General features: G+C 61.8%; 60 protein-coding genes (1 of these 60 running past the window's edge). 5 read left to right on the top strand and 55 right to left on the bottom strand.

Annotated features, from left to right (window positions below):
• On the bottom strand, nt 1–1,276 hold the 5' portion of the coding sequence (locus NKH06_RS14295) for a hypothetical protein (protein ID WP_352441548.1). The gene continues 728 nt to the left of window position 1, outside the view; the window shows 1,276 of its 2,004 coding nt (coding positions 1–1,276); it begins with the start codon at nt 1,274–1,276; the stop codon falls past the left edge of the window.
• Complete coding sequence (locus tag NKH06_RS14290) at nt 1,273–2,817, bottom strand: NAD(P)H-hydrate dehydratase (RefSeq protein ID WP_352893317.1); 1,545 nt, start codon at nt 2,815–2,817, stop codon at nt 1,273–1,275. Before NKH06_RS14290 ends, NKH06_RS14295 begins: the two co-directional genes overlap by 4 nt.
• A 358-nt stretch (nt 2,818–3,175) precedes the next feature.
• Here NKH06_RS14290 and NKH06_RS14285 point away from each other — a divergent pair, with 358 nt between their 5' ends.
• Together NKH06_RS14285 and glnA are read left to right on the top strand one after the other, a co-directional pair.
• Nucleotides 3,176–3,514 (top strand): P-II family nitrogen regulator, encoded by a 339-nt coding sequence (locus NKH06_RS14285; protein WP_006205430.1) that lies wholly within the window; start codon nt 3,176–3,178, stop codon nt 3,512–3,514.
• A 64-nt stretch (nt 3,515–3,578) separates the two neighbouring features.
• The gene (gene glnA / locus NKH06_RS14280) at nt 3,579–4,988 is read left to right on the top strand and encodes a type I glutamate--ammonia ligase (RefSeq protein WP_128306005.1); all 1,410 of its coding nucleotides are present in this window, start codon (nt 3,579–3,581) and stop codon (nt 4,986–4,988) included.
• A gap of 736 nt (nt 4,989–5,724) precedes the next feature.
• On the opposite strand, the gene NKH06_RS14275 is transcribed toward glnA, so the two are convergent.
• Complete coding sequence (locus NKH06_RS14275) at nt 5,725–6,765, bottom strand: glutamine synthetase beta-grasp domain-containing protein (protein WP_352441550.1); 1,041 nt, start codon at nt 6,763–6,765, stop codon at nt 5,725–5,727.
• Between the two features lie 315 nt (nt 6,766–7,080).
• Here NKH06_RS14275 and NKH06_RS14270 point away from each other — a divergent pair, with 315 nt between their 5' ends.
• A complete protein-coding gene (locus NKH06_RS14270; RefSeq protein ID WP_023812072.1) occupies nt 7,081–7,278 on the top strand; it encodes a DUF2735 domain-containing protein in 198 nt (65 codons plus the stop codon).
• 104 nt (nt 7,279–7,382) lie between these two features.
• Here the strand turns inward: NKH06_RS14270 and NKH06_RS14265 are convergent, their stop codons facing one another.
• From NKH06_RS14265 to rpsL, 41 genes are all read right to left on the bottom strand, one after another.
• Nucleotides 7,383–9,269 (bottom strand): MFS transporter, encoded by a 1,887-nt coding sequence (locus tag NKH06_RS14265; RefSeq protein ID WP_023812073.1) that lies wholly within the window; start codon nt 9,267–9,269, stop codon nt 7,383–7,385.
• A 191-nt stretch (nt 9,270–9,460) separates the two neighbouring features.
• Nucleotides 9,461–10,252, bottom strand: a complete 792-nt coding sequence (locus tag NKH06_RS14260; RefSeq protein ID WP_023812074.1) for an ATP12 family chaperone protein — start codon at nt 10,250–10,252, stop codon at nt 9,461–9,463.
• 11 nt (nt 10,253–10,263) lie between these two features.
• The gene (locus NKH06_RS14255) at nt 10,264–11,136 is read right to left on the bottom strand and encodes a DMT family transporter (protein ID WP_050592714.1); all 873 of its coding nucleotides are present in this window, start codon (nt 11,134–11,136) and stop codon (nt 10,264–10,266) included.
• Nucleotides 11,137–11,198: 62 nt separating this feature from the next.
• A complete protein-coding gene (locus NKH06_RS14250) occupies nt 11,199–12,179 on the bottom strand; it encodes an RluA family pseudouridine synthase (RefSeq protein ID WP_023812076.1) in 981 nt (326 codons plus the stop codon).
• A gap of 62 nt (nt 12,180–12,241) precedes the next feature.
• On the bottom strand, nt 12,242–12,616 hold the full coding sequence (gene crcB, locus NKH06_RS14245; protein ID WP_023812077.1) for a fluoride efflux transporter CrcB: 375 nt from the start codon (nt 12,614–12,616) through the stop codon (nt 12,242–12,244).
• Nucleotides 12,617–12,692: 76 nt separating this feature from the next.
• A complete protein-coding gene (locus NKH06_RS14240) occupies nt 12,693–13,361 on the bottom strand; it encodes a hypothetical protein (RefSeq protein ID WP_245273248.1) in 669 nt (222 codons plus the stop codon).
• Nucleotides 13,362–13,617: 256 nt separating this feature from the next.
• Nucleotides 13,618–14,409, bottom strand: a complete 792-nt coding sequence (locus tag NKH06_RS14235; RefSeq protein ID WP_245273249.1) for a hypothetical protein — start codon at nt 14,407–14,409, stop codon at nt 13,618–13,620.
• A gap of 100 nt (nt 14,410–14,509) precedes the next feature.
• Complete coding sequence (locus NKH06_RS14230) at nt 14,510–15,340, bottom strand: aspartyl/asparaginyl beta-hydroxylase domain-containing protein (protein WP_023812078.1); 831 nt, start codon at nt 15,338–15,340, stop codon at nt 14,510–14,512.
• A gap of 171 nt (nt 15,341–15,511) precedes the next feature.
• On the bottom strand, nt 15,512–16,819 hold the full coding sequence (locus tag NKH06_RS14225; protein ID WP_023812079.1) for a replication-associated recombination protein A: 1,308 nt from the start codon (nt 16,817–16,819) through the stop codon (nt 15,512–15,514).
• A 48-nt stretch (nt 16,820–16,867) separates the two neighbouring features.
• Nucleotides 16,868–18,355, bottom strand: coding sequence for a DegQ family serine endoprotease (locus NKH06_RS14220; RefSeq protein WP_352441551.1), 1,488 nt, complete (start codon nt 18,353–18,355; stop codon nt 16,868–16,870).
• 200 nt (nt 18,356–18,555) lie between these two features.
• Complete coding sequence (gene rplQ, locus NKH06_RS14215; RefSeq protein ID WP_013531439.1) at nt 18,556–18,987, bottom strand: 50S ribosomal protein L17; 432 nt, start codon at nt 18,985–18,987, stop codon at nt 18,556–18,558.
• Between the two features lie 104 nt (nt 18,988–19,091).
• A complete protein-coding gene (locus tag NKH06_RS14210; protein WP_023812081.1) occupies nt 19,092–20,102 on the bottom strand; it encodes a DNA-directed RNA polymerase subunit alpha in 1,011 nt (336 codons plus the stop codon).
• 102 nt (nt 20,103–20,204) lie between these two features.
• Nucleotides 20,205–20,594 carry a 30S ribosomal protein S11 gene (gene rpsK, locus NKH06_RS14205; RefSeq protein WP_006205444.1) on the bottom strand — a complete coding sequence of 130 codons (390 nt, stop codon included), beginning with the start codon at nt 20,592–20,594 and terminating at the stop codon, nt 20,205–20,207.
• 177 nt (nt 20,595–20,771) lie between these two features.
• On the bottom strand, nt 20,772–21,140 hold the full coding sequence (rpsM, locus tag NKH06_RS14200; RefSeq protein WP_013531437.1) for a 30S ribosomal protein S13: 369 nt from the start codon (nt 21,138–21,140) through the stop codon (nt 20,772–20,774).
• Between the two features lie 210 nt (nt 21,141–21,350).
• A complete protein-coding gene (locus NKH06_RS14195; RefSeq protein ID WP_023812082.1) occupies nt 21,351–21,947 on the bottom strand; it encodes an adenylate kinase in 597 nt (198 codons plus the stop codon).
• Nucleotides 21,944–23,284 carry a preprotein translocase subunit SecY gene (secY, locus tag NKH06_RS14190; protein ID WP_023812083.1) on the bottom strand — a complete coding sequence of 447 codons (1,341 nt, stop codon included), beginning with the start codon at nt 23,282–23,284 and terminating at the stop codon, nt 21,944–21,946. Before secY ends, NKH06_RS14195 begins: the two co-directional genes overlap by 4 nt.
• A 192-nt stretch (nt 23,285–23,476) precedes the next feature.
• A complete protein-coding gene (gene rplO, locus NKH06_RS14185; protein ID WP_352441553.1) occupies nt 23,477–23,953 on the bottom strand; it encodes a 50S ribosomal protein L15 in 477 nt (158 codons plus the stop codon).
• 22 nt (nt 23,954–23,975) lie between these two features.
• On the bottom strand, nt 23,976–24,173 hold the full coding sequence (gene rpmD / locus NKH06_RS14180) for a 50S ribosomal protein L30 (RefSeq protein ID WP_006205449.1): 198 nt from the start codon (nt 24,171–24,173) through the stop codon (nt 23,976–23,978).
• 24 nt (nt 24,174–24,197) lie between these two features.
• Nucleotides 24,198–24,761, bottom strand: coding sequence for a 30S ribosomal protein S5 (gene rpsE / locus NKH06_RS14175; protein ID WP_006333394.1), 564 nt, complete (start codon nt 24,759–24,761; stop codon nt 24,198–24,200).
• A 148-nt stretch (nt 24,762–24,909) separates the two neighbouring features.
• The gene (rplR, locus tag NKH06_RS14170) at nt 24,910–25,269 is read right to left on the bottom strand and encodes a 50S ribosomal protein L18 (RefSeq protein ID WP_027038735.1); all 360 of its coding nucleotides are present in this window, start codon (nt 25,267–25,269) and stop codon (nt 24,910–24,912) included.
• Between the two features lie 139 nt (nt 25,270–25,408).
• Entirely contained in the window at nt 25,409–25,942 is a 534-nt protein-coding gene (gene rplF, locus NKH06_RS14165) for a 50S ribosomal protein L6 (RefSeq protein ID WP_013895694.1), read from the bottom strand.
• Nucleotides 25,943–26,031: 89 nt separating this feature from the next.
• Nucleotides 26,032–26,430, bottom strand: coding sequence for a 30S ribosomal protein S8 (rpsH, locus tag NKH06_RS14160; RefSeq protein ID WP_013531431.1), 399 nt, complete (start codon nt 26,428–26,430; stop codon nt 26,032–26,034).
• Nucleotides 26,431–26,442: 12 nt separating this feature from the next.
• Nucleotides 26,443–26,748, bottom strand: coding sequence for a 30S ribosomal protein S14 (gene rpsN / locus NKH06_RS14155; protein ID WP_013895695.1), 306 nt, complete (start codon nt 26,746–26,748; stop codon nt 26,443–26,445).
• A gap of 27 nt (nt 26,749–26,775) precedes the next feature.
• Nucleotides 26,776–27,375 (bottom strand): 50S ribosomal protein L5, encoded by a 600-nt coding sequence (rplE, locus tag NKH06_RS14150; RefSeq protein WP_013531429.1) that lies wholly within the window; start codon nt 27,373–27,375, stop codon nt 26,776–26,778.
• On the bottom strand, nt 27,368–27,682 hold the full coding sequence (rplX, locus tag NKH06_RS14145; protein WP_013531428.1) for a 50S ribosomal protein L24: 315 nt from the start codon (nt 27,680–27,682) through the stop codon (nt 27,368–27,370). The genes rplE and rplX overlap by 8 nt, the downstream gene beginning before the upstream one ends.
• 12 nt (nt 27,683–27,694) lie before the next feature.
• Nucleotides 27,695–28,063, bottom strand: coding sequence for a 50S ribosomal protein L14 (gene rplN, locus NKH06_RS14140; RefSeq protein ID WP_006205457.1), 369 nt, complete (start codon nt 28,061–28,063; stop codon nt 27,695–27,697).
• Nucleotides 28,064–28,146: 83 nt separating this feature from the next.
• Nucleotides 28,147–28,386, bottom strand: a complete 240-nt coding sequence (gene rpsQ, locus NKH06_RS14135) for a 30S ribosomal protein S17 (RefSeq protein ID WP_010909280.1) — start codon at nt 28,384–28,386, stop codon at nt 28,147–28,149.
• A gap of 11 nt (nt 28,387–28,397) precedes the next feature.
• Nucleotides 28,398–28,598 carry a 50S ribosomal protein L29 gene (gene rpmC / locus NKH06_RS14130; RefSeq protein WP_006205459.1) on the bottom strand — a complete coding sequence of 67 codons (201 nt, stop codon included), beginning with the start codon at nt 28,596–28,598 and terminating at the stop codon, nt 28,398–28,400.
• Nucleotides 28,599–28,611: 13 nt separating this feature from the next.
• Complete coding sequence (rplP, locus tag NKH06_RS14125) at nt 28,612–29,025, bottom strand: 50S ribosomal protein L16 (protein WP_013531427.1); 414 nt, start codon at nt 29,023–29,025, stop codon at nt 28,612–28,614.
• Nucleotides 29,026–29,052: 27 nt separating this feature from the next.
• Entirely contained in the window at nt 29,053–29,778 is a 726-nt protein-coding gene (gene rpsC, locus NKH06_RS14120) for a 30S ribosomal protein S3 (protein WP_013531426.1), read from the bottom strand.
• Nucleotides 29,778–30,167, bottom strand: coding sequence for a 50S ribosomal protein L22 (gene rplV / locus NKH06_RS14115; protein ID WP_006205462.1), 390 nt, complete (start codon nt 30,165–30,167; stop codon nt 29,778–29,780). The genes rpsC and rplV overlap by 1 nt, the downstream gene beginning before the upstream one ends.
• A gap of 2 nt (nt 30,168–30,169) precedes the next feature.
• Nucleotides 30,170–30,448 carry a 30S ribosomal protein S19 gene (gene rpsS / locus NKH06_RS14110; protein ID WP_006205463.1) on the bottom strand — a complete coding sequence of 93 codons (279 nt, stop codon included), beginning with the start codon at nt 30,446–30,448 and terminating at the stop codon, nt 30,170–30,172.
• Between the two features lie 16 nt (nt 30,449–30,464).
• Nucleotides 30,465–31,298, bottom strand: a complete 834-nt coding sequence (gene rplB, locus NKH06_RS14105) for a 50S ribosomal protein L2 (protein WP_352893315.1) — start codon at nt 31,296–31,298, stop codon at nt 30,465–30,467.
• Between the two features lie 22 nt (nt 31,299–31,320).
• Entirely contained in the window at nt 31,321–31,614 is a 294-nt protein-coding gene (locus NKH06_RS14100) for a 50S ribosomal protein L23 (protein ID WP_013531424.1), read from the bottom strand.
• Complete coding sequence (gene rplD, locus NKH06_RS14095) at nt 31,611–32,231, bottom strand: 50S ribosomal protein L4 (protein ID WP_013531423.1); 621 nt, start codon at nt 32,229–32,231, stop codon at nt 31,611–31,613. Before rplD ends, NKH06_RS14100 begins: the two co-directional genes overlap by 4 nt.
• A complete protein-coding gene (gene rplC, locus NKH06_RS14090; RefSeq protein ID WP_013531422.1) occupies nt 32,231–32,959 on the bottom strand; it encodes a 50S ribosomal protein L3 in 729 nt (242 codons plus the stop codon). Before rplC ends, rplD begins: the two co-directional genes overlap by 1 nt.
• Nucleotides 32,960–33,020: 61 nt before the next feature.
• Entirely contained in the window at nt 33,021–33,329 is a 309-nt protein-coding gene (gene rpsJ, locus NKH06_RS14085; protein WP_010909272.1) for a 30S ribosomal protein S10, read from the bottom strand.
• A 69-nt stretch (nt 33,330–33,398) separates the two neighbouring features.
• On the bottom strand, nt 33,399–34,574 hold the full coding sequence (tuf, locus tag NKH06_RS14080) for an elongation factor Tu (RefSeq protein ID WP_352441555.1): 1,176 nt from the start codon (nt 34,572–34,574) through the stop codon (nt 33,399–33,401).
• A 98-nt stretch (nt 34,575–34,672) separates the two neighbouring features.
• The gene (gene fusA, locus NKH06_RS14075; protein ID WP_352441556.1) at nt 34,673–36,763 is read right to left on the bottom strand and encodes an elongation factor G; all 2,091 of its coding nucleotides are present in this window, start codon (nt 36,761–36,763) and stop codon (nt 34,673–34,675) included.
• Between the two features lie 29 nt (nt 36,764–36,792).
• On the bottom strand, nt 36,793–37,263 hold the full coding sequence (gene rpsG, locus NKH06_RS14070; RefSeq protein ID WP_008875664.1) for a 30S ribosomal protein S7: 471 nt from the start codon (nt 37,261–37,263) through the stop codon (nt 36,793–36,795).
• Between the two features lie 76 nt (nt 37,264–37,339).
• Nucleotides 37,340–37,711, bottom strand: a complete 372-nt coding sequence (gene rpsL / locus NKH06_RS14065) for a 30S ribosomal protein S12 (RefSeq protein ID WP_006333356.1) — start codon at nt 37,709–37,711, stop codon at nt 37,340–37,342.
• Nucleotides 37,712–38,208: 497 nt separating this feature from the next.
• Between rpsL and NKH06_RS14060 the strand changes: the two genes are divergently transcribed.
• Nucleotides 38,209–38,490, top strand: coding sequence for a transcriptional regulator (locus tag NKH06_RS14060; RefSeq protein WP_013531420.1), 282 nt, complete (start codon nt 38,209–38,211; stop codon nt 38,488–38,490).
• A 181-nt stretch (nt 38,491–38,671) separates the two neighbouring features.
• The gene (locus NKH06_RS14055) at nt 38,672–39,598 is read left to right on the top strand and encodes a Gfo/Idh/MocA family protein (RefSeq protein WP_352865908.1); all 927 of its coding nucleotides are present in this window, start codon (nt 38,672–38,674) and stop codon (nt 39,596–39,598) included.
• Nucleotides 39,599–39,631: 33 nt separating this feature from the next.
• On the opposite strand, the gene NKH06_RS14050 is transcribed toward NKH06_RS14055, so the two are convergent.
• From NKH06_RS14050 to NKH06_RS14000, 11 genes are all read right to left on the bottom strand, one after another.
• Complete coding sequence (locus NKH06_RS14050; protein ID WP_023814290.1) at nt 39,632–40,297, bottom strand: O-methyltransferase; 666 nt, start codon at nt 40,295–40,297, stop codon at nt 39,632–39,634.
• 81 nt (nt 40,298–40,378) lie between these two features.
• Nucleotides 40,379–44,575 carry a DNA-directed RNA polymerase subunit beta' gene (gene rpoC, locus NKH06_RS14045; RefSeq protein WP_023814289.1) on the bottom strand — a complete coding sequence of 1,399 codons (4,197 nt, stop codon included), beginning with the start codon at nt 44,573–44,575 and terminating at the stop codon, nt 40,379–40,381.
• A gap of 132 nt (nt 44,576–44,707) precedes the next feature.
• A complete protein-coding gene (gene rpoB, locus NKH06_RS14040) occupies nt 44,708–48,844 on the bottom strand; it encodes a DNA-directed RNA polymerase subunit beta (RefSeq protein WP_023814288.1) in 4,137 nt (1,378 codons plus the stop codon).
• A 251-nt stretch (nt 48,845–49,095) separates the two neighbouring features.
• Nucleotides 49,096–49,473, bottom strand: coding sequence for a 50S ribosomal protein L7/L12 (gene rplL, locus NKH06_RS14035; RefSeq protein ID WP_027038853.1), 378 nt, complete (start codon nt 49,471–49,473; stop codon nt 49,096–49,098).
• Between the two features lie 54 nt (nt 49,474–49,527).
• Entirely contained in the window at nt 49,528–50,046 is a 519-nt protein-coding gene (rplJ, locus tag NKH06_RS14030; RefSeq protein ID WP_013531412.1) for a 50S ribosomal protein L10, read from the bottom strand.
• 394 nt (nt 50,047–50,440) lie between these two features.
• Complete coding sequence (gene rplA, locus NKH06_RS14025; protein WP_013531411.1) at nt 50,441–51,139, bottom strand: 50S ribosomal protein L1; 699 nt, start codon at nt 51,137–51,139, stop codon at nt 50,441–50,443.
• Between the two features lie 4 nt (nt 51,140–51,143).
• The gene (gene rplK / locus NKH06_RS14020; protein WP_013531410.1) at nt 51,144–51,572 is read right to left on the bottom strand and encodes a 50S ribosomal protein L11; all 429 of its coding nucleotides are present in this window, start codon (nt 51,570–51,572) and stop codon (nt 51,144–51,146) included.
• Between the two features lie 158 nt (nt 51,573–51,730).
• Nucleotides 51,731–52,258 carry a transcription termination/antitermination protein NusG gene (gene nusG, locus NKH06_RS14015; protein WP_013531409.1) on the bottom strand — a complete coding sequence of 176 codons (528 nt, stop codon included), beginning with the start codon at nt 52,256–52,258 and terminating at the stop codon, nt 51,731–51,733.
• A 27-nt stretch (nt 52,259–52,285) separates the two neighbouring features.
• Entirely contained in the window at nt 52,286–52,489 is a 204-nt protein-coding gene (gene secE / locus NKH06_RS14010) for a preprotein translocase subunit SecE (RefSeq protein WP_013531408.1), read from the bottom strand.
• Nucleotides 52,490–52,859: 370 nt separating this feature from the next.
• Nucleotides 52,860–53,984, bottom strand: a complete 1,125-nt coding sequence (locus NKH06_RS14005) for an NAD(P)/FAD-dependent oxidoreductase (protein ID WP_023814287.1) — start codon at nt 53,982–53,984, stop codon at nt 52,860–52,862.
• Nucleotides 53,985–54,063: 79 nt separating this feature from the next.
• Nucleotides 54,064–55,605, bottom strand: coding sequence for an amino acid ABC transporter permease/ATP-binding protein (locus NKH06_RS14000; RefSeq protein WP_023814286.1), 1,542 nt, complete (start codon nt 55,603–55,605; stop codon nt 54,064–54,066).
• Between the last annotated feature and the right edge of the window lie 164 nt (nt 55,606–55,769).

The raw sequence follows: 55,769 nt of genomic DNA, 5'->3' as shown, positions 1-55,769 counted from the left end.
TCGTCCAGACCGCCGGCGGCGCAAAGGAGAGCGGACGGAAGCGGTTCGGCTGCTTGCCTTCGGCCGTGGCGGCCAGCCACGCCTGGCGCCGCGGGATCTCGGCATGAAGATGCGGCGAAACCCCGACCTCGATGCGGTTCAACGGCGATGTCGTCTTGTCGTCTAGCCCGATGAAATGGAAACCGGCGGTCGAACCGGCCTGATGGCACCCCTGGCAGGCGCCATTGTCCAATCGTTCGACCAGCGCTTCCGGCGTGCGCACGAGTTTCAGCGCGGAATAATCGAGCGATGCGAATTCCTCAGGTCGGAATAATTGCGTAAACGGGTGATTGGCCTGCCGCGCACTGCCGAAGGTCGACCATGAAATAATCTTTCTGGCCAGGAACTCGTCGGGAATTTCATAAACGCCTTCATCGACCGCCGGCAGATTGGCGCCGACATAGGCGGCAAGCCGTGCTTTCAGCGCCGCGTCCTGCGAGAGCCGTGCGGTGTCGGGCGTGTTCTCCAGCGGCTTCTCGCTGATAGCAGCGCCATCGATGCCGAATACCCGCATGAGATAGGCGGCTTGGCCACCGAACTCGGTTTCCTGTCCGGAGGGGAAGCGCACCACCTGCGCGTTGAGCTCCAGCTGCTTGAAGGTCAGCCCGGCCTTCTCCAGCGGCCCGCCGGTCAGCCAGCCGGCATCGACGCTCTCGTCAAGCTGTGGCGTCCAGCGTCCGGCAGTACCGACGCAGCCGCCGTCGGCATCGGGCGCGGCGCTGTAGACGGCATTGAAATTGAACGGCAGGCGCGATGCCAGCAGCTTGCCGTTCTTGCGAAAACTGTAGGCCAGGCGGTAGACGAAGCGCACCTCGCCGCAGTTCCTGTCGCCTTGCAGCCGCGTGAAATCGCGACGGTCGAGCCGGTTGACGATGCCGACCAACCGGAGGCGCGCGGCATCGGTCTTCAGCCAGCGCATGTCCATGATGCGGCCGACATTGCCGTCGGTTATCTCGTAGAGCGGCCGCCCACCGGCTTTCATCTCGGCGCGCAATGCCGCAACATCAGAGGCAACGATGTCGACGATGGCGTGATAGGCGGGTGCCTCGTCGTAAAGCGTCTTTAGACCGTCCTCGCCGTCGACGCCGAAAACGTCGACGAAGCCGAAACCCTTGGCATCGAGTGCGGCGAGCACCGCCGGATCGTCGACGATGATCAAAGGGCCCTCGGCGCGCGCCGTCGACGCCACGAAGACGGCAAAGACTGTGGCAAGCAGCAGAGCCAGGGCGCGGTTCATGGAACAGCCATGCGCGCGTCGAAGAGTTCACGCAACACCGGCAGCAGCGCCCGCGGCAGATCCTCGGCGATCAAGCCGGGTCCGAACCGGCTGCCGGCTTCGGCATGCAGCCACACCGCCGCGCAGGTGCCCTCCAAGGGCGGCATGCCTTGTGCGAGCAAACCGGCAATGATGCCCGACAGCACGTCGCCTGACCCGGCTGTGGCCAGCCACGGTGCACCGTTGGAGTTGATCGCCGCTTTGCCATCGGGCGCTGCTATGACCGTGTCGGCGCCCTTGTAGACGATGACGGCATTGGCCCGCGCTGCGGCCGCCCGCGCCTTGTCCAATTTCGACATGGTTTTGTCCCCGGCGATATCTGGGAACAAGCGGCCGAATTCACCCTCATGCGGCGTGATCACCAACGCTGGCGCGTTCAGGTGACGGGCGGCTTCGAACAGCGACTGCGGCTGATGGGCCATAGATGTAATGGCGTCAGCATCAAGCACGATCGCTCCTCCGTGGTTTGCGGTTTGCGATGCGCGTGCACCCTCCGCCAAGGTCTTGATCAGTTGCAGGGCGAAATCGCCGACCTTGGGCTTTGGCCCGAGCCCCGGTCCAAACACCAGCGCCTCGGGATGGCGCGCCGTCAGAAATTCCTGCACCTCCTCAAGTGACCCCGCCTCTCGCAGCATGATCGAGGTCAGGTGTGTCGCGTTCACCTGCATGGCATTGCCAGGCGACAGCACGGTGACCGCCCCTGCCCCGCATCTAGCGGCGGCCATCGCCGACAGCCGCGCCGCGCCGGTAGCACTGGGACCGCCGGAAAAGACGCCGACATGGCCGCGCTTGTATTTGTGCGCATCGACCGCCGGCAGGGGAAATTCCCGCAACCACAGGTCCGGCACATTCTCGAAGGTCGAGACAGCGAGCTGGGCGATGATGCCGTCATCGATGCCGATATCGGCGAGCACGATTTCACCGCATTGCCCGCGCCCCGGCAGCAGCAAGTGGCCGGGCTTTTTCCGCGCGAAGGTGACGGTGACCTCGGCACGAAACGCCCTGCCCAATATTTCGCCGCTGGCACCTGAGACGCCCGACGGCAGGTCGATCGCGACCACAGGCAGGCGCAGGGCTGTCACGGTATCGACGGCCTTCGCGGCATCGCCGGAAAGCGGCTTGGACAGCCCTGCCCCATAGAGCGCGTCGATCACGATCGAGCCGAACTCGGCGTCGAAATCGGACAGCGGCCGGGACTTGATCAGTGATTCCGCGGCGGCGAGCGCCGCATCGCTTTCCGGCCTCGGCGCTCCGGATGACCAGATCGTTGTGCCGACGCCGCTGCCGGCCAGGAGGCGGGCGACGACATAGCCATCGCCGCCGTTGTTGCCGGGCCCGCACAGCACATGGATGTGCTTTGCCGAGGGATAGCGCTTGAGAACCTCGGCCGCGACCGCTTCGCCCGCGCGCCGCATCAGGCTGATTCCATCGGCCGGACCGGCCGCGATCGTCAGCCGATCAGCCGCGGTCATTTCGGCGGGGACAAGAAGTTCGTTGCTCATGGATTGCCGATCCGCATGCTATCAAGCATTGTCCAATTTCGATCCTAAGCAAACAAGGGGGAGTTGCCGAGATCTGCGGCCATAACGTCGGGACGAAGGCATCGCGGGCAGAAAATTGCCTGCGGGATAGGCGATGTGCCTGATTTTTGTGCGGACGCGGGTGTTGGCGCTGTGTAGGCTCTGGCAGCCCATGCCGCTTCCGGTGCAGTGAATGACGCGAATTTGCATCCCGGTGCGGCGCGGCTTTGAAATCTTATGAGACCGCTTAGAATCCGCTGAATTGGCACAGTTCGTGCTTGATGGAGGCGCAAGCGGGGGGTCACAACCCGTTTTTTTGGCAGTGGAGGCCACTTTTTACATGAAAAAGATCGAAGCGATCATCAAGCCATTCAAGCTGGACGAAGTGAAGGAAGCGCTTCAGGAAGCCGGACTGCAAGGCATCACTGTCACCGAGGCAAAAGGCTTCGGTCGTCAGAAGGGCCACACCGAACTCTATCGCGGCGCCGAATATGTCGTCGATTTCCTGCCCAAGGTGAAGATCGAGGTCGTGCTTGGCGACGACGCGGTCGAAGGCGCCATTGAGGCCATCCGCAAGGCGGCCCAGACGGGCCGCATCGGTGACGGCAAGATCTTCGTTTCCAATATCGAGGAAGTTGTGCGAATCCGCACCGGCGAAACGGGCATGGACGCGGTCTGACCTGACCGGCCCTCCTCCTGAAAACGTCATCAACAAAAAACGTCATCAAACAGGGATACATGACATGACGACAGCCAAAGACATCATGAAGCAGATCAAGGACAACGACGTGAAATTCGTCGACCTGCGCTTCACAGACCCGAAGGGCAAGCTGCAACACGTGACGATGGATGTCATCGAGGTCGAGGAAGACATGTTCGCCGATGGCGTGATGTTCGACGGCTCGTCGATTGCCGGCTGGAAGGCCATCAACGAGTCCGACATGGTGCTGATGCCCGATCCGGACACTGTCCACATGGACCCGTTCTTCGCGCAGTCGACCATGGTCATCCTGTGCGACATCCTCGATCCGGTTTCGGGTGAATCCTACAACCGCGATCCGCGCGGTACGGCCAAGAAGGCCGAGGCCTACATGAAGGCCGAAGGCATCGGCGACACCATCTATGTCGGCCCGGAAGCCGAGTTCTTCGTGTTCGACGACGTGAAGTACAAGGCCGATCCCTACAACACCGGATTCAAGCTCGACTCCACGGAACTGCCGTCGAACGACGACACCGACTACGAGACCGGCAATCTCGGCCACCGTCCGCGCGTCAAGGGCGGCTACTTCCCGGTGCCGCCGATCGACAGCGCGCAGGACATGCGCTCGGAAATGCTGACCGTGCTCGCCGAGATGGGCGTGCGCGTCGAAAAGCATCACCATGAGGTGGCGGCGGCCCAGCACGAACTCGGCATCAAGTTCGACGCACTGGTGCGCAACGCCGACAAGATGCTGATCTACAAATATGTCGTCCACCAGGTCGCCAACGCCTATGGCAAGACGGCCACCTTCATGCCGAAGCCGATCTTCGGCGACAACGGCTCGGGCATGCACGTCCACATGTCGATCTGGAAGAACGGCAAGCCGACCTTCGCCGGCAATGAATATGCAGGTCTGTCGGAAAACTGCCTCTTCTTCATTGGCGGCGTCATCAAGCATGCCAAGGCGATCAACGCCTTTACCAACCCGCTGACCAATTCCTACAAGCGCCTGGTGCCGGGTTACGAAGCGCCGGTTCTGCTCGCCTATTCGGCGCGCAACCGCTCGGCGTCCTGCCGCATCCCGTTCGGCTCGTCGCCGAAGGCCAAGCGCGTCGAGGTCCGCTTTCCCGATCCGGGCGCGAATCCCTACCTCGCCTTCTCCGCCCTGCTGATGGCCGGCCTCGACGGCATCAAGAACAAGATCCATCCCGGCCAGCCGATGGACAAGGATCTCTACGACCTGCCGCCGAAGGAGTTGAAAAAGATCCCGACCGTCTGCGGTTCGCTGCGAGAAGCCCTGCAGAGCCTCGACAAGGACCGTGGCTTCCTGAAGGCTGGCGGCGTCTTCGACGACGACCAGATCGACAGCTACATCGAGCTGAAGATGGCCGAAGTGATGCGCTTCGAAATGACCCCGCATCCGGTCGAATACGACATGTACTACTCCGTCTGAGGCTTCAATCTCAGCCTAAGATTCGCCATAACCAAGCCCTTGAAAGACTTCCCTCTTTCAAGGGCTTTTTGCTGCGCTCCAATAGGAATTGCCAGCCGACCGGCATGTCTCGCCTGCGCGGCAGCCGCATGCGCGCCCGTATCCGCCTTTCGTCTTCGGCGATCGCACGATGCCCGGATTCTTGGACCTACGGTCCATCGGAGCGGCCGGCTTGAGCGTCGGTCCGGTGACTTCAATCACTACTCGGCGATGTCCAGTGAAGATCAAGGCGGCCGCTCGGTCGCCAACGTTGGAGCCAGGAGCGAGCGGAGCACTGTCTCAGGCTACAGTGACCGCTCGTCCGGCGCCCACGCCAATGCCGCCGTTCAGAAAACCCCGCCCGTCCGAACAGCATTGCGTGACGTAACCCCAAGGCCTGCGAATACGCATGCCGTAGCGTGATCTGTCAACGTCGCAAGCCGGGCCGCGAATGGCCGATTCTGCTGTATGAACAGATGCTTATGGAAGGCCCTTTGCCCCGGATAAGGGCTGGAAAAGGCGCTTTTCCGGGCTTTATAGCGAGTGATCGCCGGAGGCTCACATGGCTGCGGCAAGAACTCCCGGGCGATTTGCGACCGCGTGAATTCCCTGACTTTTTCTGGGTATGTTTTCCCAGGAATGCCGTCAGCCGGGTAACGGCCAAAAAAGAACCCCGGCGCGAAACGCCGGGGTCTTCTTGTCATGCAGTCCGAAACGCTTACGCGGCGGCCGAAACCTGGGCGCTTGCCGGAACCGAGGCGATCGTCTTCAGGATCTGCGAGGCGATCTGGTAGGGGTCGCCCTGCGAGTTCGGACGGCGGTCTTCCAGATAACCCTTGTAGTCGCTTTTGATGAAGGAATGCGGCACGCGGATCGAGGCGCCACGGTCGGCAATGCCATAGCTGAACCGGTTCCACGGCGCGGTCTCGTGCTTGCCGGTCAGACGCTTGTCGTTGTCGGGACCGTAGACGGCGATGTGGTCCATCAGGTTCTTGTCGAAAGCCGCCATCAGCGCTTCGAAATAGGCCTTGCCGCCGACTTCGCGCATATAGGAGGTCGAGAAGTTGGCGTGCATGCCCGAGCCGTTCCAATCGGTGTCGCCGAGCGGCTTGCAGTGGTATTCGATGTCGATGCCGTACTTCTCGGTCAGGCGCTGCATGAGGTAGCGGGCCATCCACATCTGGTCGGCGGCTTTCTTGGAGCCCTTGCCGAAAATCTGGAATTCCCACTGGCCCTTGGCAACTTCGGCGTTGATGCCTTCGTGGTTGATGCCGGCGGCGAGGCAGAGGTCGAGATGCTCCTCGACGATCTGGCGCGCAATGGAGCCGACATTGGAATAGCCGACGCCGGTGTAGTACGGGCCCTGGGGTGCGGGATAGCCGCTCTCGGGGAAGCCGAGCGGCCGGCCGTCCTTGTAGAAGAAATATTCCTGCTCGAAGCCGAACCAGGCGCCCTCGTCATCGAGGATGGTGGCGCGCTTGTTGGATGCGTGCGGCGTCACGCCATCGGGCATCATGACTTCGCACATGACCAGCACGCCGTTGGTGCGGGCGGGATCCGGATAGACCGCAACCGGCTTCAGCACGCAATCGGAGCTGTGCCCTTCGGCCTGCTGGGTCGAGGAACCATCGAAGCCCCACAGCGGCAGCTGCTCAAGATCAGGGAATTCGGCGAATTCCTTGATCTGCGTCTTGCCGCGAAGGTTGGGGACCGGGGTATATCCATCGAGCCAGATATACTCGAGCTTGTATTTCGTCATTCTAGCCTCTCGTTGCTTGATCACCGAACACTGAACGGCGTCGACATGCGTCTGCCGTCAGCAGACGGCCTGCCGCACACTTAAAATGCAATTCGTGTGCCATTCTTGGTCCGGAGGGTGCGGCAAAATTGACGCGGCATCCGCTCGAAAGTCGGTGAGCGCCTAAGCAATGCGCCCGGATCCATCACAATCGTTATTTGCACAAATAGTGTGCAAATACTGATCTTTTCATAGGCATATTGCCTAACTTGATTGCAGACCTTATCTTTGGACCAAGTTGAATCGAAAAGGTTCGGCGGAAGAAAGGAATCCGGCATGGAAATCATTTCCACACGACCGTCGGCCAAAATTCTGATGTTCCCGGCGGCAGCGCGCCTCTCTGCCTCAAATTTGAGCGGAAGGGCTAAGTTTGCGGCAGAGCTTGCCTCGCTGCGTGGTGCCCGCGCAGACTTCGGCGACGGCTGGTACCATGAGGCAGCCATCGAGGATGAGGCCCGGGGCCGCAAGAGCTGACACAGAGGGGCAGCAGCCCTCGTCAACGGATAATTGGCCTGAAAAGAGGAAGCCCGGCGCGATTGCTCGCGCCGGGCTTTATCTTTGTATGCTGGAGCTGTCAGCTACTGCTTGTCGTGCAGGTTGGTTCCCAGCGTATCCCTGACGAAGATCATGCCGATGATCAGCGACATCGCCGCGATCACCACCGGATACCAGAGGCCGTAGTAGATATCGCCCTTGGAGGCGCTGAGCGCGAACACGATCGCCGGCAGCAGGCCGCCGAACCAGCCATTCCCGATGTGATAGGGCAGCGACATGCCGGTATAGCGGATGCGGGTCGGGAACATCTCGACCAGGATCGCCGCGATCGGCCCGTAGACCATGGTCACGTAGAGGACCAGGATGAACAGGATGCCGATGACCTTTGCCCAGTTGACCGCCGCCGGGTCGGCAAACATCGCGAACGCACCGGCCGCCGGAACACTGTAGACGGTCACGTCCGTGGCGCCGGCAGCCTCATCGGCCGTCAGCAGCTTGTCCTTGACCGCCTGGGCGAGCGGGACAGTGGCCTTTTCACCGGCGCGAATGGCTGCCGCGTCGAGCTTCAGTTCGGGATTGGCCGCGACAAAGGCGTCGAGCTTTTGGTCAGCAACCTTGGCGGCAGCACGCTTCAGCGGGTAACCGCCGTCCTGAAGCGCCAGGTTGATCGCCTTCTTGAAAGCCGCATCGCTTGGAGCAGCCTTATCAGCGGCCGCCACGGCGTCGTAAGACGTCACGGTCTCGGCGCCGATCTTGACGCTGGCCGCTGTTCCCGCTGCCGCTGTCGTGACGATATCATAGGGCACCGAGCTTTTGGCCAGGAAGTCCGTCGCAATATCGCACGAGGTGAGAGGCTTGCGTGTTCCGGTTGGATTGAACTGGAACTTGCAGTCCCCCGGAGCAGCGGTCACCGTCGCACGCGTGTTCTGCTGGGCGGTGGCGAGCGCCGGGTTGGCGGCCCATGTCAGCGCCTTGAACAGCGGGAAGGTGGTGACGATCGCCAGCGCGAGACCGGCCATGATGATCGGCTTGCGGCCGATCTTGTCGGATAGCCAGCCGAACACGACGAAGAAGACCGCGCCGAGCGCCAGCGCAATCGCGATCATGATGTTGACCGACTGTGGGTCGACCTTGAGCACATTCGCCAGGAAGAACAGCGCGTAGAACTGGCCGTTGTACCAGACCACAGCCTGGCCGGCGGTGAGGCCGAACAACGCGAGCAACGCGATCTTGGCATTCTTCCACTGGCCGAAGGCTTCCGTCAGCGGCGCCTTGGAGCCCTTGCCCTCGTCCTTCATGCGCTGGAAAGTCGGCGATTCGGCAAGCGACAGGCGGATCCAGACCGATATGCCGAGCAGTATGGCCGAGAGCAGGAACGGAATACGCCAGCCCCAAGCCGCGAAATCCTCCTTGCTCAGCGAATTCTGCACGACCAGGATGACGATCAGCGACAGGAACAGGCCGAGCGTCGCCGTCGTCTGAATCCACGACGTATAGAAGCCGCGGCGATCGTCGGGAGCATGCTCGGCGACATAGGTCGCCGCACCACCATACTCACCGCCGAGCGCCAGGCCCTGCAGCATGCGCAGCCCGACCAGGATGATGGGCGCCGCAATGCCCCAGTTCGCCGAGCCGGGAAGCAGGCCGACCAGGAAGGTCGACAGGCCCATGATCAGGATGGTGACAAGAAATGTGTATTTGCGGCCGACGAGATCGCCAATGCGACCGAACACCAGCGCGCCGAACGGGCGCACCAGGAAGCCGGCGGCGAAAACCAGCAGCGTGAAGATGTTGCGAGTCGCCTCTGGATAGGAGGCGAAGAATGCCGCGCCGATCGCTCCGGCCAATGCGCCGTAGAGATAGAAATCATACCATTCGAAAACGGTGCCGAGCGAGGAAGCGAAGATGACTTTCTTCTCCTCCCGCGTCATGCCGCGGCTTGCTCCGCCGGCGGTCGATGCGATTGCCATTGCGTTATCCTCCCGTGAGACCCGTTCTCGATGCTGCGCGACACCGTCCGCGTTCTCCTCCGAGCACGGACTCACCGACAGCCATTCGGAAAAATGACAGAAAGCGCCTGCCAAAGGCAGCGCGTCTTTGGGATTATGACTTTGGTATTAGGTGCACTGCGGGATGAATCCGGGCGAGCTGGGAAAACTCCTTAGCGCTTGAGCGCTTCCAGCAGGCCGACAGCAGCCATCATGTCGCGCTTGCGAGCCGCGCGGCGGGCAACGGCCTCCGCATCCTGCCCCCAATGCTCGATCTGCCAGTCCTCGTCGACATGGGCAGCGGCCCAGGCAGGATCGGCATCGAGTTCGCCGAAATCGACAGCCAGCGCCAGCAGAGCCGAACCGGTCAGCGACGTCATCACATGGATGGCGGCGAGCCGCAGCGGCTCTGTTCGCTGGGCAAGATGGCTGCCCAGCACGGCGATGGTCTCGCGCGGCTGCTCGACATGGATGATGCCCTCGGCGAGATTGAAGCGGACCCCGAGTGTTCCCCTCACCCAGTCTATCACCGGGTCCCAATGCTGGCTCTGCCGCTCCACCAGCCCTTGCGGTGCGTCGGCGCGATAGCAGAGCAGATCGGATGAGGCAAAGCGCAGGATATCCTCCAGCACCGCCTGGGGGTCGCTGGCGACACCGTCGATGGCGGTGTTGACGAGACGCATCACCGGCATGGTCACCGGATCGATGGTCTCGCTTTGGGCGGCGAATTCGTCGGCGACAAGCACTGCTGCTGCCTCGGTAGGCAGCGCCAGCAGCGCCTTGCTCGGGGTGCGCACCGGCTTGCCGTCGAGATGCACGGCAAACCCATTGTCGACAGGTGCGACAGAGGCGGCCTTGTAGAAGCGCTTCGGCAGATGCGTCTTCATCTGGATCTGGGCGCGACGCACCGGATCGGGATGGGAAAGATATTTGCCCGCTTCGAGGTCGTTGAGGATATCACGCATGAAGGTCTCTCTTACACCGGCGTCAGCTTGCGCGCCGGCCGGTTGACGATGATCAGGCCGGCGGCAATTAGGCCAAGTGCCAGGAAAATGCGCATGGTCAGCGGCTCATTCAAGAACATGGCGCCGCACAGCACGCCGAAAACCGGCGACAGGAAGGTGAAACTGGACAGGCCTGATGCCGGATAGCGCCGCAGCAGCCAGAACCACAGCACATAGGTGAAGGCGACGATGTAGACAGCCTGGAAAAGCAGCGCCAAAGTCGGCAGCACGGTCGGATCGCGAACGGGCGGGCCGGCGAGAGGCAGCACCAAGACGCCTACGATCGCTGCCCCGGCGAGCTGGTAAAGCAGAAGCTTTTCGGCGCTCGCCTCGACCAGCTTCGACCGCTTGATGAGGATGTTGGTCAAAGCCCAGAAGAATCCGGAGCCGAGGCTCAGGAGATCGCCGAACAGCATGTCTCCGCCGCCGCCGAGCTTGTCGGAAAACACCGCGGCAAGACCGGCAAAGGCCAGCAGCAGGCCAAGGAATTTTCTCAACGTGATCTGCTCGCCAAGCAGGAAATGGCCGCCGAGCAGCATCCAGAACGGCATCGTGTTGACCAGCAGCGTGTTGCGGGCAACGGTCGTATGCTCCAGGCCGACATAAAGGCAAAGGAACTCGATGCCGAAAAGCGCGCCAACCGCGATGCCGGCGAGCAAGGTCCCGTCGCGCGTGAAAAGCGCGATGCCGCGCCACCGGCACCAGGCAAAGACACACAGGCCGCCGATGATCGAGCGCGCGATCGATAGGAAAACCGGATCATAGCCAGCGTAGGAGATCTTGGCGGCGACGTAATTCAGCCCCCAGGAAAAGGTCAGCCCGACCATGATGGCGGCGGCGGCCATGTCGACCGTGTCGCGACGATCAAGCGTATCGGTGGCGAGCCCGTCGGTGGCGCCGCTCACGATCAGTCCTCCGCGCTGGCGTCGTCGAAGCCGATCAGGTTCCAGCTCTGTCGCATGTGCGGCGGCATTGGCGCGGTGACATCGATGACGCCCTTGTCGGGATGCGGAATGATGATGCGGCGCGCATGCAGATGCAGGCGGTTTTGAATGCCGCCGGGAAAGTCCCAGTTGGTGTCGGCCTCGAAATATTTCGGATCGCCCAGGATCGGACAGCCGATGTGGGCGGCATGAACGCGAAGCTGGTGGGTGCGGCCGGTATAAGGCTCCATCTCCAGCCAGGTCATCGTCTGCGCCGCCTGCTCGATGATGCGGTAGTAGGACACAGCGTGGTCGGCGCCCTTTTCACCATGCGCGGCGACCCGCACGCGGTCACCGTCCGGCGTCGGCTCCTTGATCAGCCAGGTCGAGATCTTGTCCTCGCGCTTGGGCGGCACGCCCTTAACCAGCGCCCAATAGGTCTTCTTGGTCTCGCGGGCGCGAAACGCTTCCGAGAGCTTCATGGCGGCCAGCCGGCTACGGGCGACGACCAGAACACCCGAAGTGTCGCGGTCGAGCCTGTGAACCAATCTGGGCTTCTCGCCCTTCTGGTTGCGCCAGGCTTCCAGCATGTCGTCGACATTGCGGGTGACGCCCGAGCCGCCCTGCACCGCAAGGCCCGCCGGCTTGTTGAAGACGAAAACCTTAGGGTCCTCATGGATCAGCATCTTGGCGAGAACATCGGCATCGCCCTGGTTGCGGATCGAGTGGCCGGTCAGCGCACTCTCGCCCTTCTTGTCGACCTCGAGCGGTGGGACGCGAACCATCTGGCCGGGCTCGACACGGGTGTCGGCCTTGACCCGGCCGCCGTCGACACGGATCTGGCCGGAGCGCAGAAGCTTCTGCAAATGGCCGAAACCAAGGCCCGGGAAATGGGTCTTGAACCAGCGGTCGAGCCGCATGCCCGCCTCGCCGGCCTCCACCGTGATCTGTTCAACGCCTGCCATGTTTTTTGTCGCTTATCCGTTTCCCGAGCGAAGCTCGGCCTGTTCTTGGCGCGGCAATAGCACTAAGGCAGGCTTCTTGCGAGCCAAAGTCCCAGAAACAGGGCGATAATGGCGCCAACGACGCTGGCAAGGGCATAAGCCAGTGCAGGCAGCGTGGCTCCCCGCTCCCACAGCGTCGCGAAATCGAGCGAAAAGGCGGAGAAGGTGGTGAAGCCGCCAAGAATGCCGGTAGCAACGAACAGCCTGACCTCGTTCGATCCGCCACGGCGCATCATGGAGGCGATGAACAGCCCCATGGCGAAGGAGCCGATGACGTTGATGGCCATCGTGCCCCAGGGATAGTTTGGGCCGACAAGGCGCAATGCGCCGATGTTGGTGAGGTGACGAATTCCGGCACCGATGCCGCCACCGACGACGACGAGAAGCAGATTGAACATGACCGTTTACTGCCCCCGCACGGCTGCCCGGTCAATCCCTTGTTGCGCGCGCAACCGCACGGATCGGCCGAGTTCGTCACCACTCAGGCGTTGCCCATCTCGGATATTTTTTCCTGAACTCGTTATAGAGGTCATCGATCTCCGCTTTGCCGATTGGGCGCACCTGTTCGTAGAGGTAGCCCTTGACGTCGCCGGACAGCTGGTACGCCGCGATGCGCCTGTATGCTGCGGCGATGCCTTTGCCCTCGACAATGTATTGGTCCGGTATCGAGACACAGAGCTGCGCGCCCGGCTGCAGATGGATAACGGGCGGGTCGGTCACGACAACGTATTTGGACTTCAACGTCGCCGGTCTGAATCGATCGCGACTATCGACCTGACAAGCCCACTCGATGCGAGGGTAAAGGTCCTTGTCCATTTCATACAGCAATGAATCGCTCATCATCCCGCTGGATGCAAACACCGACAACCGGTCCTCAGGTCCCATCTTTCCAAGAAGGTCATCGATAAGGCGCCTGTATTCTGGAAGATTGTCGAGGTGCAGCGGGAGCGTGGCTTCGCTGGCAAAGACGTAGCTGATCGGTGACAGCACCTGGCGGCCAGTCGGGAAAAAAGTACCGAAAAACGCCAGCCCGGCGGCAACGGCTATCGCGGCGTTCGACCATAGCGATCTCAGTGCCGGCATCGAAACGATCGCAACGATTGCCTGGGCGTAGGCAGGAAAGAGCCAAAGAAATACTGGCACCGAATGATGGCGATCCGGGTCCTGCATGCGGGTGAAGAGGACGAAGGTGAGTGCCGAAGCAACGGCACAGAACAGGGAAAATCTGTTTTTCGGCGTATGATGGAGATGTAAAGGCCAAATACGATCAACAGCCAGTTCACATAGCTGAGCCGCGATCCTACCTGGCCAAGCTGTGAACCGAAGTTTGTCTTGTATCCGCTGTAAAGGTCGCCATAGCTGGTTCCCAGTATCTTGAGGATCAGGGGTTGCTGGAAGGTCAGCGCGGCTCCGATACCACGAGGATCGCACACAGGCTCCCGACGGCGGCATTGCGGAGTGCCGGAAAGTCCCGGTCTTTCGCCTGCAGAAAACAGAAGAAGGCTGCGGAAATTCCGACCCCGATGACGGGATAGGCGTACCAGCGGCGCAGCACGAATGCCAACCACAGGCATACGCCGACACGTATTCCGCTGATCACCGGTTCATGGGTCAGGAACCTCGATTTCCAGAGAAAATAGGTTGCCGCGCAAAGCGCGAAACAGCCGGCAATGTCAGGCAACCCACGGAGCGTCGCCGCCCAGAAGGGCGTGTAGAGAAAGGCCGCAATCCATACGGTGAGCCAGCTTCGGCATGAAGATGTTCCGGTCGCCGCCTCCAGATAGCTTATTCTGCCGATGAGAAGAGCGGTCGGGACCAGATAAACAGCGACTGTTCCGGCGATGTAGGAAAACCTCGAATCGCCAAAAATGATGTGAAACGGCATCAGCGGCACCAGGATCGCCGCACTGTAGTCATCCGTGGCTATCGAGGTTCTCAGGTGGCTGAGCCATTCGAGAGGGCTCTGAACCAAGAGCGTGCCTTGCTGGCTGAACGTGTCGAAATAGGCAGCGAAGTCCCAGTAATAGACAGGCTGTTCAAGCCCTACATAGGTGAGAGCAAGAGCAACTCCCAGCAGAGCGGTGCACACATAGGTCGTTGCCCAAAATCCGAGAGATCTGTTCTTCGTCACTTGAAGCCGCCAGGAGGGGAGAGGCAGAACTGTCAAAGTCAGCCCGGGGCCGCCGTTCATGCAGCCAGGAGCCGTTCCGGCGCATGAGCGGCCACAAGGATGGGCCAAATCTCACATGCGGAGCACCCAAATGCCGCCGGCAGCGCCGGTTCTCTAAAGCTCAGGTCGTCCCGGCATTTTTCGGCTTGGTCGAGCCGATCATCTTCCAGTTCTTGTAGAACATGGAATTGATGCGCTCGACGCTGACCGAGACGATGGCGAGCATGCCCGCGATGAGACGGGGAACCGGAGACGGCCTGATAATGTCCATGAACACGCAGTAGCGGCGGCCGTCATACTCGTTGACCGAGCGATGCAGCAGCGTGTCGTCGAAGATGAACAGCGGATTGTCGTACCAGTAATTCTTGACGTTGCCGCACTCGACGAAAATCTCCGACTTCACCGGGATCAGATTGTAGAGGATGCGCAGGCTGAGCCGCAGCGGGCCGAAATGCCAGGACGTCGATTCGCGCTTGCTGAAGACGGAAACGGCTATGGTCTTGATATATTTGAAATCCTTGTTGAACTCGGCGACATTATCGATCCTGTGCTTGCCGTACCACTGGTAGACATACATGCCGCGCCGGCCGGCGCCGAAATTGGCGTCGATGTCGGCAATGATCTCATCCTTGCGCGCTTTGAAGATGTCCAGGACCTCGTTGACCTCGCGCTGATAGTCGGCGGGAAACTGCTCCAGCTTCCAGACGCCCGGATTTCTGTAGCACATGAGGTCGACCAGCAGATTGAACGGCGAAAGCAGCCAGGTGAACAGGCCGTTGCCGAGAAAATAGCCTGAGAACAGCGACAGATCCTTGCGGTCGTTGCGCAGCACGTCGATCAGGCCGCAGATGATGAAGATCGTCGTCAGGATGGGAATGAAATAGAAGCCAAGGGCGAGAAGCGGGATGGCAATGGCGAACTTGCGAAGGGATTTGCGAAGGGTTTTTGTCATTTTTCCACGCGCGAAGCGCGATCCTGTTGCGAATGAGGTGCCCAAATCAAGGCAACGGCCACCGCCCGGCCGTGCGCCTTGATAAGGTTTTTTGGGTTACCACACAACGGCCCTGCTATCGTGGCCGGCTGGCTGCCTGGCGGATCTGGTCAACGGCCTCACGCAAACCCGCTATTCCCGCTCCTTGCGCAGCTTCGCCCAATAGTCGAGCCGCTTCCTGATATCGCGCTCGAAGCCGCGCTCGGGCGGATCATAGAAGGTCTGGCGGCCCATCTTCTCCGGAAAATAATCCTGCCCCGAAAAGGCGTCCGGCTCGTCATGGTCGTAACGATAGCCGGCGCCGTAATCCTCCGCTTTCATCAGCTTTGTCGGCGCGTTGAGGATGTGCTTGGGCGGCAGCAGCGAGCCGTGTTCCTTGGCGGCCCGCGTGGCGGCCTTGAAAGCATTGTAGACGGCGTTGGATTTGGGCGCGGTGGCGAGATAGACGGTGGCCTCGGCAAAAGCCAGCTCGCCCTCGGGCGAGCCGAGATAGTCGTAGGCATCCTTGGCGGCATTGGCGACGACAAGCGCCTGCGGGTCGGCAAGGCCGATGTCTTCCATGGCCATGCGCACCAGCCGGCGGCCTAGATAGAGTGGATCCTCGCCCGCATCGAACATGCGTGCGAGATAGTAGAGAGCCGCGTCAGGGTCTGAACCGCGTACCGATTTGTGCAGCGCCGAGATCAGATTGTAATGGCCGTCCTGGCCCTTGTCGTAGATCGGAGCGCGGCGCTGGACGATGCGCTGCAGACCCTCGGGATCGAAGACCTCGCCGGGTTTGGCTGCCCGCCAGACTTCTTCCGCGAGCGTCAGCGACGCCCGGCCGTCGCCATCGCTCATGCGGATGAGCATGGCCCGCGCCTCGTCGTCGAGCGGCAGCGCCCTGCCCTCGGTCTCCTCCGCCCGCACCATCAGCTTGGAGATGCTCTCCTCGCCAAGCGAATGGAAGACCAGAACGCGCGCGCGTGACAACAAAGCGGCATTCAGTTCGAAGGACGGGTTTTCGGTCGTGGCGCCAACCAGCACGACTGTCCCGTCCTCCATGACCGGGAGAAAGCTGTCTTGCTGGGCACGGTTGAAGCGATGGATCTCGTCGACGAACAGCAAGGTCTGGCGGCCATTGGTGCGGCGCAATTTGGCCGCTTCGAACACCTTTTTCAGGTCGGCGACGCCGGAAAAGACAGCCGATATCTGCTCGAAGGCCAGGCTGGTTTCGCCGGCAAGCAGGCGCGCTACGGTGGTCTTGCCGGTGCCGGGCGGCCCCCAGAAGATCATCGAGCCGAGCGAGCCGGAACCGATCAATCGGGTCAGCGCGCCGTCAGGGCCGGTCAGATGCTCCTGGCCGACGACCTCGCCAAGGTTTCTCGGCCGCAGCCTGTCGGCCAGCGGCCGCCCGGGCGGGGTCTTTTCCGGTTCATCGACGCTGAACAGATCGGCCATGCACTTCTTTTTCGTTGGAGCATGAGCCCGAATGCACGGAGCCCAGCCCTAATAACGCAACACCTGACGCATTATCTGCCCGCCGCGCTCGACGGTAAAGCGCCACCAGCGCGTATCCGTCTTGGCCGCCAGCTCCAGGGTCGCCGCGGTATCGATGGTGGTGCCGTTCACCTCACGCACGATGTCGCCCGGCTGGAAGCCGAAATCGGCGGCCGGAGAATCGCGGTTGATGTCGACCACGGTGACGCCCTTGATGTCCGTGCGCAGGCCAAGCCGCTGCGCGAGCCGGGGCGACAGCTCCGCGACCTTGGCGCCCGAAAACGGGCTGCGGCCATGCAGCGTCACCTCGGCAGCCTTCATGCCTTCCGGAGCACGCTCCAGCGCTATATCCATCGCCGCTTGCTGGCCCTTGGTCAAAACCGCGAAATTGGCGGTGGTACCGATCGACAGCGTCGCCATCCGGTAGTCCAGCGCTTCGATGCTCTCGACCGGCTTGCCGTTGAGCTGCAGCACCACGTCGCCGGGCTTGAGCCCTGCCTTGGCGGCCGGACCGGTCGCTTCGACCGACGAGACCAGCGCACCGGTCGGCTTCTCCATGCCGAGCGATTCGGCGATCTGCGGCGTCACCGCTTCGAACTCGGCGCCGACATAGGGCCGCTCGAAGAAGTCGAGCCCGGCCTTGGCCGCGTCGGCAAAAGCGCGAACCATATTCGAGGGAATGGCAAAGCCAATGCCGATCGAACCACCGCTGCGGCTGTAGATGGCGGTGTTGATGCCCACCAGCTGGCCGCCCATGTTGATCAGCGCACCGCCGGAATTGCCCGGATTGATGGCGGCGTCGGTCTGGATGAAGAAGCTGGAATCGGAGACGCCGATATGGCTGCGGGCCAATGCCGAGACGATGCCGCTGGTGGTGGTTTGGCCGACGCCGAAGGGGTTGCCGATGGCCAGCAGCAGGTCGCCGACCTCAAGCGCGTCGGAATCGCCGATGGCGATAACCGGAAACGGCTTGTCCGAGGTGATCTTGAGCACGGCGAGGTCGAGTGTCTCGTCCTTGAGCAGCACCTTGCTGTCGAACTCGCGTCCGTCCGCCGTCGCCACCTTGACCCGGTCGGCATCCTTGATGACGTGGTAATTGGTGACCACGACGCCGGTCGGATCGACCAGCACGCCGGAGCCGAGCGAAGACTGCGCACGCGGCTGCGAGCGGCCGAAGAATTCCTCGAAGAACGGATCGCCGTCGAAAGGCGACGTCACCTTGGCGGTCTGCGAGGCATAGACGTTGACCACCGCCGGGGCTGTCTGCTTGACCAGCGGCGCAAAGGACAATTGCACCTCCTCGCGGCCGAAGGGTACGCGCTTGTCGGGCCCAGCCGTGGCGTTTTCGCCTTCCACGCCATGCAGCAGTTCGGTCAGCACATCGGACAGGCCGGGATCCGTCTTGGTATCCTCGGCCAATGCTTGCCTGACCACCGGTGCGGCCGCAAACGCCATGACGGCGAAAAGCAGAACAAAGGGCAGTCTTCTGGCGCGCATTCGCGAATCCTCCAAGGCAGGTTCGGGGGCATTGTCCCGACGATTGTGCAAAATGAAAGGCTAAGCCGCTGAAATCCGACTATTTTGGGCCAAAACCCCAGGGCCAAGCCAGGAAATCGGATTCCGCCGCGGTTTGCTGCTTTCAGAAAACAAAAAAGGGGCCCGCAGGCCCCTTTGAAGTCATTTGGGAAAACCGAGCCTTATGCGGCTGCGGCGTCCGCGTCAGCGCTTTCGGCTTCGATGCGAGCGCGGTCGCCTGCGCCCTTGGCCGAGACGTCGCGATCGACGAACTCGATGACAGCCATGGCGGCGTTGTCACCGTGACGGAAGCCCGCCTTCATGATGCGCAGATAGCCGCCATTGCGGTTGGCGTAGCGCGGCGCGATGGTATCGAACAGACGCTTGACGACGCCTTCATTGCCGATCTGCGCAATGACCTGGCGGCGGGCGTGCAGGTCGCCGCGCTTGCCGAGCGTCACCAGCTTCTCGACGATCGGACGCAGGTCCTTCGCCTTCGGCAAGGTCGTGACGATCTGCTCGTGCTCGAGCAGCGACACGGCGAGGTTGGCGAACATCGACTTGCGATGGCTAATGCTTCGGGCGAAGCGACGGCCTTTGAAACCGTGGCGCATGGCTCTTTTCCTTCTTCAGTTGTTCAAGAGGCCGTGGCCTCTGATGGTTTTCCGCATGACCGTCGGATCGAGCGGCCCACGCCGCCGATCCTTGGAATTCATGCTCAATATTGGTCTTCGTAACGCTTAGCGAGGTCTTCGATATTTTCCGGCGGCCAGTCCGGCACTTCCATGCCGAGGTGCAGGCCCATCGCCGCCAGGACTTCCTTGATCTCGTTCAGCGACTTGCGGCCGAAGTTCGGGGTGCGGAGCATCTCGGCTTCGGTCTTCTGGATCAGGTCGCCGATATAGACGATGTTGTCGTTCTTCAGGCAGTTGGCCGAACGCACCGAAAGCTCGAGTTCGTCGACCTTCTTGAGCAGCGCCGGGTTGAAGGCGAGCTCGGTGACGGCCTCGGCGGCGACTTCCTTTTGCGGCTCGTCGAAGTTGACGAACAGGCCGAGCTGGTCCTGCAGGATGCGGGCGGCGAAAGCCACCGCGTCCTCGCCGGTGATCGAACCGTCGGTGTCGATCGTCATGGTCAGCTTGTCATAGTCGAGAACCTGACCCTCGCGGGTGTTCTCGACCTTGTAGGAGACCTTCTTGACCGGCGAATAAAGGCTGTCGACCGGGATCAAGCCGATCGGCGCGTCTTCGGCGCGGTTGCGGTCGGCCGGCACGTAACCCTTGCCGGTGTCGACGGTGAATTCCATGCGGATTTCAGCGCCTTCGTCCAGCGTGCAGATGACGTGGTCGGGGTTGAGGATCTCGACGTCGCCAACCGTCTGGATGTCACCGGCAAGAACAGCACCCGGTCCCTGCTTGCGAACGACCATGCGCTTGGGACCATCGCCTTCCATGCGGATGGCGATTTCCTTGATATTCAAGACGATGTCGGTCACGTCCTCGCGCACACCGGCGATGGACGAGAATTCATGCAGAACGCCGTCGATCTGCACGGCGGTAACAGCCGCACCGCGCAGCGAAGACAGAAGCACGCGGCGCAGCGCGTTGCCCAGCGTCAGGCCAAAGCCACGCTCGAGAGGCTCGGCGACCAGCGTGGTCAGCGTCTTCTTCTTCGACGAGAACTCGATCTTGTTCGGCTTGATCAGTTCCTGCCAATTTTTCTGGATCATGATGCTTTCCTTCCGTTGACCCGCCACCATCCAATCGTGGCGGGCGACCTGGAATGCCGCGGAGGAGCGCCCAAGGGCGCTCGCGCGGCGTTCGATAAATGCTTAGACGCGACGCTTCTTGCGCGGGCGGCAGCCATTGTGCGGGATCGGCGTCACATCACGGATCGACGTGATGGTGAAGCCGGCGGCCTGCAGGGCGCGCAATGCCGATTCACGACCGGAGCCGGGCCCGCAGACCTCGACTTCGAGCATGCGCATGCCGTGTTCCTGGGCCTTCTTGGCAACATCCTCGGCAGCCATCTGGGCAGCGAACGGGGTCGACTTGCGCGAACCCTTGAAGCCCTGGGCACCGGCCGACGACCAGGCAATCGAATTGCCCTGCGCGTCGGTGATGGTGATCATCGTGTTGTTGAAGGTCGAATTGACGTGGGCAACGCCCGACGAGATATTCTTGCGTTCGCGACGGCGAACACGAGCGGCTTCCTTGGCCATGATAGTCCTTTCAGTTGATCTCTACACCGCCGTAATGCCAGCGGCTCCACCTTCGTAAGGGAGTAGGGGAATAGGGCAGTAAGGGAGTAGGGAAAAGTGCGGCCCGATTGATGGGCATTCCCTACTGCCTTACTCCCCTACTGCCTTACTCCCCTACTCCCTTATTCCCCTAACAAATTACTTCTTCTTGCCGGCGATCGACTTGGCCGGGCCCTTGCGGGTGCGCGCATTGGTATGCGTGCGCTGGCCGCGGACCGGCAGCGAGCGGCGGTGACGCAGGCCGCGGTAGCAGCCGAGGTCCATGAGCCGCTTGATGTTCATAGAGACTTCGCGGCGCAGGTCGCCTTCAACCTGGTAATCGCGGTCGATGGTTTCGCGGATCTGCAGCACTTCCGCGTCGGTCAGCTGGTTGACGCGGCGCTCGGCCGGGATGCCGACCTTGTCGACGATCTCCTGGGCGAACCGCTTGCCAATGCCGTGAATGTACTGAAGCGCAATGACAACGCGCTTGTTGGTCGGAATGTTGACGCCGGCTATACGAGCCATGTTCTTCCCTTCTCCATGTGGGCCGGCCAATCCTCAAAAACGAGGCGGGCACGGCGCTGTCTTAAGTTGCCCCGCGTCCGGTGGAGGCCGGCCCATGCGGGAGTTTCCAGTTCAATGCGGCTGCCTTGCCCTTGCGGACAAGCAAAGCTCATGCCTGATAGGAAGACGGGCCGCCATACCGCAGCGAACCGCTTCCGTCAAGTGCAATCGTTAATTTCCCCGCACTGCGTCCTTGAGCACCGCTTCGATCTGTTCCGTCACGGCGTCGATATCGGCCATGCCGTCGACACTGCGGAGCTTGCCCTTGGCATAGTAGTAGCCAATCAGCGGCGACGTCTTCTTGTAGTATTCCCTCAGGCGCTCTTCGAACACCGTCGGGTTGTCGTCCTTGCGAACGGGAAGGCCGGCTGCCTGCGCCTCGTCGGCGCGCTTGACGATCCGGCCAACCAGAGCCTTGTCGTCGACCACGAGCTCAATGACGGCGTCGAGGGCCTGGGAGCGATCCAACAGCATCTGCTCGACCGCATCCGCCTGCACCAGGGTCCGCGGATAGCCGTCGAGGATGAACCCCTTGGCGCAGTCGGGCTGATCGATACGCTCGGCGACGATCGCGTTGACGATCGCATCGGACACCAGTTCACCGGCATCCATCACCGCCTTGGCGCGCTTGCCGACTTCGGTGCCTGCCTGGACGGCAGCACGCAGCATGTCGCCCGTCGAGAGCTGGGGTATGCCGTGTTTTTCTACCAGTCTTTGTGCTTGCGTCCCCTTGCCCGCTCCTGGCGGCCCAAGCAATATCAACCTCATCTGGCTTTCTTCCCCCCGCGCAGCTTCGACTTCTTGATCAGGCCTTCATACTGGTGCGCAATCAGGTGGCCCTGAATCTGCGCAACCGTATCGAGCGTGACACTGACCACGATCAGAAGCGATGTGCCACCAAGGTAGAATGGTACGCCAGTCGCCGAGATCAGGAACTCCGGCAGCAGGCACACCAGCACCAGATAGATGGCGCCGACGACGGTGATGCGGGTGAGAACGTAATCGATGTAATCGGCGGTGCGCTCGCCCGGACGATAACCCGGGATGAAGCCTGAATGCTTCTTGAGCTGGTCGGCGGTGTCCTTCGGGTTGAAGACAATCGCAGTGTAGAAGAAAGCGAAGAACGCGATCATCGCCGCATAGAATGCCATGTAGAGCGGCTGGCCATGTCCGAGTGCAGCCAGAATGGTGCTTGCCCAGGCCGGCATGTTGGTCGTCTGCGAGAAACCCGCGACGGTGGCCGGCAGCAACAGCAGCGACGAGGCGAAGATCGGCGGAATGACACCCGACGTGTTGAGCTTCAGCGGCAGATGCGAGGTATCGCCCTGGAACATGCGGTTGCCGACCTGGCGCTTCGGATACTGGATCAGCAAGCGGCGCTGGGCGCGCTCGAAGAACACGATGAGTGCGATGACGACGACGGCCAGCACGATGATCGCCAGGATCAGGCCGGTCGACAGCGCGCCGGTGCGGCCAAGCTCCAGCGTGCCGGAGATGGCGTGCGGCAGGCCGGCGACGATGCCGGAGAAGATGATCAGGGAAATGCCGTTGCCGATGCCGCGCGCGGTTATCTGCTCGCCCAGCCACATCAGGAACATGGTGCCGCCGACCAGCGTGACAACGGTCGAGATGCGGAAGAACATGCCGGGATCGCTGACGATGCCGTTGCCGCCTTCCAGACCGACAGAAATGCCATAGGCCTGAACCAGCGCAAGCAGCACGGTGCCGTAGCGCGTGTATTGGTTGATGACCTTGCGGCCCTGTTCGCCTTCCTTCTTCAGCGCTTCCAGTGACGGGATGACCGAGGTCATCAGCTGCATGATGATGGACGCGGAGATGTAAGGCATGATGCCGAGCGCAAAGATCGCCATGCGCTGCACGGCGCCGCCGGCGAACATGTTGAACATGCCAAGCACGCCCTTGCTCTGCGAAGAGAATGCCTGGGCGAAGGCGTCGGGATTGATACCAGGAAGCGGGATGTAGGTGCCGAGGCGATAGACGAGCAGCGCGCCGATCGTGAACCAGATGCGCTTCTTCAAATCCTCCGCCTTGGCGAAGGCCGAGAAATTCAGATTCGAGGCTAATTGTTCAGCAGCCGAAGCCATGCCTGATTCTCCGCTTGGTAACGCTTGATGGCCCTGAGGTCAGGCGGCGCGTTTCACCGAAGCTCACGAGATAAGCTCCGGGCTCTAAACATGCAAGCGGCCGCGTTGACGCGGCCGCCTCGTTGAGCAGATCAAAGCGCAATCGTGAGCAAAAACGGATCCCACTCTTGCCGATCGCGCTTCAAATTGCCGTTACTCGGCAGCTGCCTTTTCCTGCGGCAGCTTGACCGAACCGCCGGCCTTTTCGATCTTCTCGATCGCGGCCTTGGAGGCGCCGGCGACGTCAAAGGCGAGCTTCGCCTTGATCTCGCCATCCGAGAGGATGCGCACGCCGTCCTTGACGCGGCGGATGACGCCGGCGGCAACCAGCGATTCAGCCGTCACGGTCGCCTTGGCATCGAGCTTCTTGGCGTCGATGGCCACCTGAATGCGGGCCAGCGACACGACAGTGAAGCTCTTGGCGAAGATGTTGTTAAAGCCACGCTTCGGCAGGCGCCGGTAGAGCGGCATCTGGCCACCCTCGAAACCGTTGACGGCGACGCCGGAGCGCGCCTTCTGGCCCTTGACGCCGCGACCGCCGGTCTTGCCCGAGCCGGAGCCGATACCACGGCCGAGACGCTTCTTGGAGTGCGTCGCGCCGTCCTTGTCACGCAGATCGTTGAGTTTCATCTGAGTTCTCCTGCGCTCTGGCTCAGCCCTCGTCCACGACGCGGACGAGATGCTGGACGGCAGCGATCATGCCGCGCACGGAGGGCGTATCTTCCAGCGTGCGCTGCTTGTGCATCTTGTTGAGGCCGAGGCCGACCAGCGTTGCGCGCTGTTCCTTCGGACGGCGGATCGGCGAACCGATCTGCTCAACGGTGATGGTCTTGGTTGCTTTCTTGGCCATGGTCAAAATCCCTGGTCAGATCGACTATTCTTCAGCCGCAACGGCGGTGCCGCGGCGGGCCTGAAGGGTCGAATACTTGATGCCGCGAGCAGCAGCCACATCCTTGGGATGCATCTGGCTCTTCAGCGCGTCGAAGGTGGCGCGAACCATGTTGTAGGGGTTCGACGAACCCATCGACTTGGCGACCACGTCATGCATGCCGAGCGTCTCGAAGACAGCGCGCATCGGGCCACCGGCGATGATGCCGGTACCTTGCTTGGCGGCGCGCAGCAGCACGCGTCCGGCGCCCCAGCGTCCTTCGACGTCATGGTGCAGCGTACGGCCCGAGCGCAGCGGCACGAAGATCATGTCGCGCTTGGCCGATTCAGTTGCCTTGCGGATGGCTTCCGGCACTTCGCGCGCCTTGCCGTGACCAAAGCCGACGCGGCCCTTCTGGTCGCCGACGACGACGAGTGCTGCAAAACCGAAGCGACGGCCGCCCTTGACGACCTTGGCGACGCGGTTGATGTGGACGAGCTTGTCCACCATGCCGTCATCGCGTTCTTCACGATCGCGGCCGCGGCCGCCATCCCTACGTTCCTGTGCCATATCCTGTTCCTTGTTTTTTTCCGGAAGCACGGTTGCTAATAAGATCCGGTGCCTCGCCCCGAATAAATCGGGAAACGGTCACCGGGGGCGAAATCAATTTCTTCGCATAATCCCTATCCGAAAAGTCTGCAACTTTTCGGGACTATGCTTAAAAGCTCAAGCCACCTTCGCGGGCAGCCTCGGCGAGCGCCTTGACGCGGCCGTGATAAATGTAGGCGCCGCGGTCGAAGACGACTTCCTTGACGCCGGCCTTGGTGGCGCGCTCGGCGATCAGCTTGCCGATCGCTGCGGCGGCGGCGGTGTCGGCGCCGGTCTTGAGCGAACCCTTGAGGTCCTTCTCGAGCGTCGAAGCGGCAGCGATGGTGTGGCCCTTGGCGTCGTCGATGACCTGCACGTAGATGTTCTTCGACGTGCGGTGGACCGACAGACGCGGGCGCTCGCCGGCGACCTTCTTGATCTGACGGCGGACGCGCTGCGCGCGGCGCTGCGTGGATTCCTTGGTACCCATGATGGTCTTCCTTGCCTTCAAAAAACGGGGGCCGCCATATGCGGCAGGCGAAAGCGCCTCCCGCGACCGCTCCCCGCGGCGTTACACTTCCCAGCTTGGCCTTTTCCGAAAAGTCTTGGACTTTTCGAGGCCAGGCCCACTACTTCTTCTTGCCTTCCTTGCGGACGATCTTCTCGCCAGCATAGCGGACGCCCTTGCCCTTGTAGGGCTCCGGACCACGATACTCGCGGATCTCGGCCGCAACCTGGCCGACCTGCTGCTTGTCGATGCCGGCCACGGTGATTTCGGTCGGCTTCGGCACCGTGATGGTGATGCCGGCCGGCGTCTCATAGACGACGTCATGGCTGAAGCCAAGCGCCAGCTGCAGGTTCTTGCCCTGAAGTGCCGCGCGATAACCGACGCCGGTGATCTCGAGCTTCTTCTCGAAACCGTCCTTGACGCCCTGCAGGATGTTGACGATCTGCGTGCGCGACATGCCCCACTTGGAGCGGGCGGTCTTGGTCTGGTCGCGCGGCTGGACAGCGATCTCGCTGCCTTCCATCTTGACCAGGACTTCGTCGTTCACCACGAACTTCAGCTCACCCTTGGGGCCCTTCGCCGTCACGGTCTGGCCGTTGACGGTCGCGGTCACGCCCTGCGGCAGCGAAACGGGTTTCTTTCCAATACGAGACATTTTGTTGTCCTCGTCACTTCTCTTGTTTCAGGTCTCTGTCTTCGGGAACGATCCGAAGACCGGATTCCACTTTGCGGTCAACTGCCAGATCAGAAGATCTGGCAGAGGATCTCACCGCCGACGTTCTGTTCACGTGCTTCGTGGTCGGCCATCACGCCCTTCGGTGTCGAAAGGATGGCGATGCCGAGGCCGTTGGCGACCTGCGGAATCGACTTGGCCGAAACATAGACGCGGCGGCCTGGCTTCGAGACGCGGGCGATTTCGCGCACGACCGGCGCGCCGTCGAAATACTTCAGCTCGATCTCGATTTCGGACTTGCCGTTGTCGAAGTCGGTCTGGCTGTAATCGCGGATATAGCCTTCAGCCTTCAGCACGTCGAGGACGCGGGTGCGCAGACGCGAAGCCGGCGTCGAAACGCTCGACTTCTTGCGGCCATACGCGTTGCGGATGCGGGTCAGCATATCGCCGAGAGGATCGCTCAATGACATGTTATGTCCTCCTTACCAGCTCGACTTGACCAGGCCCGGGATCTGGCCGTTATTGCCGAGATCACGAAGCGCGATGCGCGATACTTTGAGCTTGCGATAGTAGGCGCGCGGACGGCCGGTGACTTCGCAGCGGTTGCGGATGCGGATCTTGGCCGAGTTGCGCGGCATGGCGGCAAGCTTGAGCTGAGCGCGGAAGCGCTCTTCCATCGGCTTGGACTGATCCATGATGATCGCCTTGAGCGCAGCCCGCTTGGGACCGTACTGGTCGGCAAGCTTGCGGCGCCTGTTGTTCTTCTCGACTGAGCTGGTCTTTGCCATTTCAGATTTTTCCTTTTCTCGCTGCCGTTACTGGCGGAAGGGGAAGTTGAAGGCCTTGAGCAATGCCCTGGCTTCGTCGTCCGTCTTCGCAGTCGTACAAACGATGACGTCCATGCCCCAGATCTGATCAACCTTGTCGTAGTTGATCTCCGGGAACACGATGTGTTCCTTGATGCCCATGGCGTAGTTGCCACGGCCATCGAAGCTCTTCGGATTCAGTCCGCGAAAGTCGCGGACGCGCGGCAGTGCGATGTTCACGAGGCGGTCGAGGAACTCGTACATGCGTTCCTTGCGCAACGTGACCTTGGCACCGATCGGCATCTTCTCGCGGACCTTGAAGCCGGCGATCGAATTGCGGGCGCGGGTGACGACGGCCTTCTGGCCGGCGATCATCGCCAGGTCTTCGGCCGCGATCGAAGGCTTCTTCGAATCGGCGGTCGCTTCGCCAACGCCCATGTTCAGCACGATCTTGTCGATGCGCGGAACCTGCATCTCGTTGTCGTAGCCGAACTGTTCCTGCAGCGCCTTGCGGATGGTCTCGTTGTAGACCTGCTTGAGGCGCGGCGTGTTCTGAGCCTTGGACTGTTTGCTTTCAGCCTTGGGCTTCGTGGTTTGAGCCTTAGCCATTGATGACTTCTCCCGAGCGCTTGGCGACGCGCACCTTCTTGCCGTCCTTCTGGAAGATGAAGCCGACGCGGGTCGGCTTGCCATCCTTGGGGTCGGCCAGCGCGATGTTCGACAGCTGGATCGGCGCTTCCTTGGTGATGATCCCGCCCTCTTGGGACTGGGACTGCTTCTGGTGACGGCGGATCATGTTGACGCCGCGCACCAGCGCGGTGTCTTCCTTCGGCTGCACCGAGAGGACTTCGCCCGAACGGCCCTTGTCCTTGCCGGCCAGCACGACGACCTTGTCGCCTTTTCTAATCTTTTGCATTGGTCCGGCTCCTTACAGCACTTCAGGCGCGAGCGAGATGATCTTCATGTGGTTCTTGGCGCGGAGTTCGCGCGGAACCGGTCCGAAGATACGCGTGCCGATCGGCTCTTTCTTGTTGTCGACGAGAACGGCCGCGTTCTTGTCGAAACGGATCACGCTGCCGTCCGGGCGGCGGATGTCCTTGGCCGTGCGAACCACGACCGCCTTCATCACATCGCCCTTCTTCACGCGGCCGCGCGGAATGGCTTCCTTGATCGACACCACGATGATGTCGCCCACGGAAGCGTATTTCCGCTTCGAGCCGCCCAGCACCTTGATGCACATGACACGACGGGCGCCGGAATTATCCGCGACGTCGAGGTTTGTTTGCATCTGAATCATGACTGGCCGCCTTCTTCTCTTCTAACGGGATGGGCTCAAAGCCCCTCCCCGGTCTGTCCAAAATTCGTTGTTTACGCCCGAGGTCAGGCTTGGTCCGAAGACACGACGATCCAGCGCTTGTCCTTGGAAATCGGCTTCGATTCCTGGATGAACACCTGATCGCCTACCTTGTGGGCGTTGTTCTCGTCGTGCGCCTTGTACTTCTTGGTCATGCGCACGGTCTTCTTCATCACGGGATGCGTGAAGCGCCGTTCGACCTTGACGACAACCGTCTTCTCGTTCTTGTCGCTGACGACGGTGCCCTGCAGAATGCGCTTTGGCATGGTTTTCGTCCTTAAGCCTTCTTAGCCGCGGACTTTTCCGCAGCGATGGTCTTGATACGCGCAATATCCTTACGGACCTGTCTCACGCGCGCGGTCTTCTCGAGCTGGCCGGTGGCCTTCTGGAAGCGCAGGTTGAACTGCTCCTTCTTCAGGCTGGCCAGGTCGTCGGTCAGCTGGTCCTGGGTCTTGGTCCGGATGTCTTCGGCTTTCATGATCAGCCCGTCCTTATTCTGCGATGCGCTGCACGAAGCGCGTCTTGACCGAGAGCTTGGCCGCGCCGAGACGCAGTGCCTCACGGGCGGTTTCTTCATTGACGCCGTCGATCTCGAACATGATACGGCCCGGCTTGACGCGCGCCGCCCAGTAGTCGACCGCACCCTTGCCCTTACCCATGCGGACTTCGGTCGGCTTCGAAGTGACCGGCACGTCCGGGAAAATACGGATCCAGACGCGACCAGCGCGCTTCATTTCACGCGTGATCGCGCGGCGGGCCGCCTCGATCTCACGTGCGGTGACGCGGTTCGGCTCAAGCGCCTTCAGCCCGAAACCACCGAAATCCAGGTTGGTGCCGCCCTTTGCGGTACCATGGATACGGCCCTTGAACTGCTTGCGGAACTTTGTGCGCTTTGGCTGCAGCATCGTTCTAACTCCAAATTCCTAAATGTCTCAGGCGTTTTCGCGACGACGACCGCGTTCGCGATCACCACCACCGCCATGCGCTGCATCGCTTTCGCTGGCCCGACGCTCCGAAGCCATCGGGTCATGCTCAAGGATTTCGCCCTTGAACACCCAGACCTTGACGCCGCAGATGCCATAAGCCGTGTGCGCTTCGGCCGTACCGTAGTCGACGTCCGCACGCAGCGTATGCAGCGGCACGCGGCCTTCGCGATACCATTCCATGCGCGCGATCTCGGCGCCGCCGAGGCGGCCGGCGCAGTTGATGCGGATGCCTTCGGCACCGAGGCGCATCGCCGATTGAACGGCACGCTTCATGGCGCGGCGGAACGCGATACGACGCTCGAGCTGCTGGGCGATCGACTGGGCGACCAGGGTCGCGTCGATTTCCGGCTTGCGCACTTCAACGATGTTGAGGTGCGTCTCGGACTTCGTCATCTCCATCAGCTTCTTGCGAAGCTTCTCGATGTCGGCGCCCTTCTTGCCGATGATCAGACCCGGGCGCGCGGCGTGGATGGTGACGCGGCACTTCTTGTGCGGACGCTCGATCACGACCTTCGAGATGGCAGCCTGCTTGAGCTCCTTCTCGAGATACTTGCGGATCTTGATGTCCTCATGCAGCAGCTTGCCGTACTCGCCGGTGTTCGCGAACCAGCGCGAATCCCAGGTGCGGTTGATGCCGAGGCGAAGACCGATCGGATTGACTTTCTGGCCCATTATGCGGCCTCCCCTTTTTCTTCGACTTCACGAACGACGATCGTGAGGTGCGAGAACGGCTTCTCGATACGGCTGGCGCGACCGCGACCACGGGCATGGAACCGCTTCATGACGATCGACTTGCCGACATAGGCTTCCGCCACGATCAGTGCATCGACATCCAGGTCGTGGTTGTTTTCCGCGTTGGCGATTGCCGATTCCAGCGTCTTCTTGACCGTGCCGGAAATCCGCTTGGCCGAGAATTCGAGATCGGAAAGCGCTGTCGCGACCTTCTTGCCGCGGATCAGCGCGGCAACGAGGTTGAGCTTCTGCGGGCTGATACGGATCGTGCGCAATACGGCGCGCGCTTCGTTATCAGCAAGCCTGCGCGGAGCTTTGGCCTTGCCCATGATTATTTCCTCTTCGCCTTCTTATCCGCGCCGTGACCGTAATAGGTCCGGGTCGGAGCGAATTCACCGAACTTGTGACCGACCATGTCCTCGTTCACCGAGACGGGAACATGCTTCTGGCCGTTGTAGACACCGAAGGTGAAGCCGACGAACTGCGGCAGGATGGTGGAGCGACGGCTCCACATCTTGATCACCTCATTGCGACCACCTTCACGAACCTTGTCCACCTTCTTGAGAAGGTAGCCGTCAATGAAGGGGCCTTTCCAAATCGAACGAGTCACTTGGCGTTACCTCTTCTTAGCTCTTGCGCTGATGGCGCGAGCGCAGGATGAACTTGTCGGTCGCCTTGTTGGACCGCGTCTTCTTGCCCTTGGTCGGCTTGCCCCAGGGCGAAACCGGATGGCGGCCACCCGAGGTGCGGCCTTCGCCGCCGCCGTGCGGATGGTCGACCGGGTTCATGGTCACGCCGCGATTGTGCGGGCGCTTGCCACGCCAGACCGTGCGACCGGCCTTGCCGTCATTGATGTTGCCGTGGTCCGGATTGGACACCGCACCGACAGTGGCCATGCAGGAGCCGTGAACGACACGCTGCTCGCCCGAATTGAGGCGCAGGATCGCCATGCCCTGGTCACGACCGACCAGCTGACCGTAACCACCTGCCGAACGGGCGACCTGAGCGCCCTTGCCCGGCTTCAGCTCGATGTTGTGGACGATGGTGCCGACCGGCATCGAAGCCAGCGGCATCGCATTGCCCGGCTTCACGTCGACCGATTCACCGGAGACGATCTTGTCGCCGGGAGCCAGACGCTGCGGAGCGATGATGTAGGACAGCTCGCCATCATCATACTTGATCAGCGCGATGAAGGCGGTGCGGTTCGGATCGTACTCAATGCGCTCGACCGTGCCGACGACGTCGAACTTGCGGCGCTTGAAGTCGATGATGCGGTACGAACGCTTGTGACCACCGCCGATGAAGCGGGCGGTGATGCGACCGTGATTGTTGCGGCCGCCCGACTTGGTCAGGCCTTCGGTCAGACCCTTGACGGGCTTGCCCTTGTAGAGGCCCGAGCGGCCGACGATGACCAGCTGACGTGTGCTGGGCGTTACCGGGTTGAATTTTTTCAGTGCCATTGTTCTGTCCTCGCGGCCTTACTCAGAGACCCGTCGCGACGTCGATCGACTGACCATCGGCCAGCGTCACAACCGCCTTCTTGACGTCGCTCTGGCGGCCAACCGTGCCACGGAAGCGCTTGATCTTGCCCTTGCGGACAAGCGTGTTCACGGCCATCACCTTGACGCCGAACAGCGCTTCGACGGCGGCCTTGATTTCCGGCTTCGACGCCTTCTTGGCGACGTTGAAGACGACCTTGTTCTGCTCGGAGGCCATGGTCGACTTTTCGGTGATCGCCGGCGAGACGATCACGTCGTAATGACGAAGGTCGGTCATTTAAAGCGCTCCTCGAGAGCCTCGACGGCGGCCTTCGAAAGGACCAGCGTGCCGCGGCGCAGAATGTCGTAGACGTTGATGCCCTGGATGGGCAGCACGTCGATGTTGGGGATGTTCGTCGCCGCCAGCTTGAAGTTCTTGTCAAGCTCGGCGCCGCCGATCAGCAGAGCGTTGGTCAGGCCCAGCGTCGCGAAATTCGCGATCAGCGCCTTCGTCTTGGCCTCGGTCAGCTTCAGCTCGTCGATGATGATGATCGACGCGCTCTTGGCCTTGGCCGAGAGAGCATGCTTGAGGCCGAGAGCACGAACCTTCTTCGGCAATTCGTGCTCGTGGCTGCGAACGACCGGGCCGTGGGCCTTGCCGCCGCCACGGAACTGCGGAGCGCGTGCCGAATGGTGACGGGCGCGGCCCGTACCCTTCTGCTTGTACATCTTGGCGCCGGTGCGCGCGATCTCGGCGCGACCCTTGGTCTTGTGCGTGCCCTGCTGCTTCTTGGCAAGCTGCCAGCGCACGACGCGCTGCAGGATGTCTTCGCGCGGATCAAGGCCGAAAATCTCGTCGGAGAGTTCCACCTTGCCGGCGTCCTTGCCGCCCAGCGTTGTGATCTTGAGATCCATTATTCCGCTCCCTCTGTGGCCGGAGCCTCGTTCTTGGCGCCACTTTCGGCAGCAACGGCGCGGATCGCGGCAGGCTTCGGCGCATTGGCCGGCAGTGCCACCTTGGCCGCATCGCGGACCAGGATCCAGGCGCCCTTCGATCCGGGAACCGCACCGCGGATCAGGATCAGGCCGCGGTCGGCGTCGGTCGATACGATCTCGACATTCTGCGTGGTGACGCGGGTGTCGCCCATGTGGCCAGCCATATGCTTGCCCTTGAACACCTTGCCCGGGTCCTGGCGCTGGCCGGTCGAACCGTGCGTACGGTGCGAAACCGAGTTACCGTGCGTTGCACGGCCACCGCCCATGTGGTGGCGCTTGATGACGCCCTGAAAGCCCTTGCCGATCGTCGTGCCCGTCACATCGACCTTCTGGCCGGCGACGAAGTGCTCGACAGTGATCTCGGCGCCGACATCGATCATGTTGTCGGCGGAGACGCGGAACTCGGCGACCTTCGCCTTCGGCTCGACGGAAGCGGTCGCGAAATGGCCGCGCATCGCCTTCGACGTGTTCTTCACCTTGGCAAGGCCAACGCCGAGCTGAACGGCGGTGTAGCCATTCTTCTCTTGCGTGCGCTGGGCCACGACCTGGCAGTTCTCCATCAGGAGAACGGTGACGGGAACATGTTCCCCGGCATCGTTGTAGATGCGGGTCATTCCCACCTTCTTTGCAATCACACCTGAACGCATCGGTTCAATTCCTTTAGAGTTCCGGGCCAGGGGCACCGCCCCTTACCGCGCTCTCATTCCCTTAGAGCTTGATCTCGACGTCGACGCCGGCGGCCAGATCGAGCTTCATCAAAGCATCGACCGTCTGCGGGGTCGGATCGACGATGTCGAGCAGACGCTTGTGCGTGCGCATCTCGAACTGCTCGCGGCTCTTCTTGTCGACGTGAGGCGACCGGTTGACCGTGAACTTTTCGATCCGCGTCGGCAGCGGAATGGGGCCGCGGACGTTTGCACCGGTACGCTTGGCCGTCGACACGATTTCTTTCGTCGAGGCGTCGAGCACGCGGTGGTCAAACGCCTTAAGGCGGATGCGGATATTCTGTCCGTTCATGCGTCACTTCCTTGTTCTGGCGCGGCGCGGGCAACTCCCGCGCCCGCGACAGATCGGTTTAAGTCCAAATTACTCTTTGATGGTGACGACGATGCCGGCACCGACGGTGCGGCCGCCTTCACGGATGGCGAAGCGCAGCTTCTCTTCCATGGCGATCGGCACGATCAGCTCGACATCGACCGTGATATTGTCGCCCGGCATCACCATCTCGGTGCCTTCCGGCAGCGACACGATGCCGGTCACGTCGGTCGTGCGGAAGTAGAACTGCGGACGGTAGTTGGTGAAGAACGGCGTGTGACGGCCACCTTCGTCCTTGGTCAGGATGTAGGCTTCGGCCACGAACTTCTTGTGCGGCTTCACCGTGCCCGGCTTGGCCAGAACCTGGCCGCGCTCGACACCTTCGCGATCAACGCCGCGCAGCAGCGCGCCGATGTTGTCGCCGGCCTGGCCCTGATCGAGCAGCTTGCGGAACATCTCGACGCCCGTGCAGGTCGTCTTGGTCGTCGGACGGATGCCGATGATCTCCAGCTCCTCGCCGACCTTGACAATGCCGCGCTCGACGCGGCCGGTCACGACCGTGCCGCGGCCAGAGATCGAGAACACGTCTTCGATCGGCATCAGGAACGGCTTGTCGAGCGGACGAACCGGCGTCGGGATGTAGGCATCGACCGCAGCCATCAGCTCGCGGATCGCGTCTTCACCGATCTTCTTGTCGCTGTCTTCCAGAGCAGCCAGCGCCGAACCCTTGACGATCGGAATGTCGTCGCCGGGGAACTCGTTCTTGGTCAAAAGCTCGCGAACCTCGAGCTCGACCAGTTCGAGCAGCTCGGCGTCGTCGACCTGGTCGACCTTGTTCAGGAACACCACGATCGACGGCACGCCGACCTGACGGGCCAGCAGGATGTGCTCGCGGGTCTGCGGCATCGGGCCGTCGGCGGCCGACACGACCAGGATCGCGCCGTCCATCTGCGCGGCACCGGTGATCATGTTCTTCACATAGTCGGCGTGGCCGGGGCAGTCGACGTGAGCGTAGTGGCGGGCAGCCGTCTCGTATTCGACGTGTGCCGTCGAGATCGTGATGCCGCGCGCCTTTTCTTCAGGGGCAGCGTCGATCTGGTCGTAGCGCTTGTATTCGCCAAAATACTTGGTGATCGCCGCCGTCAGCGACGTCTTGCCATGGTCGACGTGGCCAATCGTGCCGATGTTCACGTGAGGCTTGTTACGCTCGAATTTACCTTTGGCCATAATCGTTCTCCGTCTATTCTACCCGCTAAGGGGATATTGTTATTCGCTCTTCAGATCCGGCACCGCGCAAGGAGCGCGACCCGGTGGCTAAGAAACCCTTAGGCGTATTTCTTCTGGACTTCCTGAGCCACTGCGGTCGGAACCGGCTCATAGTGATCGAACTGCATGGTGTAGGCCGCACGGCCCTGGCTCATCGAGCGCAGGTTGTCGACATACTTGAACATGTTGGCGAGCGGCACCATCGCATTGATGACGACGGCCACGCCGCGCGCTTCCTGGCCCTGGATCTGGCCACGACGACCGTTCAGATCGCCGATGACGCTGCCGACGTAATCTTCCGGTGTCACCACTTCGACCTTCATGATCGGCTCCAGCAGCTGCACGCCAAGCTTGGGTGCGGCTTCACGGAAGCAGGCGCGGCCGGCGATTTCGAAGGCCAGAACGCTGGAGTCGACATCGTGGTAAGCGCCGTCGATCAGGGTCGCCTTGACGCCGATCATCGGGAAGCCCGCGAACGGACCCGAGGTCATGACGCTGTTGATGCCCTTTTCGACACCCGGGATGTATTCCTTCGGCACGGCGCCGCCGACGATCTTGGTCTCGAACTCGAACTCGCTGCTGTCCGGGTTCGGCTCGAAGACGATCTTGACGCGAGCGAACTGACCGGTACCGCCGGTCTGCTTCTTGTGCGTGTAATCCTGCTCGTGCCTGCGGGTGATGGTCTCGCGATAAGCCACCTGCGGTGCGCCGACATTGGCCTCGACCTTGAACTCGCGACGCATGCGGTCGACGATGATGTCCAGGTGAAGTTCGCCCATGCCGGAAATGATGGTCTGGCCGCTTTCCTCGTCGGTCTTGACGCGGAAGGACGGATCCTCGGCGGCCAGGCGGTGAAGGGCGAGGCCCATCTTTTCCTGGTCGTTCTTGGTCTTCGGCTCAATGGCGATCTGGATGACCGGATCGGGGAATTCCATGCGCTCGAGAATGACCGGATGCAGCGGATCGCTCAGCGTGTCACCGGTGGTCGTGTCCTTGAGACCGGCAAGAGCAACGATGTCGCCTGCAAAAGCCTCTTCGACGTCGGCGCGCGAGTTCGCATGCATCTGCAGCATGCGGCCGATGCGCTCTTTCTTGCCCTTCACGGTGTTGTCGACCGAGATGCCCTTGGTGAGCTTGCCCGAATAGATGCGGGCAAAGGTCAGCGAACCGACGAACGGGTCGTTCATGATCTTGAAGGCGAGCATCGACAGCGGCTCGTTGTCGTCGGCATGACGCTCGATCTCCGCGTCGGTCTTGGCATCGACGCCCTTGATGGCGGGAACATCGGCCGGCGACGGCAGATATTCGACGACGGCGTCGAGCAGCGGCTGCACGCCCTTGTTCTTGAAGGCCGAGCCACAGAACATCGGGTAGAACTTGACCGCGATGGTGCCCTTGCGGATCAGCGCGCGGATCTCGTCATTCGACGGCATCTTGCCTTCGAGGTAATTCTCAAGCGCCGTCTCGTCCATTTCGACGGCGGCCTCGATCATCTTCTCGCGGTATTCTTCGGCACGAGCCTTGAGGTCGTCCGGGATCTCGACGACATCCCAGGCAGCGCCCAGCGTCTCGTCGCGCCAGACCAGCGCGTTCATCTCGACGAGGTCGACGACGCCCTTGAACTCGGTCTCGGCGCCGATCGGCAGCTGCATGACAACGGCATGCGCGCCGAGGCGCGAACCGATCATCTCGACCGAGCGATAGAAGTCGGCACCGATCTTGTCCATCTTGTTGCAGAAGATCATGCGCGGAACGCGATACTTGTCGGCCTGGCGCCAGACGGTCTCCGTCTGCGGCTCAACGCCGGCATTGGCATCGAGCAGCGCGATAGCGCCGTCGAGAACGCGCAGCGAACGCTCGACTTCGATGGTGAAGTCGACGTGGCCGGGGGTGTCGATGATGTTGAAGCGATACATCTTGCCGTCACGAGCCTTCCAGAAGGTCGTGGTCGCGGCGGACGTGATCGTGATGCCGCGCTCCTGCTCCTGCTCCATCCAATCCATGGTGGCAGCGCCGTCGTGGACTTCGCCGATCTTGTGCGACTTGCCCGTGTAATAGAGGACGCGCTCGGTGGTCGTCGTCTTGCCGGCGTCAATATGCGCCATGATACCGAAATTGCGGTAGTCTTCGATTTTGTATTCGCGGGCCATCGTAGCTGCCTCTCAGTCTCGTTCGCGCTTTACCAGCGGTAGTGCGCGAAAGCGCGGTTGGCTTCAGCCATCTTGTGGGTGTCTTCACGCTTCTTGACAGCCGTGCCGCGGTTGTTGGCCGCATCCATCAGCTCGCCGGAGAGGCGGTCGACCATCGTGGTCTCGTTGCGGTTGCGGGCCGCCGCGATCAGCCAGCGAATGGCCAATGCCTGGCGGCGCTCGGGGCGCACGTCGACCGGAACCTGGTAGGTGGCGCCACCGACACGACGCGAACGCACTTCAACATGCGGCGCGACATTGTCGAGCGCCTGATGGAAGACGGTGACTGGCTCCTGCTTGGTCTTCGACTGAACCTGGTCGAGCGCGCCGTAGACGATGGTCTCGGCGACCGACTTCTTGCCGTCATACATAACGGCGTTCATGAACTTGGTGACGATCAGATCGCCGAACTTCGGGTCCGGATTGATCTCACGCTTTTCTGCACTGTGACGACGCGACATGGCTTTTGTCTCTCAATCTCATAGCCCGACGCACTCAAGAAGCGCCAAGGCCGGAAAATCTTACTTCGGACGCCCCTTACTTCGGACGCTTGGCGCCGTACTTCGAACGGCGCTGCTTGCGGTTCTTCACACCCTGCGTGTCGAGCACGCCGCGGATGATGTGGTAGCGAACGCCCGGAAGATCCTTGACGCGGCCGCCGCGGATCATGACCACGGAGTGTTCCTGAAGGTTGTGGCCTTCGCCGGGGATGTACCCGATCACTTCAAAACCATTGGTCAGGCGGATCTTGGCCACCTTGCGCAGCGCCGAGTTCGGCTTCTTCGGCGTCGTTGTATAGACGCGCGTGCAGACGCCCCGCTTCTGCGGGTTCTGCTGCATGGCCGGGACCTTGTTGCGCTTCACCGGCGCAATGCGCGGCTTGCGGATCAGCTGGTTGACGGTAGGCATTAAACCCTCTTGTCTCTCAATTCCGTGTCTCGCCCGGTCAGGGCCGCTCAAAGCGTCATTTCCATACGCAAATTCGGGCCATAAACCGCGCCTCGCGGTCTTGCCCGAACAAAAGGCAGAGGAAGCGGAAGCCGCTTCGTGCACGCCGGAAATGTCTTTTCGCTCGTAAAACGAACCCTGTTTGAGGCAAACTCCAAAGCGTGTCGCTTCGGAAGGGAGAGCCTCACATCGGTTCTGACTGGGCGGCTTCTACTCGTAAGACTGCGGACCGTCAAGCCCGGAGCACCAAATATTGCGCGCCGACCAAGGCTTGGCAGCCATGCGAAAACCGCATGTAATTTTCTTTCGCATTTTTGCAAGAGCGAGGAAGAAAGTGACAAGCCTTCAGGCAAAGTGAATGGGTTTGCGCTGTTGCGCGGCCTTGCTTCATGCGAAAAGGCCGCATGAGCAGTCAGAACCCCCTCGCCCGCCCACCCGCTGCCAAGAGGAATCGGCCCGTGAACGACAACGAAGAACGCCCGGTCACCATCATCACCGGCCGGGTGTGGAAGAAAAAAGGCGGCAAACCGGAAGGCGTCCACGTCATGCTGGTTGCGCCCGACGACGATTCGGCGGTGCGCCGGGCACTCGAATCGCTTGCCGCCGAAGGGTACGCCGAGGCCGAGCTCGACCAGATCGGCGACATGGACGGCATCCCCGACGAAGAGCCGCATATCTCCGCCTTCCAGGGCGCGCTCGAAGGCGAAGTGTCGATCGTCACCTTCGACGTGCCGATCTGACCCCGACCTCCCGGTCCAGCTTTCGAATCGGCTACCGAGACGAATCGGCGACCGAGGCCTTCCCAGCCAAAAATGTGCACTGCCGCTCGAGGAAGGCTGAGCTTGCCTGCTCGGCTTCGGCTTGCCCGGGGCAAGTGTTCTGATAAGAAACCATCACCATCATCAAACAGACGGAGCGGCCGTGTCCCAGCCCATCAAGATAGGCATCGTCGGCGTCGGCAAGATCGTCCACGACCAGCATCTGCCGGCTCTGGCGAAAGACCAGGACTATCGCCTCATCGCGGCCGCAAGCCGGCATGGCAAGGTAGAAGACATCCCCAATTTCACTGATATCGAAGCCATGCTCGATGCCGTTCCCGAACTCGAGGCCGTGTCGCTCTGCATGCCGCCGCAGTTCCGCTACGACGCGGCGCGCACCGCGCTGATGGCGAAGAAGCATGTCTTCCTGGAGAAGCCGCCTGGCGCCACTGTCAGCGAGGTCGAGGACCTCAAGACATTGGCCGCGCAGAACGGCGTCTCGCTGTTCGCCAGCTGGCACTCGCGCTATGCGCCGGCGGTCGAGGCCGCGCGCGCATTTCTCGACACGTCCAAGATCAAGTCGGCCGCCATCAACTGGAAGGAAGATGTGCGCCGCTGGCACCCGAACCAGGAATGGATCTGGGCTCCCGGCGGTTTTGGCGTCTTCGATCCCGGCATCAACGCGCTCTCGATTGCCACCCATATCCTGCCGGCGATGTTCATCACCTCGGCGGTGTTGGATTTTCCCGAAAACCGCGCCTCCCCGGTTGCCGCGCGCGTCGCCTTCCGCACCTCGAATGGATTGCCGGTGACGATGGATCTCGACTGGCTGCAGACCGGCCCGCAAAGCTGGGACATCCTGGCCGAGACCGACAAGGGCGCCATGGTGCTGTCGGGCGGCGGCTCGAAGCTCGCCATCGACGGCAAGGTGGTTCATGACGAGCCGGAGGCCGAGTACCCGATGCTCTACAAGCGCTTTGCCGAAATCGTGCGCGCCGGCACCTCCGATGTCGACCTCGCGCCCCTCCAGCATGTGGCCGACGCCTTCATGCTCGGCAAGCGCAACGTGGTCGAGGCTTTTTTCGATTGAACAGGGGCGGCTTGGCTGTTCGCCGATCGGCCGTCACTCCACAATCGCAATGGCAAAGCCATCATAGCCTTTGGCGCCGACGGTCTGGATGGCGGTGCCGTCCAGACGCTTCTCGCTGCCGATGAACGAGAATGCGGCGCGTGCCCCTTCTACATTGGGATCACGGCCACCCTGATCGAGCACTGCGCCGTCGCGGATGACGTTGTCGCAGACGATGACGGTTCCGGGCCGCGACAACCGCATGGCCCAGGATAGGTAGTGCGGATTGTTCGGCTTGTCGGCATCGATGAAGATGAAGTCGAATGGACCGGCATGCTCGGCGCCAAGTGCTGCAAGCGACTGAAGCGCCGGACCGACCCGCAGTTCCACCCGCTCCAAGACGCCTGCCCGCTCGAAATTCGATCGCGCGACGCTGGCGTGATGCGGGTCGAGTCCAAGTGTCACGATCTTGCCGTCGGCAGGCAGTGCGCGCGCCATCCAGATGGTCGAATAGCCGCCCAGCGTGCCGATTTCGAGAACCTTTTTGGCTCCCCGCATCCGCGCAAGAAGGGAAAGCAGCTTGCCCTGCGCCGGCGACACGTCGATCGCCGGCAGGCCCTGATCGTGGTTGGCCGCCAGAACGGCATCAAGCACGGGGTCCGCCTCAAACAGGGAACCGACGATGTAGTCGTCGACTGCCGCCCAGCTTCTTTTGCTCATCGTTTTCTTCTCCGATCCAATTGGAGACCTAAACGCGAAAAGGGGCCATTCGGCCCCTTTTCCTCTTCCCTTTCCGTCCGCTTACTGCGCGGCGGTTGTCATGTCGGCCAGCATCGGCTCGGCGACTTCCACACCCGAGGCCTTGCGGCGCTCGTCGATGATCAGTTCGTCGCGCGAGGTGGCGATGCGCCGAATCTGGCTCATCGTGCCGCCGGTGCCGGCCGGGATAAGCCGGCCGACGATGACGTTTTCCTTCAGTCCCTGCAGCATGTCGGTCTTGCCGGCAACCGCGGCTTCCGTCAGCACTCGGGTCGTCTCCTGGAAGGAGGCGGCCGAGATGAAGGATGGCGTCTGCAGCGATGCCTTGGTGATGCCGAGCAGCACCGGCAGGCCTTCGGCCGGCTTCTTGCCGTCCTCGACCAGACGCTCGTTGACCTCTTCCAGTTCGATCACGTCGACATGATCGCCCGGAATGTAGGTCGAGTCGCCCTGCACCGTGATCTCGACCTTCTGCAGCATCTGGCGAACGATCACCTCGATGTGCTTGTCGTTGATCTGCACGCCCTGCAGACGATAGACTTCCTGGATCTCGTTGACGAGGTAGGAAGCAAGTGCCTCCACGCCCTTGATCGCCAGGATGTCGTGCGGCGCCGGATTGCCGTCGAGGATGTAGTCGCCCTTCTCGATGACGTCGCCGTCCTGGAGATGGAACGGCTTGCCCTTCGGGATCAGGTATTCGACCGGCTCAAGCGTCGAGTCATGCGGCTCGATGATGATGCGACGCTTGTTCTTGTAGTCGCGGCCGAAGCGGATCGTGCCGTCGATCTCGGCGATGATGGCGTGATCCTTCGGACGACGTGCCTCGAACAGTTCGGCAACACGCGGCAGACCGCCGGTGATGTCCTTGGTCTTGGCGCTTTCCATCGGAATACGCGCCAGCACGTCGCCGGGACGAACCTGCGAGCCCGGCTCGACCGAAAGAATGGCCTCGACCGAGAGCAGGAAGCGCGCGTCGCCGCCCTTCGACAGCTTGCCGACCTTGCCCTTGGCGTCCTGGATCGCGATCGCCGGCTTCAGGTCGTTACCGCGTGGCGTCGAGCGCCAGTCGATGACCTCACGCTTGGTGATGCCGGTCGACTCGTCGGCCGTTTCCTGAACGGAAATGCCGTCGACCAGATCCTCGTACGACACCCTGCCCTCGATTTCGGTGAGGACTGGACGGGTATAGGGATCCCACTCGGCGATACGCTGGCCGCGCTTCACCTTGTCACCATCGTCCACGAAGATGCGCGAACCATAGGTGAGACGGTGCGAGGCGCGCTCCTTGCCGGCTTCGTCGAGGATCAGCACCGCCATGTTGCGGCCCATGACCATCTGCTGGCCGTCGGAGTTGCGCACCACGTTGCGGTTGCGGATCTCGACCTTGCCCTCATACGAGGCTTCAAGGAACGAGCTGTCCACCACCTGCGCGGTACCGCCCATGTGGAAGGTACGCATGGTGAGCTGCGTGCCCGGCTCGCCGATCGACTGCGCCGCGATGACGCCGACGGCTTCGCCCTGGTTGACCGGGGTGCCGCGGGCAAGATCGCGACCGTAGCAGACCGCGCAGACGCCAACCCTGACTTCGCAAGTCAGTGCCGAGCGGATGCGGACCGACTGGACGCCGGCCTTTTCGATCTGTTCCACGTCACGCTCGTCCATCAGCGTTCCGGCCTTGACCAGGATCTCGCCCGACACCGGATGTGTGATGTCGTCGAGCGACGTACGGCCCAGCACGCGCTGGCCGACCGAAGCGACGACCTGACCGGCATCGACGATCGGCTGCATGGTGAGGCCCTTGTCGGTGCCGCAGTCGACGGAGTTGACGATGCAGTCCTGCGCCACGTCGACCAGACGACGGGTGAGGTAACCCGAGTTCGCCGTCTTCAAGGCGGTGTCGGCCAGACCCTTGCGGGCGCCGTGGGTCGAGTTGAAGTACTCGAGCACGGTCAGGCCTTCCTTGAAGTTCGAGATGATCGGCGTCTCGATGATTTCACCCGACGGCTTGGCCATAAGGCCGCGCATGCCGGCGAGCTGACGCATCTGGGTGGGCGAGCCACGCGCACCGGAGTGCGACATCATGTAGATCGAGTTCATCGGCTTCTGACGGCCATTGTCCTCGAACTCGACCGCCTTGATGCGGGCCATCATTTCGTCGGCGACCTTTTCCGAGCACTTGGCCCAGGCGTCGACGACCTTGTTGTACTTCTCGCCCTGCGTGATCAGACCGTCATTGTACTGCTGCTCGTATTCCTTGGCCAAAGCCTCGGTGTCGGAGACCAGCTTGATCTTGGCATCCGGGATCAGCATGTCGTCCTTGCCGAACGAAATGCCGGCACGGCAGGCATGGCTGAAGCCGAGCGCCATGATGCGGTCGCAGAAAATGACCGTCTCCTTCTGACCGCAGTGGCGGTAGACGGTGTCGATCATCTTGGAGATGTTCTTCTTGGTCATCTCCTGGTTGGCGGTCTCGTAAGGCACGTTGACGTTCTTCGGCAGAAGCTCGCCGATGATCATGCGGCCAGGCGTGGTGTCATGGATCTTCGACACGACCTTGCCTTCGGCGTCGACCGTACGGAAACGACCCTTGATCTTGGAGTGCAGCGTCACCGCCTTGGTCTCGAGCGCGTGCTGGAGTTCGCCCATATCGGCAAACACCATGCCTTCGCCCGGCTCGTTCTGGTTGACGATCGAGAGATAGTAGAGACCCAGAACCATGTCCTGCGACGGCACGATGATCGGCGCGCCGGAAGCCGGGTGCAGGATGTTGTTGGTCGACATCATCAGCACGCGGGCTTCAAGCTGCGCTTCCAGCGACAGCGGCACGTGAACGGCCATCTGGTCGCCGTCGAAGTCGGCGTTGAAGGCCGTGCAGACCAGCGGGTGCAGCTGGATCGCCTTGCCCTCGATCAGGATCGGCTCGAACGCCTGGATGCCGAGACGGTGCAGCGTCGGCGCACGGTTCAGCAGCACCGGATGCTCGCGGATGACCTCGTCGAGGATATCCCAGACTTCCGGACGCTCCTTTTCGACCAGCTTCTTCGCCTGCTTGACGGTCGAGGAGTAACCCTTGGCGTCGAGACGGGCGTAGATGAAGGGCTTGAACAGTTCGAGCGCCATCTTCTTGGGCAGGCCGCACTGGTGCAGCTTGAGCTCCGGACCGGTCACGATGACCGAGCGGCCGGAATAGTCGACGCGCTTGCCGAGCAGGTTCTGACGGAACCGGCCCTGCTTGCCCTTGAGCATGTCGGACAGCGACTTCAGCGGACGCTTGTTGGCGCCGGTGATGACGCGGCCGCGGCGGCCGTTGTCGAACAGCGCATCGACGGCTTCCTGCAGCATGCGCTTTTCATTGCGCACGATGATGCCGGGAGCGCGCAGCTCGATCAGCCGCTTCAGACGGTTGTTGCGGTTGATGACGCGGCGATAGAGGTCGTTCAGATCCGACGTGGCGAAGCGTCCACCATCCAGAGGAACCAGCGGGCGCAAGTCCGGCGGGATCACCGGAACCACCTTCATGATCATCCATTCCGGACGGTTGCCGGATTCCATGAAGTTCTCGACGACCTTGAGCCGCTTCAGATACTTCTTCTGCTTCAGCTCGGAGGTGGTCGAAGCCAGTTCCGAACGCAGGTCGCCGGCGATCTTCTCCAGGTCCATGCCGGCCAGAAGGTCGTGAATGGCCTCGGCGCCGATCATGGCGGTGAACGAATCCTCGCCATACTCGTCGACGGCGATCATGTACTCTTCCTCGCTGAGCAGCTGGTGCTCCTTCAGCGCGGTGAGGCCAGGTTCGGTGACGATGTAGTTCTCGAAGTAGAGGACGCGCTCGATGTCCTTCAGGGTCATGTCGAGCAGCGTGCCGATGCGCGACGGCAGCGACTTCAGGAACCAGATATGGGCGACCGGTGCCGCCAGCTCGATATGGCCCATGCGCTCGCGGCGAACGCGCGACAGCGTGACTTCAACGCCGCACTTCTCGCAGATGACGCCCTTGTACTTCATGCGCTTGTACTTGCCGCACAGGCACTCATAGTCCTTGATCGGGCCAAAAATGCGCGCGCAGAACAGACCGTCACGCTCCGGCTTGAAGGTGCGGTAGTTGATGGTCTCCGGCTTCTTGATCTCGCCGAAAGACCAGGACAGAATCTTCTCAGGGCTGGCAAGCGATATCCGGATGGAATCGAACACCTGCGCAGGCGCCTGCGGATTGAAGAGATTCATGACCTCTTGGTTCATGCCGTTCTCCTTTTCGGGATCCTCGAAGACCCCTTGCATCTAGTCGCGAGCCAAACGCCCGCCGTCGTGTGTCGGCCACCGGCCGAACAATTTGGTGCGCTCGGTCGCGATTTCCGCGACCGAGCGTCTTGTTTACTCGGCCGCGTCGGGCAGCCGGACAGGGTTGTCGTCGAGCTTGGTGTTCTCCAGCTCGACATTGAGGCCGAGAGACCGCATTTCCTTGACGAGAACGTTGAAGCTCTCGGGGATGCCGGCCTCGAAGGTGTCGTCGCCACGGACGATCGCCTCGTAGACCTTGGTACGGCCGGCGACGTCGTCGGACTTCACCGTCAGCATTTCCTGCAGCGTGTAGGCGGCGCCGTATGCTTCGAGCGCCCAGACTTCCATCTCGCCGAAGCGCTGGCCACCGAACTGCGCCTTGCCGCCCAGCGGCTGCTGCGTGACGAGCGAGTACGGACCGATCGAACGCGCGTGGATCTTGTCGTCCACGAGATGGTGAAGCTTGAGCATATATATGTAGCCCATCGTCACCTTGCGATCGAACGGCTCGCCCGTGCGTCCGTCATAGAGCTGCGACTGACCGCTGGTGTGCAGGCCCGCCTGCTCCAGCATGATGTTGATGTCAGCCTCATGCGCGCCGTCGAACACCGGGGTCGCGATCGAGACGCCGCGGCGCATCTGCTCGCTGAGGCGAACGATGCTCTCGTCGTCATAGTCACGAACCGGCTCGTTGCGGTCGTTGGCCGGGATGAAGCTCTCGAGCGTCTTGCGCAGCGGCTTGATGTCGCCGGCTGCCTTGTACGTGTCGATCAGCTCGCCGATCTTCCTGCCCATGCCCGCGCATGCCCAGCCCAGATGCGTTTCCAGGATCTGGCCGACATTCATGCGGCTCGGCACACCCAGCGGGTTGAGCACGATATCGGCATGCGTGCCGTCCTCGAGGAAAGGCATGTCCTCGACCGGAACGATCCGCGACACGACACCCTTGTTGCCGTGACGGCCGGCCATCTTGTCGCCGGGCTGCATCTTGCGCTTCACGGCCACGAAGACCTTGACCATCTTCATGACGCCCGGAGGCATTTCGTCGCCGCGCTGGACCTTCTCGACCTTGTCCATGAAACGCTGTTCGAGCGCCTTCTTGGAATCGTCGTACTGGCCACGCAGGGCTTCCAGTTCGCTCTGGAGCTTTTCGTTCTCCACGGCAAACTGCCACCACTGCGAACGCGGATACTCGTCGAGCGTATCCTTGGACAGCGTCGAGCCCTTCTTGAAGCCCTTCGGTCCGGCGATCGCTTCCTTGCCGACGAGCACGTCGGAAAGACGCGCGTAGACGTTACGGTCCAGAATGGCCTGCTCGTCGTCGCGGTCCTTGGCGAGGCGTTCGATCTCCTCGCGCTCGATCGCCATGGCGCGCTCGTCCTTCTCCACACCGTGGCGATTGAAGACGCGCACCTCGACGACGGTGCCGAAAGTGCCAGGAGGCATGCGCATCGAGGTGTCGCGCACATCGGATGCCTTTTCGCCGAAGATGGCGCGCAGAAGCTTCTCTTCCGGCGTCATTGGGCTTTCGCCCTTCGGCGTGATCTTGCCGACCAGGATGTCGCCCGGCTGAACTTCCGCACCGATGTAGACGATGCCGGCTTCGTCGAGGTTCTTCAGCGCTTCTTCCGAGACGTTCGGAATATCGCGCGTGATTTCCTCCGGCCCGAGCTTGGTATCGCGCGCCATGACCTCAAACTCCTCGATATGGATCGAGGTGAAGACGTCATCGGCCACGATGCGTTCGGACAGGAGGATCGAGTCCTCGTAGTTGTAGCCATTCCACGGCATGAACGCGACCAGCACGTTGCGGCCGAGCGCCAGATCACCGAGCTCGGTCGACGGACCGTCGGCGATGATGTCGCCCTTGTTGACGAGGTCACCCATGCGAACCAGCGGACGCTGGTTGATGCAGGTGTTCTGGTTCGAACGCTGGAACTTCATCAACCGGTAGATATCGACGCCGGACTTGCCCGGATCGAGATCTTCGGTGGCGCGGATAACGATACGCGTCGCGTCCACCTGGTCGACGATGCCGCCGCGGCGGGCGCCGATGGCGGCGCCCGAGTCACGGGCGACGATCGGCTCCATGCCGGTGCCGACGAACGGCGCCTCGGCGCGCACCAGCGGCACGGCCTGACGCTGCATGTTCGAGCCCATCAGAGCGCGGTTGGCGTCGTCGTTTTCCAGGAACGGGATCAGGGCCGCGGCCACCGACACCATCTGCTTGGGCGACACGTCCATCAGATCGACGTTTTCGCGCGGCGCCATCATCACTTCGCCGGCACTGCGGCAAATGACAAATTCGTCGACGAAACCACCGTTCTTGTCGAGCTCGGCGTTGGCCTGCGCGACGTGGTGCTTGGCCTCTTCCATCGCCGAGAGATAGACGACGTCATTGGTCAGCTTGCCGTCGACGATCTTGCGGTACGGGCTCTCGATGAAGCCGTACTTGTTGACGCGTGCGAAGGTGGCCAGCGAGTTGATCAGACCGATATTCGGGCCTTCCGGCGTCTCGATCGGGCAGATGCGGCCGTAATGCGTCGGGTGCACGTCGCGCACCTCGAAGCCGGCGCGCTCGCGGGTCAGACCGCCCGGTCCAAGCGCCGAAAGGCGGCGCTTGTGGGTGATCTCCGACAGCGGGTTGGTCTGATCCATGAACTGCGACAGCTGCGAGGAACCGAAGAACTCGCGCACGGCGGCAGCCGCCGGCTTGGCGTTGATCAGGTCCTGCGGCATGACCGTGTCGATCTCGATCGAGGACATACGCTCCTTGATCGCGCGCTCCATGCGCAGCAGGCCGACGCGGTACTGGTTTTCCATCAGCTCGCCGACCGAACGCACGCGGCGGTTGCCGAGATTGTCGATGTCGTCGATCTCGCCCTTGCCGTCGCGCAGTTCGACCAGCGTCCTGACCACGGCCAGGATGTCGTCCTTGCGCAGCACGCGCACGGTGTCCTCGGCCTTGAGTTCGAGGCGCATGTTCATCTTGACGCGGCCGACGGCTGACAGATCGTAGCGCTCACTGTCGAAGAACAGCGAGTTGAACATGGCTTCGGCGGTTTCGAGCGTCGGCGGCTCGCCGGGGCGCATGACACGATAGATGTCGAACAGCGCGTCCTGGCGGCTCTCGTTCTTGTCGACGTTGAGCGTGTTGCGGATATAGGCGCCGACATTGACGTGGTCGATGTCGAGAACCTTGATCTCGTCTTCGCCGGTGCCGAGCAGAACCTTCAGCGTCTTCTCGTCGATCTCGTCCCCGGCTTCGAGGAATATCTCGCCGGTGGCGTAGTTGACGATGTCCTCGGCCAGGTAGTTGCCGAGCAGATCCTCGTCGGTCGCCTTGATCGCCTTCAGACCCTTTTCGCCAAGCGCCCGAGCCTGACGTGCCGTGATCTTCTTGCCGGCTTCGACGACGACTTCGCCGGTATCGGCATCGACCAGGTCGCCGACGGCCTTGAGGCCGCGGAAACGCTCGACGTTGAACGGAATGCGCCAATGGTCGCCGGCGCGCTTGTAGGTGATCTTGTTGTAGAAGGTCGACAGGATCTCTTCGCCGTCCATGCCGAGCGCCATCAGCAGCGACGTCACCGGAATCTTGCGGCGACGATCGATGCGGGCGTGCACGACGTCCTTGGAATCGAACTCGATATCGAGCCACGAGCCGCGATAGGGGATGACGCGCGCGGCAAACAGAAGCTTGCCCGACGAGTGCGACTTGCCCTTGTCATGGTCGAAGAAAACGCCCGGCGAACGGTGCATCTGCGAAACGATCACGCGCTCGGTGCCGTTGACGATGAAGGTGCCGTTCAGCGTCATGAGCGGCATGTCGCCCATGTAGACGTCCTGCTCCTTGATGTCCTTGATGGACTTGGCGCCGGTATCCTCGTCGATATCGAACACGATGAGGCGCAGCGTCACCTTGAGCGGCGCGGCATAGGTGAGGTCGCGCTGACGGCATTCGTCAACGTCGAATTTCGGTCCTTCGAACTCGTACTTCACGAACTCCAGCATCGAGGAGCCGGAAAAATCGGAGATCGGGAAGACCGACTTGAAAACGGCCTGCAGTCCCTCGTCCGGACGCCCACCCTTGGGCTCCGCCACCATCAGGAACTGGTCATAGGATGCCTTCTGAACCTCGATCAGGTTCGGCATCTCCGCAACTTCCGGAATCTTTCCGAAGAACTTGCGTACGCGTCTGCGGCCATTGAAAGTCTGGGTCTGGGCCATCGTCGCTCCTTAGCTCTAAACTCGGGACGAGCCTCGCCGCGGCTCGCCTTGCATGCTGGGCCACCTTGGCGGCAACCCTCTGTCTGTTTTCCCGGCGCCTGTCGGCGGCCGGCTAGAACGGGAGAAAACCCGTTTCCTGAAGGCCGGTTTTCGGCCCTCAGGAAAGAGGTTCTCGCAGATCTCGCGTTACGCGCTCTCCCTTCGGGCGAAGGGAGTGGCGGACGGCGCGAGGCCGTCCGCCGCTTTAACGCTTACTTCAGTTCGACCTTGGCGCCGGCTGCTTCCAGCTGGGCCTTGAACTTGTCAGCGTCGGCCTTGGAAACGGCTTCCTTGACCGGCTTCGGAGCCGCTTCGACCAGATCCTTGGCTTCCTTGAGGCCAAGACCGGTGATGGCGCGGACTTCCTTGATGACGTTGATCTTCTGAGCGCCTGCCTCGGTGAGGACGACGTCGAATTCCGTCTTTTCCTCGACCGGAGCAGCCGCGGCCGCACCACCGCCAGCGGCGGCAACAGCCACCGGAGCAGCGGCGGAAACGCCCCACTTTTCTTCCAGAAGCTTCGACAGCTCGGCCGCCTCGAGGACGGTCAGCTTCGAAAGGTCGTCTACGATCTTTGCGAGATCAGCCATTGTTGTGTTCCTTCATAAGGTTCGAACGTGTGTTTGTGATAGCGAGGAACGGCCTCATGCCGCCTCGTCCTTCCGGGCGTAAGCGCCGATGACGCGCGCGACCGAGGCCGCTGGCGCATTGACGATCTGGGCGATCCGGGTTGCCGGCGTGGCGATCATGCCAACCAGCCTGGCGCGCAGCTCATCGAGCGACGGAAGTGTGGCGAGTGCCTTCACACCGTCGGCATTGAGCGAGGTGGTGCCCATTGCGCCGCCGAGAATGACGAGCTTGTCATTTCCCTTGGCGAAATCGGACGCGACCTTCGGCGCCGCAATCGGATCCTCCGAATAAGCAATCAGCGTCTGTCCCTTGAACAGCTCGATGATCGATGCGGAGTCCGTGCCCTGAAGAGCGATTTTGGCGAGACGGTTCTTCGCGACTTTGACGGTGCCACCGGCGGCGCGCATTTTCGACCGAAGGTCGTTCATTTGCGCGACGGTGATACCGGCGTAGTGGGCCACGACCACTGAACCTGCGTTCGAGAACGCACCGTTCAGGCCCGTGACGAGTTCGCGTTTTTCCGCTCTGTCCACTGCCTATCTCCAGTTGACCCCAATCCTGTTAACGGGAACATCCCATTGACGAGGACAGGCGTCGGGTTGCCTTTTGTCGGCCGGGCCATCCAGTAACGGATCTCCCGAACGACGCTCGAGGATCCTGCCCCCTTTCGCCACATCGACAGTCAAGCCGGCGATGCGCAGACAAAAGGCAAACACGGTTCGAACCTTTCATTGGAGCAATCGCTCCGTTGTCCGGTCTTCACCCGTCTCATGCAGGCCCAAATCGAATTAAGGCTTCTGGGCCGCCTGCAATCTCGGACAGGATGTCCGGAAGCCTTTCGACTTCCGGCACCGGGCCGCCAACTAGGTCGGAGGCCCGGAATTCACTTGCGGATCAGCCGCTTAGCGGCCGATCCAAATGTTCGTATCAGGACGCGTTGAGCGTCGCGACGTCGAGCTTGAGGCCCGGGCCCATCGTCGAGGTGACCGACACCTTCTTGACGTAGTTGCCCTTGGCGCCAGTCGGCTTTGCCTTGGTCACCGCATCGGCGAAGGCGCGGATGTTCTCTTCCAGCGCCTTGACGTCGAACGAGACCTTGCCGACGCCGGCATGGACGATGCCAGCCTTCTCGACACGGAACTCGACGGCGCCGCCCTTGGATGCCTTGACGGCGGCGGCAACGTCGGTGGTGACGGTGCCGACCTTCGGGTTCGGCATCATGCCGCGCGGGCCGAGCACTTTGCCCAGACGACCGACCAGCGGCATCATGTCCGGCGTGGCGATGCAGCGATCGAAATCGATCGTGCCCTTCTGGACGATGTCGACCAGATCCTCGGCACCAACGATGTCGGCGCCGGCGGCGCGCGCTTCGTCGGCCTTGTCGCCACGGGCGAACACGGCGACACGCACCGAGCGGCCGGTGCCGTTCGGCAGGTTGACCACGCCGCGGACCATCTGGTCGGCATGGCGCGGGTCGACGCCGAGATTCATGGCGACTTCGATGGTCTCATCGAACTTCACCGAGGAACGGTCCTTGAGCAGCTTCAGCGCATCACCCAGGGCATAAGCCTTGTTGGGATCGATGCCTTCGCGGGTCTTCGATACACGCTTTGCAATCTTTGCCATGATCTTAGCCCACCACTTCCAGACCCATCGAGCGGGCGGAGCCCTCGACCATGCGCATGGCCGCTTCGACGTCGTTTGCGTTCAGGTCTTTCATCTTCGCGGTGGCAATCTCGCGGACCTTGTCACGCGAAACCGTACCGGCCTTGACCTTGCCCGGCTCCTTGGAACCGGACGTCAGGTTCGCTGCCTTCTTCAGGAAGTAGCTCACCGGCGCCGTCTTCATGACGAAGGTGAAGGACTTGTCCTGATAGTAGGTGATGACGACCGGAACCGGCGATCCCTTTTCCATTTCCTGGGTCTGCGCGTTGAACGCCTTGCAGAACTCCATGATGTTGATGCCACGCTGACCAAGCGCCGGGCCGATCGGGGGAGACGGCGTAGCCGATCCCGCTTTCACCTGGAGCTTGAGCTGGCCTGCAATTTTCTTAGCCATCTCTTTTCCTGCCTTTGTCTATGCCGGTCATGCCGGCGGTTGCAGTCTGGTGGTGCGATCCATGCGGCCGGCTAAAGCCGCATTCGTCTCCCACCGTTCTCAGGCCGCGCTTCCGCGCCGCCTCCCCTGATCGCCAAACCGGCGTCAGGGATTTCGGATCAGCCCTTTTCGACCTGTCCGAATTCCAGATCGACCGGCACGGCGCGCCCGAAGATCGAAACTTCCACCTTGAGCCGCGCCCGCTCCTCGTCCACTTCCTGGACGAAACCGTTGAACGACGCGAAGGGACCATCCGAAACGCGGATCGCTTCGCCGATCTCGAACGTGACCGAGGGCTTGGGCCGCTCGACGCCTTCCTGCACCTGGTTCAGGATGCGCTGCGCTTCCGCCTCGGTGATCGGCACCGGCTTGGAGTCACCCAGGAAGCCGGTGACCTTCGGTGTGTTCTTGACCAGCGAGAACACAGCGTCGGTCAAATTCGCCTTCAGCAGCACATAGCCCGGGAAGAACTTGCGCTCGGCATCGACCTTGCGGCCGCGGCGAACTTCGACGACCTTCTCGGTCGGAACCACGATCTGGTGGATGTCGGCGGACAGGCCCTTCTGCTTGGCCTTGTTCTCGATATCCTCGGCGACCTTCTTTTCAAAGTTCGAATAGGCGTGGACGATGTACCAGCGCGCGGTCATTTCAAGACTTCTCCGTAATCGCCGGACTTAGCGTCCGATGCCCAGAATCTGTTCGACCGCAAGGCCCATGAGCTGATCGGCGGTGAAGAAAAAGATCATCGCGATCACTGCGAAGGCCAGAACCATCACCGTCGAGATCATCGTTTCGCGCCGCGACGGCCAAGTCACCTTGGCGGTCTCCGCGCGGACCTGCTGGAGAAAGACGAAAGGATTTGTGGTTTTCGAAGCCATATGCCGCTCTGTCTTCAAGACCCGTTGGCCGGGTCTCCTGGATGATCCCGCTGGCCGGGACGTACCGCCTGAGCGAATTTCGCGCCGAATCAGCGCAATCATTTCGCCCATGCAAATCAGACGCGTAAAGCCGGTTTCCCAGCTCCACGCGTCGCGTGTCTGTTTCGTCTACATAAAACCGATTCTTGATCCACGCAAGTGGCAAGTCTCCGCTTTATGACCAAACACCGCCTCGGAACCATCCAGTCGTTCCGTCCCGGCTATGGCGCTCTTATGCCCCAATCGGGCTAATATGGCAAGCGGGTCGCCGATTTTCAAAGGGCAGACCGCAGAAATGTCGCTGATGGCCACACGAAACAATTCCGAAAGCCTAAGCAAAGCGGCTTGGGCGGAACTTGGCAAGCAGCGGGTGCTCTCTTCCGGTGGCGATCTCGTCGGCAATGAGTTCACCGGCGATCAGGCCAAGCGTCGCGCCGCTGTGGCTGAAGGCGACGTAGTATCCCTGGATATCTTTCAACAAGCCGAAGACCGGCTCGCCGTCGCCCGGAATCGGCTTGGGGCCGACACCATAACTCTCCAATTCCAGCTTTGGATGTCCCTCGAGGACCTTCGCGGCTTGTTCAAGAAGTCCATCAATCGTCGAGCCCTTCACCCCATAGGTGCCGTCTGCATTGATGATTACCTCTTCTTCCGACCAGGCGGAATCGAGCGCGAGGGCTCCGTCCGGCGTCGGGCGGATGGCGACGCGCGGCGTGTTGAGCACGGCCCGAAGAGCCAAATCGACCGGCTTGGTCCTGACCAGCAGCGCGATCGGCGTCCCATCCTCGATATGGTGGCCTGTGGCCGCAACCATTCGCGGCACATCACTGCCGGTCGCCAGGAGGACTGCATCGGCAGGAAAGTCGATGCCGCTGGTCGTGGTGGCGCCAGTGGCACGACCATCGACAACCGTGACCGTGGCCCTGCCGGCATCGGTGACCAGTCGCCCGCCGCGCTCCACGAACTCCGCAATTAATGCATCGATCAGCGATGGCAGGTCGACCCAGCCTTCCCCTGGGTTGAAAATGGCTCCCTGCGGCGTGACGGCGCCTGCGGCAACGCCTGGTGTGACCGCCGCTATGGCGGCCGCGGTCAGGTGCTGTGCGTCATAGCCGAGATCCTTTTCATGGGCGAAGACATCAGCAATCTGGTTCGAGGCGTCGTCCGCATCCCATGTCAGGCCGCCATCGAAACGCAGCCACGCAGCATCCGGATATCTCGCCGACAACGTCCGGTAGCGGTCGATACCGATCATGCGCAAGCGATGATACTCAGCCGACCGCTTGCGCGCTGAATTGAGCCAGGAGAGCGAGCGGCCCGACGCCCCCTTGGCAAGCGGTCCATCGTTGACGAGGATCGTTTCGATGCCAAGCCGCGCGAGATGAACGGCTGTGGAGACACCGAAAATGCCGCCTCCGACAACGACGACCTTCGAGACCGGATGCGATGTAACCATGAGATGTTCTTTCACTGTGTAGAGAGTGGATTGAGCGACCGAAGGCGTTCCACGCATATCGGCCAGATGGCGATGCGGATCACAGCACTTCGGCGAGGAAGTGCTTCAAGCGCGCGCTTTTGGGAGTGTCGAAGATCGCAGCGGGCGTGCCGGCCTCGATGACACGGCCCTCATCCATGAAGATGACCTGATCGGCGACCTTGCGGGCAAAACCCATTTCATGGGTCACCACGACCATTGTCATGCCACGTCGGCCGAGGTCAGCCATCAGGTTGAGAACGCCCTTCACCAGTTCCGGATCGAGAGCGCTCGTCACCTCGTCGAACAGGATCACCTCAGGGTCCATTGCCAGTGCACGGGCGATTGCCACCCGCTGCTGCTGGCCACCGGAAAGACTGCCGGGACGATGGTGTTTGCGTGCGGCAAGGCCAACATCGGCGAGGCGCGCCTCGGCGATGCGCTCGGCTTCCCGCACCGGAAGGCCCTTGACCTTGGTCAGCGACAGCATGACGTTTTCCAGGGCTGTGTGGTCGGGAAACAGGTTGAACTGCTGGAACACCATGCCGACACGCCGGCGCAGCTTTTCGGGCTTCATCGCCAGGATGCTCGCGCCATCGAGCAGCACGTCACCGCCCTTGGGCTCGACCAAGCGGTTAAGGCAGCGCAGCAAGGTCGACTTGCCCGACCCTGACGGACCGATGACGCAGGTGACCGTGCCCGGCTTGACCGTCAGGCTGACGCCCTTCAGGACATCGAGATCGCCATAGGCCATGTCGAGATTGGTGACGGCGAGACTACCACCCTTGAAGCGTGAAAGCGCCGAGCTGTCTTCAGGGCTGGCCTCGGAGAGCGGGCTGCCGACGGCGCTCTCCAGTTCGCTCACCTCGGCAAGGCCGCTGGTGACGAGGCCTGCCTTTTGCTTTCCGACCCGCAGCGAGTTGTCGATGTAATTAACCACGTGGGTCAACGGCACGGTGATCACGAGATAGAACACGCCGGCCAGCAGCAATGGCGACAGGTTTCCGGTGACCACCGCCTGGTCCTGACCGACGCGGAAAATCTCGCGCTCCGATGCGAGCAGACCGAGGAAGTAGACGAGGCTCGAATCCTTGACGTTGCCGATGAACTGGTTGACCAGCGCCGGCAGGACGCGGCGGATGCCCTGCGGGATGACGATCAGGCGCATGCCCTGCCCGTAGCTCATGCTGAGCGCCCGGCAGGCTTCCATTTGCCCGCGCTCGACGCTCTGGATGCCCGAGCGGAAGATTTCGCCGATATAGGCGCCGGCGATCAGGCTGAGGGCCAGAATGCCGAGCGGAAAGGGCGAAGGCCCAAAGATTTCACGGCCGATGCGCGCAAAGCCCTGGCCGATCAGAAGGATCGTGACGATCGCCGGAAGGCCACGGAAAATGTCCGTGTAGACCCGGGCCGGAATGCGCAGCCAGCGCGATTGCGAGATGCCCATGACTGCCAGGATCATGCCGAGCACGACACCCAGCACCGTGGATGCGGCCGCGAGGATCAAGGTGTTCTTCAATCCGATGGTGATCATGCTTGGCAGCACGTCCGCCATGGCTTGCCAGTCAAGGAAACTGCGCCGCAAGTTTTCAAGCCAGTTCATTCGGCCTCCTTTCGGTTGCGCTGTCCGCATCGTCCGACATCAAACGCGGCAGCGCGTGGTCCGGGCCCCCGCCCCAAAAAACGGCGGCCGGGGGGGGTGAAATGTTGGGGGGGGGGGGAATAATAAAAAAAAAAAAAAAGAAACAAAAAAAAAGGGGAGAAAAA

Origin of the sequence: Mesorhizobium sp. M1342 (assembly GCF_040317955.1) — a bacterium.
Lineage (GTDB): Bacteria > Pseudomonadota > Alphaproteobacteria > Rhizobiales > Rhizobiaceae > Mesorhizobium.
Note: the sequence above shows the minus strand (reverse complement) of the source record. Positions and strands in the feature narration are given on the sequence as shown.

What these genes read in the sequence shown, in the direction of transcription:
- NKH06_RS14290 (WP_352893317.1), bottom strand. Translation starts at nt 2,817, where the DNA reads ATGAGCAACGAACTTCTTGTCCCCGCCGAAATGACCGCGGCTGATCGG.
- NKH06_RS14285 (WP_006205430.1), top strand. Translation starts at nt 3,176, where the DNA reads ATGAAAAAGATCGAAGCGATCATCAAGCCATTCAAGCTGGACGAAGTG.
- glnA (WP_128306005.1), top strand. Translation starts at nt 3,579, where the DNA reads ATGACGACAGCCAAAGACATCATGAAGCAGATCAAGGACAACGACGTG.
- NKH06_RS14275 (WP_352441550.1), bottom strand. Translation starts at nt 6,765, where the DNA reads ATGACGAAATACAAGCTCGAGTATATCTGGCTCGATGGATATACCCCG.
- NKH06_RS14270 (WP_023812072.1), top strand. Translation starts at nt 7,081, where the DNA reads ATGGAAATCATTTCCACACGACCGTCGGCCAAAATTCTGATGTTCCCG.
- NKH06_RS14265 (WP_023812073.1), bottom strand. Translation starts at nt 9,269, where the DNA reads ATGGCAATCGCATCGACCGCCGGCGGAGCAAGCCGCGGCATGACGCGG.
- NKH06_RS14260 (WP_023812074.1), bottom strand. Translation starts at nt 10,252, where the DNA reads ATGCGTGATATCCTCAACGACCTCGAAGCGGGCAAATATCTTTCCCAT.
- NKH06_RS14255 (WP_050592714.1), bottom strand. Translation starts at nt 11,136, where the DNA reads ATGGCCGCCGCCGCCATCATGGTCGGGCTGACCTTTTCCTGGGGGCTG.
- NKH06_RS14250 (WP_023812076.1), bottom strand. Translation starts at nt 12,179, where the DNA reads ATGGCAGGCGTTGAACAGATCACGGTGGAGGCCGGCGAGGCGGGCATG.
- crcB (WP_023812077.1), bottom strand. Translation starts at nt 12,616, where the DNA reads ATGTTCAATCTGCTTCTCGTCGTCGTCGGTGGCGGCATCGGTGCCGGA.
- NKH06_RS14235 (WP_245273249.1), bottom strand. Translation starts at nt 14,409, where the DNA reads ATGAACGGCGGCCCCGGGCTGACTTTGACAGTTCTGCCTCTCCCCTCC.
- NKH06_RS14230 (WP_023812078.1), bottom strand. Translation starts at nt 15,340, where the DNA reads ATGACAAAAACCCTTCGCAAATCCCTTCGCAAGTTCGCCATTGCCATC.
- NKH06_RS14225 (WP_023812079.1), bottom strand. Translation starts at nt 16,819, where the DNA reads ATGGCCGATCTGTTCAGCGTCGATGAACCGGAAAAGACCCCGCCCGGG.
- NKH06_RS14220 (WP_352441551.1), bottom strand. Translation starts at nt 18,355, where the DNA reads ATGCGCGCCAGAAGACTGCCCTTTGTTCTGCTTTTCGCCGTCATGGCG.
- rplQ (WP_013531439.1), bottom strand. Translation starts at nt 18,987, where the DNA reads ATGCGCCACGGTTTCAAAGGCCGTCGCTTCGCCCGAAGCATTAGCCAT.
- NKH06_RS14210 (WP_023812081.1), bottom strand. Translation starts at nt 20,102, where the DNA reads ATGATCCAGAAAAATTGGCAGGAACTGATCAAGCCGAACAAGATCGAG.
- rpsK (WP_006205444.1), bottom strand. Translation starts at nt 20,594, where the DNA reads ATGGCCAAGGAAGCCGCTCGTGTTCGCCGTCGCGAACGCAAGAATATC.
- rpsM (WP_013531437.1), bottom strand. Translation starts at nt 21,140, where the DNA reads ATGGCTCGTATAGCCGGCGTCAACATTCCGACCAACAAGCGCGTTGTC.
- NKH06_RS14195 (WP_023812082.1), bottom strand. Translation starts at nt 21,947, where the DNA reads ATGAGGTTGATATTGCTTGGGCCGCCAGGAGCGGGCAAGGGGACGCAA.
- secY (WP_023812083.1), bottom strand. Translation starts at nt 23,284, where the DNA reads ATGGCTTCGGCTGCTGAACAATTAGCCTCGAATCTGAATTTCTCGGCC.
- rplO (WP_352441553.1), bottom strand. Translation starts at nt 23,953, where the DNA reads ATGAAACTCAACGATCTGCGTGACAAGGACGGCGCGACGCACTCCAAG.
- rpmD (WP_006205449.1), bottom strand. Translation starts at nt 24,173, where the DNA reads ATGGCCAAGAAAGCAACCAAGACCATCACCGTTGAGCAGATCGGTTCG.
- rpsE (WP_006333394.1), bottom strand. Translation starts at nt 24,761, where the DNA reads ATGGCACAGGAACGTAGGGATGGCGGCCGCGGCCGCGATCGTGAAGAA.
- rplR (WP_027038735.1), bottom strand. Translation starts at nt 25,269, where the DNA reads ATGGGTACCAAGGAATCCACGCAGCGCCGCGCGCAGCGCGTCCGCCGT.
- rplF (WP_013895694.1), bottom strand. Translation starts at nt 25,942, where the DNA reads ATGTCTCGTATTGGAAAGAAACCCGTTTCGCTGCCGCAGGGCGTGACC.
- rpsH (WP_013531431.1), bottom strand. Translation starts at nt 26,430, where the DNA reads ATGTCATTGAGCGATCCTCTCGGCGATATGCTGACCCGCATCCGCAAC.
- rpsN (WP_013895695.1), bottom strand. Translation starts at nt 26,748, where the DNA reads ATGGCAAAGACCAGCTCAGTCGAGAAGAACAACAGGCGCCGCAAGCTT.
- rplE (WP_013531429.1), bottom strand. Translation starts at nt 27,375, where the DNA reads ATGGCTAAGGCTCAAACCACGAAGCCCAAGGCTGAAAGCAAACAGTCC.
- rplX (WP_013531428.1), bottom strand. Translation starts at nt 27,682, where the DNA reads ATGCAAAAGATTAGAAAAGGCGACAAGGTCGTCGTGCTGGCCGGCAAG.
- rplN (WP_006205457.1), bottom strand. Translation starts at nt 28,063, where the DNA reads ATGATTCAGATGCAAACAAACCTCGACGTCGCGGATAATTCCGGCGCC.
- rpsQ (WP_010909280.1), bottom strand. Translation starts at nt 28,386, where the DNA reads ATGCCAAAGCGCATTCTGCAGGGCACCGTCGTCAGCGACAAGAACGAG.
- rpmC (WP_006205459.1), bottom strand. Translation starts at nt 28,598, where the DNA reads ATGAAAGCCGAAGACATCCGGACCAAGACCCAGGACCAGCTGACCGAC.
- rplP (WP_013531427.1), bottom strand. Translation starts at nt 29,025, where the DNA reads ATGCTGCAGCCAAAGCGCACAAAGTTCCGCAAGCAGTTCAAGGGCCGT.
- rpsC (WP_013531426.1), bottom strand. Translation starts at nt 29,778, where the DNA reads ATGGGCCAGAAAGTCAATCCGATCGGTCTTCGCCTCGGCATCAACCGC.
- rplV (WP_006205462.1), bottom strand. Translation starts at nt 30,167, where the DNA reads ATGGGCAAGGCCAAAGCTCCGCGCAGGCTTGCTGATAACGAAGCGCGC.
- rplB (WP_352893315.1), bottom strand. Translation starts at nt 31,298, where the DNA reads ATGGCACTGAAAAAATTCAACCCGGTAACGCCCAGCACACGTCAGCTG.
- NKH06_RS14100 (WP_013531424.1), bottom strand. Translation starts at nt 31,614, where the DNA reads ATGACCGACCTTCGTCATTACGACGTGATCGTCTCGCCGGCGATCACC.
- rplD (WP_013531423.1), bottom strand. Translation starts at nt 32,231, where the DNA reads ATGGATCTCAAGATCACAACGCTGGGCGGCAAGGACGCCGGCAAGGTG.
- rplC (WP_013531422.1), bottom strand. Translation starts at nt 32,959, where the DNA reads ATGCGTTCAGGTGTGATTGCAAAGAAGGTGGGAATGACCCGCATCTAC.
- rpsJ (WP_010909272.1), bottom strand. Translation starts at nt 33,329, where the DNA reads ATGAACGGACAGAATATCCGCATCCGCCTTAAGGCGTTTGACCACCGC.
- tuf (WP_352441555.1), bottom strand. Translation starts at nt 34,574, where the DNA reads ATGGCCAAAGGTAAATTCGAGCGTAACAAGCCTCACGTGAACATCGGC.
- fusA (WP_352441556.1), bottom strand. Translation starts at nt 36,763, where the DNA reads ATGGCCCGCGAATACAAAATCGAAGACTACCGCAATTTCGGTATCATG.
- rpsG (WP_008875664.1), bottom strand. Translation starts at nt 37,263, where the DNA reads ATGTCGCGTCGTCACAGTGCAGAAAAGCGTGAGATCAATCCGGACCCG.
- rpsL (WP_006333356.1), bottom strand. Translation starts at nt 37,711, where the DNA reads ATGCCTACCGTCAACCAGCTGATCCGCAAGCCGCGCATTGCGCCGGTG.
- NKH06_RS14050 (WP_023814290.1), bottom strand. Translation starts at nt 40,297, where the DNA reads ATGAGCAAAAGAAGCTGGGCGGCAGTCGACGACTACATCGTCGGTTCC.
- rpoC (WP_023814289.1), bottom strand. Translation starts at nt 44,575, where the DNA reads ATGAACCAAGAGGTCATGAATCTCTTCAATCCGCAGGCGCCTGCGCAG.
- rpoB (WP_023814288.1), bottom strand. Translation starts at nt 48,844, where the DNA reads ATGGCCCAGACCCAGACTTTCAATGGCCGCAGACGCGTACGCAAGTTC.
- rplL (WP_027038853.1), bottom strand. Translation starts at nt 49,473, where the DNA reads ATGGCTGATCTCGCAAAGATCGTAGACGACCTTTCGAAGCTGACCGTC.
- rplA (WP_013531411.1), bottom strand. Translation starts at nt 51,139, where the DNA reads ATGGCAAAGATTGCAAAGCGTGTATCGAAGACCCGCGAAGGCATCGAT.
- rplK (WP_013531410.1), bottom strand. Translation starts at nt 51,572, where the DNA reads ATGGCTAAGAAAATTGCAGGCCAGCTCAAGCTCCAGGTGAAAGCGGGA.
- nusG (WP_013531409.1), bottom strand. Translation starts at nt 52,258, where the DNA reads ATGACCGCGCGCTGGTACATCGTCCACGCCTATTCGAACTTTGAAAAG.
- secE (WP_013531408.1), bottom strand. Translation starts at nt 52,489, where the DNA reads ATGGCTTCGAAAACCACAAATCCTTTCGTCTTTCTCCAGCAGGTCCGC.
- NKH06_RS14005 (WP_023814287.1), bottom strand. Translation starts at nt 53,984, where the DNA reads ATGGTTACATCGCATCCGGTCTCGAAGGTCGTCGTTGTCGGAGGCGGC.
- NKH06_RS14000 (WP_023814286.1), bottom strand. Translation starts at nt 55,605, where the DNA reads ATGAACTGGCTTGAAAACTTGCGGCGCAGTTTCCTTGACTGGCAAGCC.